We start from the raw sequence: 56,749 nt of genomic DNA, 5'->3' as shown, positions 1-56,749 counted from the left end.
GTCCAGGTCGCTGCGCGGGGACAGCTCGCCGCGTCCGTAGCCGCCGACCGCGACGAGCGACACCCCCGCGAGCCCTCCCTCGGTGCCCGCGTCGAAGAGGCCCGCCAGCCAGTCGTCGGTCAGTCCGGCGAGGGCCGCACGGCGCGGCGGCCCGGACCGCGCCCCCTCGGTGAGGAGGCGCAGCCGGGCCGCCGCGTAACCGCCGGGTCCCGAGTCCTCTGCTTCGTTCGTCAGCTCCGTATGCGTCACCCGGCGGCTCCTGTTCCGTCGTCCTGGTTCAGAGCGCGTCGGGTCCGCGCTCGCCGGTGCGGACCCGTACGGCCGTGTCGACCGGGACCGACCAGACCTTCCCGTCGCCGATCTTGCCGGTGCGGGCGGCCTTGACGACGACCTCGATCAGTTGTTCGGCGTCGTCGTCCTCGACCAGTACCTCGATACGGATCTTGGGTACCAGGTCGACGGTGTACTCGGCGCCGCGGTAGACCTCGGTGTGGCCACGCTGGCGGCCGTAGCCGCTGGCCTCGGTCACGGTGAGCCCGTGGACTCCGAAGGCCTGGAGGGCCTCCTTGATCTCGTCGAGCCGGTGCGGCTTGACGACCGCGGTGATGAGCTTCATGCGTCCACCTTCTTGCTCTGGGCCTGCGCGGCCGCGGTGGCGGCCGGTGCGGCGGTCCGGGCGGCACCGCCGCCGGCGCCGCTGAAGTCGTATGCGGTCTCGGCGTGCTCGGCCTGGTCGATGCCGGTCACCTCGTCGTCCTCGGGGACCCGCATGCCGATCGTCTTGTCCAGGGCGAACGCCAGGACCGCGGAGACGACCAGAGAGTAGGCGAGGACGGCGAAGACACCGGCGCACTGCTTCCAGAACTGGTCCAGCCCGCCCCCGTAGAACAGGCCCTGGACGTCGGACTGGCCCTTGCCGCTGGCGAAGAAGCCGACGAGCAGGGAGCCGGCGATGCCGCCCACGAGGTGGACGCCGACGACGTCGAGGGAGTCGTCGTAGCCGAACTTGTACTTCAGGCCGACGGCCATGGCGCACAGCACACCGGCGATGGCGCCGACGGCGATCGCGCCGAGCGGGGAGACGGCACCGCCGGCCGGGGTGATGGCGACCAGGCCGGCGACGGCGCCGGAGGCGGCGCCCAGCGTGGTGAAGGCACCGTGGCGGATCTTCTCGTAGGCGAGCCAGGCCAACATGGCCGCGCCGGTGGCGACCTGGGTGTTGACGAACATCAGCGCGCCGACGCCGTCGTCGTTGCCGAGCCACGAGCCGGCGTTGAAGCCGAACCAGCCGAACCACAGCAGGCCCGCGCCGAGCATGACCAGCGGCAGGCTGTGCGGGCGCATCGGGTCCTTCTTGAAGCCGACCCGCTTGCCGATGACGAGGATCACGCCGAGCGCCGCGGCACCGGCGTTGATGTGCACGGCCGTGCCTCCGGCGAAGTCGATCACGCCGAGTTCGAAGGCCCAGCCACCCGCGCCCCAGACCCAGTGGGCGACCGGGAAGTAGACCACGGTGACCCACAGGGCGACGAACAGGGCCCAGGCCGTGAACTTCACCCGGTCCGCGAGGGCGCCGCTGATCAGCGCGGGCGTGAGGACGGCGAACATCATCTGGAAGACCAGGAAGACGAAGACGGGGATGGTGTAGCCGTCCCACAGCTCGGTCAGGCCGATGTTGCTGAGGCCGACCCAGTCGGAGTTCCAGCCGATGATGCTGCCGGAGTCCGTGCCGAAGGCCAGGGAGAAGCCGTACAGCACCCACAGCACGGTGACGATGCCGAGGCTGATGAAGCTCATCATCAGCATGTTCAGGGTGCTCTTGACGCGGACCATGCCTCCGTAGAAGAAGGCGAGGGCCGGGGTCATGAGCATCACCAGGGCGGAGCAGATGAGCATGAAGCCCGTGTTGGCGGCGGAGAGCTGGGTCTCCGCGGCGAGCGTGATGGCTGGAGCCATCGGCGTCTCCTCGTCGTTGTACGGCCCCGTGCGGGCGAAGCCTGAGCGGCAATGAGGGGTGGGCCGGTTATGCGCCATGAGATTGGCGCAGCACCGTTTCGGTGGGTGCCCCCCACTGTTTCGCCGCCGTGACGAAGGCGCCGTGCGTGTTACGCGCGGATGAACCGCCGGTTCACGGACCGGGTCGCCGATATCGTGACGCGCCCTTCCCGAGGACCACCGCAACCATCAATTGAGCAACCCCCACGGCGAGCAACCACGTCCTCGAGAGCGGCGCCGGTTTAGGCGCAAAAGGACGGCCGGCCGCGGCGGCCTTCCGAGTGACCTGGCATGGGGGAGCCGAGTCGGGCAGTTCGGGAGGGCCGGCCGCGGCCGGGGTCTGGGGGCGGTCAGACCGCTTCGGCGGTCTCGGGCAGTTCGGCGGCGAGCCGTGCGGTGAGGTCCGTGACCTCTGCCAGGTCACCGAAATCGCGTACGGCCGTGTCGACGGTTTTGCGGATGCGGGTGTTGACGCGTTCGGAGCGGACCTTCTTGGCGATGGCCATGGCCTCGGTGGCGAGGACGGTGCTCTCCTCGGGCTCGCGCCGGAGCAGGTGCACGGTGGCCATGCCGATCAGGTTCAGCGCGTAGGAACGCTGGTGTTCGTCGTCCTTGGAGAACAGCTCCACGGCCCGCCGCATCAGCGGCTCGGCCAGGGAGGCGTAGGCGGGGCTGCGGCCGGCGACGTAGGCGAGGTCGCGGAAGGAGTGGCTGTTCTCGCCGTACAGCTCGGCCTCGGAGAAGAAGCGGATCCAGTCGGGGTCCGGCTCGTCCCACTCGTCGGCCTCGGTGAAGGTGTCCTCGGCCATCCGCACCGCCCGCTTGCAGCGGCCGGGCTGTCCCATGTTGGCGTAGGCGCGGGCCTCCATCGCGTACAGCATCGACTGGGTGCGCGGGCTCGCGCAGTCCCGGCTGCCGTACTGCGCGAGGTGGATGAGCTCCAGGGCGTCGTCGGGCCGGCCTAGGTGGATCATCTGGCGGCTCATGCTGGAGAGGATGTACGACCCGAGCGGCCGGTCGCCGGCCTCCTTGGCGGCGTGCAGGGCGAGGACGAAGTACTTCTGCGCGGTCGGCTGGAGTCCGACGTCGTACGACATCCAGCCGGCCAGTTCGGCGAGTTCGGCGGCGACCTTGAACAGTTTGGCGCGGGTGGTCTCCGTCTGGGGCTCCTGGAGGAGGTCGGTCACCTCGTGCAGCTGGCCGACGACCGCCTTGCGGCGCAGGCCGCCGCCGCACTGGGCGTCCCAGCGGCGGAACATCACGGCGGTGGACTCCAGCAGCTCCAGCTCGGGCCGGGACAGCCGGCCCCGCGCCCGCGTGGCGGGTGCGGTCTCGCGTTCGGACGGGGCGGCCGGCGGCGAGGGGACGAGCCAGCGCTGCATGGGCTCGATGAGGGACGGGCCCGCGGAGAGGGCCAGCGAGCTCCCGAGGAAGCCGCGCCGCGCCAGCATCAGGTCGCTGCGCGAGAACTCGCTGAGCAGGGCCACGGTCTGCGGGCCCGTCCAGGGCAGGTCGACGCCGGTCGCGGAGGGCGACGGGCGGGTGCTGCGCAGGCCCAGGTCCTCGACGGAGACGACGACGCCGAAGCGCTCGGAGAACAGCTCGGACAGGATCCGGGGGATCGGTTCGCGCGGGTTCTCACCGTCGAGCCAGCGGCGTACGCGCGAGGTGTCCGTGGAGATGTGGTTGGCGCCGAGCTGGCGGGCCCGGCGGTTGACCTGCCGGGCGAGCTCGCCCTTGGACCAGCCGCTGCGCGCGAACCACGAGGTGAGCAGCTCGTTGGGGCGCTTGTCAGCGTGCGTGGCGCTTCCCGCGCTCGTGCCGCCTTCGCCGTTGCCGCTCACTGGAACGCCCCCATCCCTGAGACCACCTGTCGCCGAGTGCGCCAAGCCTTATCAGCATGCCGGTGACCCGGGCCCTCCGTCCGGCGTACGCCACCCTTCGAACGGAAAACCGAGTTGCCTCCGGCATACCCACAAGTGCATGTGCCCCAAGGCTCCATGTACACAAAGTAATCCTGCGATCACTGGACCCGCCATGGTGATTCGGGAATCGCCACCATTCGCCACCCCTTCGGATGAACTACCGGTGGCCTGCGCACGATTCACTTGACATAGGCCGAACGGGAGACGGTGCAACGGTGTTCACCGGGGCGTGCGCTGCCGGGCGCACCACCCGGGGTGCTTCGGGGCGCCGCCTGAACCGCGCCGAACCCGGGGAGTGGGAAACAGAGAGTCACGCATCACGTCCGCTGCGTAACCGCCGCTGCGTCGGACCCGTTGGAGGGGGCATGGGCTTCACGATCGGCATCGGGACCAGTCGGGGCATGCGCGACGTCCGGTCCGGCACGCGCCGCCGCGGCCGGGCCTCGGAGGCCACCGCGGTGGCCGAGTTCACGGGACTGTGGGGCTGGGACGTGGTGCCGGGGGCACGGGCCGCCGCGGGCGCCTGCTCCTGCGGCCGGCGCAGCTGTCCGGCGCCGGGCGCGCATCCGCTGGACTTCGCGCCGGAGCTGCCGGCCGGATCGACGCTCCACGAGGCGAGCGCGACCTGGGCCGAGTTCCCGGGTGCCGCGGTGATGCTGCCGGTGGGGCGGACGTTCGACGTGATCGAGGTGGCCGAGGCCGCCGGGCGCCGGGCACTGGCGCGGCTGGAGCGCATGGGCCTGCCCCTCGGCCCGGTCGCGGCGACCCCCGAGGGCCGCGCCCACTTCTTCGTCGCGCCCGGCGCCGCCGCCGAGCTGCCCCGGCTGCTCTACCGGATGGGCTGGGACGACCCGACCGCACTCGACCTGCGCGGCCTCGGCCCCGGTACGCACGTCACGGCACCGCCCTCGGACCGTGGCGGTCTCGGTCCGGTGCGCTGGCTGCGTCCGCCGGCCCTCGACTCGGCGACGAAGCCGCCGGCGGCGCGACTGCTGCTGGGCACGCTGGCGTACGTGGCCCACCGGTCTCGGGCGTAGGAAGGCAGGCCTCCGGCCCCGGCACCCGCCCGGCACGGCGAAGCGCCCGTCCCCCGACTGCACCTCGGGGGCGGGCGCTTCTTCGTGCGCGTACCGGCATCGGGCCGGCGGGAGGTCACTCGCCGATGAGCGCGTCCACGAACGCCGCCGGCTCGAACGGCGCCAGGTCGTCGGCGCCCTCGCCGAGCCCGATCAGCTTGACCGGCACGCCCAGCTCGCGCTGCACGGCGACGACGATGCCGCCCTTGGCCGTGCCGTCCAGTTTGGTGAGGACGATGCCGGTGATGTTGACCACCTCGGCGAAGACGCGGGCCTGGATCAGGCCGTTCTGGCCGGTGGTGGCGTCGAGCACCAGCAGCACCTCGTCCAGCGGGGCCTGCTTCTCCACCACGCGCTTGACCTTGCCGAGCTCGTCCATGAGGCCGGTCTTGGTGTGCAGGCGGCCGGCGGTGTCGATGAGCACCACGTCGGCGCCGACGTCCTTGCCCTCCTTGACCGCGTCGAAGGCGACGGAGGCGGGGTCGCCGGCCTCCGGGCCGCGCACGGTGTGGGCGCCGACCCGCTCGCCCCAGGTCTGCAGCTGGTCGGCGGCGGCGGCACGGAAGGTGTCGGCGGCGCCGAGGACGACGCTGCGGCCGTCGGCGATCAGGACCCGGGCGAGCTTGCCGGTGGTGGTGGTCTTTCCGGTGCCGTTGACGCCGACGACCATCACGATGCCGGGCTTGCCGGTGGCGGGCTCGGTCTTGAGCTCGCGGTCCATGTCGGGGCCGACCAGTGTGATCAGCTCTTCGCGCAGCAGGCCGCGCAGCTCCTCGGGCGTGCGGGTGCCGAGCACCTTCACACGCTCGCGCAGCCGCTCGACCAGCTCCTGGGTGGGCTGCACGCCGACATCGGCGGTGAGCAGCGTGTCCTCGATCTCCTCCCAGGTGTCCTCGTCGAGGTGCTCGCGGGAGAGCAGGGTGAGCAGGCCCTTCCCGAGGGCGTTCTGCGAGCGGGAGAGGCGGGCACGGAGCCGGACCAGGCGGCCGGCAGTGGGCTCGGGAACCTCGATCTGCGGGATCTCGAGCTCTTCGACGACGGGCGGCTCCTCGACACCGACGGGAGCGGTGCCGCCGTCCGGGAGGTCGACCTCCTCTATCGTCCGGCGCGTTTCGTCGCGCGGCGTCTCGGCCTCGTCGCCGACGTGCGGCTCGGCCGGAGGGGCGGTGATGTCGGGTGTCGACGGAGGCGGCGGAGGCAGCTGCTTCTTGCGGCGACTGCCCACGATCAGCCCGCCGAGTGCGCCGATCACGACCACGGCGATGACTACAGCAAGGATGAGGATTTCCATAACCCGTCCAGTATCAGTCATGGGCTCTCGGGACACCCGCTTGTGACTTCCTCCAAAGGACAAAGGCCCCTGGAGGGAAGGAGTCGGACCAAAGTACGATGGAAGAGGCCGCGTCAACGCGCGTAGAGTCCCGAACGCATCCTCTTCCCCACGATCGAGGCACGGACCCCCCATATGAGCAAGACCGCCGAGACAGAAGGCGCCCTGGAAACCCGTGGCATCGAGCAGGTGCCCGACCATGAGCGCACCGCCCGGACCCGCGAGCTCTTCCCGACCTGGGTCGGCGCCAACATCAGCGTGCTGCTGCTCACGATGGGCGCGAGTCTGGTCGTGGCGTACCACCTCAACTTCTGGCAGGCGCTCGTCGTCGCGGCCGCCGCACCCGCGGTGTCGTACGGCCTGGTGGGCCTGATCGGCATCGCCGGCAAGCGCGGCGGCGCGCCCGGCATGGCGCTGTCCCGGGCGGTCTTCGGCCAGCGGGGCAATCTGCTGCCCGGGTCGCTGATCTGGGTCGCCCGCTGGGGCTGGGAGACGATCAACGCGGTGACCGGCGCCTATGCCGTGCTGACCGTGCTGCACATCGTGTTCGGCATCCGGGCCAACAGCGTGCTGGACATCGTGACGCTGCTCGTCTTCGTCGTCGCGACGTTCGCGATCTCCGGGCTGGGGATCAACGCCGTGCAGAAGTGCAACAAGTACGCGGCGTACCTCTTCGGTGTCTTCTCGGTGCTGGTGCTGGGCTACCTGGTCGTCGACACCGACTGGTCCGCGGTCTTCGACCGGTCCGCTGGTTCGGTGGCCGCGATGATCACCGGCGTGGGCCTGATCGCGGCGGGCGGCGTGAGCTGGATCCCGTCGGCGCCGGACTTCACCCGGTACCTGCCGCGCACCGCCTCCTCCAAGGGCATCGTGGGCGTGACGATCGGCGGCGCCGGCATCGTGGTGCTGCCGATGGTGCTGATGGGGATGGTCATGGCGGTCTCCACGCCGGACCTGGCCTCCGCCAGCGACCCGGTCTCCTTCCTCGGCGAGATCCTGCCGACCTGGATAGCCGTGCCGTACCTGCTGATCGCGCTGATCGGCATGCTGCTGATCAACTCCATGTCGATGTACTCGGCCGGCTTCACCGCGCAGACCCTCGGCTTCAAGATCCCGCGGCACTGGGCGGTCTCGGTGAACGCCGTGATCTCGCTGGTCTTCGGCGGGGTGCTGATGCTGGTGGCGACCAGCTTCATGGGCTCCTTCATCGCCTTCCTGTCGCTGCTCGCGGTCGCGTTCTCCGCCTGGGTCGGCGTCTTCGGCGCGGACATGCTGCGCCGCAAGGAGTACGACGGCGAGGCCCTGGCCGACACCGGCCGCACCAGCGCCTACTGGTACCGGGGCGGCTTCTCCCCCGCCGCCGTCGCCGCGTGGGCGGTGGGTCTGGCCGCGGGCCTGATGTTCACGACGTCCGACTGGTTCACGGGCCCGCTCGCGGCGAACAACGTCATCGGCGAGTACGGCCTCGGCTGGGTCGCCACGGTGGTGATCTCCGGTCTCCTCTACGTGGTGCTGCCGAAGCCGCCGGTGGTCGTCCCGACGGCCCCCGCCGAGCGGGCCGAGCAGCCCGAACACGCCGAGACGCTGAGCGTCTGACCCCGCGCCCCCTCCACGTCCCCCTTCGCCCGGCCCGGCGGAGGGGGACGTTCCACGTCGCGGGCGCGCCACGCCGGTCCCGCCACGGGCGACGTGGTGCGCCGCCGGCGGCCGACCAGGGGTCGGTGGCGACCGACGCGTGCGCTGCAGGCGACCGACCGGGGACGCTGCGGGGCGACCGACCGGGGTGCAGTGGCCGGCCGACGGGCGCAACAGGCTCGGCCGACCGGGAATCTGTGGGCGGCTGAGGGGGGCGACGGGCGCGGGCGCCCGGGGGCCCGTGCGCGGGCGTCGTCGTCCTCGCAGGGGACCACCGTCCAGACCAGGGCCTGGGGGGGTCGTCGTCCCCGTTGACGAACCAGGTGGGCGCTTCCGCTCACACTCCCCCGCCGGAAACCCGGTCCGCCCCATGCACCCCACGCCGGGCTCGGGCGTCCGGCGCGCCGGCCCGGGAGGCCCTTCCCCTCCGCTCCCCGCCGGACCTCCGCCGATCGCGCCCGCGTAGAGGGCACCCGGCCCGGCCGTGGAGACGCGGCACCGCCCCGGCGCGCACAACACCGCCGCCCCCGTCCGGAGGTGTCCGGACGGGGGCGGCGGCACGGTACGAGGAGAGGGGCAGCGGGGACTTGGCCCTTCTCCCCGAGCTCGGGGAGGGTGGTCAGCCCATCTCCTCCAGGGCCTTGCCCTTCGTCTCCTTCACGTACTTCAGTACGAACGGGATGGAGAGCGCGGCGAAGATCGTGTAGATCACGTACGTGCCGGAGAGGTTCCAGTCGGCCAGCGACGGGAAGCTCGCGGTGATCGCCCAGTTGGCGATCCACTGCGCGGACGCGGCCACACCCAGGGCGGCGGCGCGGATCCGGTTCGGGAACATCTCGCCGAGGAACACCCAGACGACCACACCCCAGGACAGGGCGAAGAACAGCACGAACAGGTGGGCGGCGATCAGGGCGACCCAGCCCTGGGTGGCCGGGAGCTTGCCGTCGACCAGGTCGAAGGAGAACGCCCAGGCCTCCAGCGCCAGGCCGATCACCATGCCGACCGAGCCGATGAGGGCGAGCGGCTTGCGGCCGACGCGGTCCACGAAGATCATCGCGATCACGGTGCCGACGATGTTGATGATCGACGTCGTGAACGAGTAGAAGAACGAGTCCGACGGGTCGACGCCGACCGACTGCCACAGCGTCGAGGAGTAGTAGAACGCGACGTTGATGCCGACGAACTGCTGGAAGACCGACAGGCCGATACCGATCCAGACGATCGGCTTGAAGAAGAAGCTGCCGCCGAGCAGGTCCTTGAAGGACGACTTCTCCTCGCGGTGCATGGCGTGCTCGATCTCGGCGATGCGCGCGTCGAAGTCGACGTCCTTGCCCTCGACCTCTTCGAGGATCTGCTTGGCACGCTCACGCTTGCCCACCGAGACCAGGAAGCGCGGGGACTCGGGGATGGCGAAGGACAGAAGGCCGTAGAGGACGGCCGGGACGACCATGACGCCGAGCATGACCTGCCAGGCCTCCAGGCCCATCAGTTCACCGCGCTGGTCACCGCCGGCGGCGTTCAGCAGCCCCCAGTTGACCAGCTGCGACACCGCGATGCCGACGACGATCGCGGCCTGCTGGAAGGAGCCGAGCCGGCCGCGGTAGGCGGGCGGGGAGACCTCGGCGATGTAGGCGGGACCGATCACCGAGGCCATGCCGATGGCGAAGCCGCCGATGACGCGCCACATGGCGAGATCCCACAGCGCGAAGGGCAGGGCCGAGCCGATGGCGCTGACGGTGAACAGGACCGCGGCGATCTGCATGCAGCGGATGCGGCCGATGCGGTCGGCGATGCGGCCGGCGGTCGCGGCGCCGATGGCACAGCCGATCAGCGCGACGGCGATGACCTGGGCCAGCACCGCGGAGCCGACGTCGTAGCGGTCCCGGATGGCCTCGACGGCGCCGTTGATGACGGAGCTGTCGTAGCCGAAGAGGAAACCGCCCATCGCGGCCGCCGCCGCGATGAAGATGACGTGCCCGAGATGATCGGGATGAGCCGTCCTGGCTCCTGGATTGGGTGCCTGCGCTGTGCTGGCCACGTGTACTCCTCGGGCTTCCGGCAACGCTGCCGGGGTGGTTCGCCCTTCGAGGTGCCACTGGTAGGTACCTGAAGGTAAAAGCAACGTTGCAGAGACTATGCCTTCAAGTTTCGAAGTCAATAGGGCGAGAGCTGTGAGTTATGCGATGCCCTCGACGGCATTGTGTTCAAGAGTTGAATTTGACATGCCCGGCTTGCGACGTTCTACGCAGGCTGGCGCAGGCGCTGGCTGATGACCTTCGACACGCCGTCACCCTGCATGGAGACGCCGTACAGCGCGTCGGCGACCTCCATCGTCCGCTTCTGGTGCGTGATGACGATCAGCTGCGAGGCTTCCTGGAGCTCCTGCATGATCCGGATCAGCCGCTGCAGGTTGGTGTCGTCGAGTGCCGCCTCGACCTCGTCCATGACGTAGAACGGGCTCGGCCGCGCCTTGAAGATCGACACGAGCAGCGCCACGGCGGTCAGCGAACGCTCCCCGCCCGAGAGCAGCGAGAGCCGCTTGACCTTCTTGCCCGGCGGCCGCGCCTCGACGTCCACACCCGTGGTGAGCATGTTGTCGGGGTCGGTCAGCACCAGGCGTCCCTCGCCGCCGGGGAAGAGCCGGCTGAACACGCCCTCGAACTCCCGGGCCGTGTCCCGGTAGGCCTCGGTGAAGACCTGCTCGACGCGCTCGTCGACCTCCTTGACGACCTGGAGCAGGTCGGCGCGGGTCTTCTTCAGGTCCTCGAGCTGCTCGCTGAGGAACTGGTGCCGCTCCTCCAGCGCCGCGAACTCCTCCAGGGCCAGCGGATTGACCTTGCCGAGCTGCTGGTACGCCCGTTCGGCCGCCTTCAGCCGCTTCTCCTGCTCGGCCCGTACGAAGGGCCGGGGGCGGTTGCGCGGGTGCTCGCCCGCGGCGGAGCCGCTGCCGGATCCGGCGTCCGGGAGTTCCTCGCCCTCGGCGGGGGGCGAGGACGGCACCAGTTGATGCGGCCCGTACTCGGCCTCGAGCCCCGCCGGTTCCACACCGAGTTCCTCCAGCGCCTTGGTCTCCAGCTGCTCGATGCGCAGCCGTTTCTCGGCGCCGAGTACCTCGCCCCGGTGAACTGAATCCGTCAGCTTGTCGAGCTCGGCCTTGAGATCGCGCCCCGCGGTGCGCGCGGCGGCCAGTTCCTGCTCGCGCCGGGCCTTGGCGGCCTCGGCGGCGGTGCGCTCCTCGTCGGCGCGGGCAAGCGAGACCTCGACGTGCGCCAGCAGCTGCCGGGCGCCCGCGGCGACGGCCTCGGCGACGGCCGCCTCGTGCCGCAGCCGGGCCCGCCGCTGCTCGGCACGCGCGCGTGCCTCGCGTTCCGCGCGGGCGGCCCGGTCGAGGGAGTCGGCGCGTCCGGCGAGTGCCTTGACCCGCTCCTCGTGCGTGCGGGCCTGGAGGCGGGCCTCCATCTCGGTCTGCCGTGCGTTGGCGCCGTCGGCGGCGAGCCGGTCGCGGGCGGAGGTGTCGGGTTCCTCCTCGACCGGCATCTCCTCGGCGACCGCGAGCCGCTCGGCCAGCTCCTCGACGTCCATGAGCGCCTTGTCCAGCGCCTCCTGCGCCCGCTCCGCCGCGGCGGCGGACCGCTCGGCCTCCCCGGCCGCGCCCCGCGCCTGTCCGGCGAGCCGCCCGAGCTGCTGGGCGACGGACGACTTCTCGCGGTCGGCGGCACGGCGCCGCTCCCCCAGCTCCTCGACGAGCGCGGCACACTCCCGGCGCCGTTCGACGGCCGCCTCCTGCGCCTCGGCCAGCTCCGCGCACCGCACGCCCAGCTCCGTCAGCTCGGCGGCTGCCTCGTCCACGGACGCCTGCACCTCCAGCAAGCTGGGCGCCCCGGCGGACCCGCCCTGCGCGAAGTGGGCGCCCAGCAGGTCGCCCTCGGCGGTGACGGCGGTCAGCTCGGGGTGGGCGTAGACGAGGTCCTCGGCGTCCTCCAGGGTGCCGACGACGACGATCCCGCGCAGCAGCCGCCGTACGGCGGGCATCAGCTCGGCGGGCCCGCGGACGAGGTCGGCGGCGTACGGCGGCCCGTCGCTCCGCGGCTCGTGCGCCATGTCGTCGGGGGCGCCGGCGAGCAGCAGGGCGGCGCGGCCCGCGTCCTGCTTGCGCAGGTGCCGGATGGCGTCGGCGGCGGCCGCCGGGGACGCCACCGCGAGGGCGTCGGCGGCGGCCGCGAAGGCGGCGGCCACGGCGACCTCGTGGCCCGGCGCCACGGTGAGCAGTCCTGCGGCGGGGCCGAGCAGTCCGCCGAGGCCGTCCCGCGCGGCGAGCAGCGCACCGGTGCCGTCCTTGCGGCGCAGGCCCAGGGCGAGGGCGTCGTGGCGGGCCTGGGTCGCCGCGCGCTCGCGCTCCGCAGCGGTGGCCGCCTCGCGGGCGGCGCTCTGGGCGGCCTCCGCCTCGGCCAGCCGGCGCTTGGCGGCCTCGTACCGCTCGGCGAGTTCCTGGTCGTCGGCGTCGAGCCCGTCGACCTCGGCCCGGAGCGCCTCGTACTCCTCCTGGGCGGCGGCGGCCCGTTCACGGGACTCGTCCCGGGCAGCGGCCAGCCGCTCGATCTCCGCCTGGGCGGAGGCCGCGCGGGAACGGGCGGCACCGACCTGGCCGCTGAGCCGGGCGAGCCCCTCGCGGCGGTCGGCGATGGCGCGGGCGACGTCCTTGAGGCGGCGCTCCTCCAGGGCCAGCTCGCGTTCGAGGTCGGCGCGGTGGGCGACCGTGTCCTCCAGGGCGCGCTCGGCCGCTTCCAGGGCCGCTTCGAGTTCGGCCTCCTGATCGCGCACCCGGGCGGCCTCGCGCTCCAGGTCCTCCGGGTCCCGGCCGCGCCGCTCCTCGGGGGGTGTGGAGGTGGCGCTCTTCACGCGGGCGTCGGCCAGGGAGATCGTGCCGCGCACCCGCTCCGCGAGCTGGGACAGCTCGTACCAGGTCTGCTGGGCGCGTTGCAGGCGCGGGGTGAGCCGGCGCACCTCGTCCTCCAGGTCCGCCTCGCGCCGCAGCGCCTTGCCCAGCTCCCGCTCGGCGCTCTCCTTGCGCTCCTTGAGGGCGGCCTCGTCGGCGATCTCGGCCCGGAGCGCCTCGCGCAGCCGTACGAGGTCGTCGGCGAGGAGCCTGAGCCGGACGTCCCGCAGGTCGGCCTGGATGACGGCGGCCCGTCTCGCCACCGCCGCCTGACGGCCCAGCGGCTTGAGCTGGCGCCGCAGTTCGTCGGTGAGGTCCTGCACGCGCGCGAGGTTGGCCTGCATCGCGTCCAGTTTCCTGAGCGCCTTCTCCTTGCGCTTGCGGTGCTTGAGGACGCCGGCGGCCTCCTCGATGAAGGCGCGGCGGCCCGTGGGGTCGGCGTGCAGGACGGAGTCCAGCTGACCCTGGCCGACGATGACGTGCATCTCGCGGCCGATGCCGGAGTCGGAGAGCAGTTCCTGGATGTCGAGCAGGCGGCAGGTGTCGCCGTTGATCTGGTACTCGCTGCCGCCGTTGCGGAACATGATCCGCGTGATGGTGACCTCGGCGTACTCGATGGGCAGGGCCCCGTCGGAGTTGTCGATGGTGAGGGACACCTCGGCGCGGCCCAGCGGTGGGCGGCCGGTGGTGCCGGCGAAGATGACGTCCTCCATCTTGCCGCCGCGCAGCGACTTGGCGCCCTGTTCGCCCATGACCCAGCTGAGGGCGTCCACGACGTTCGACTTGCCCGAGCCGTTCGGGCCGACGACGCAGGTGATGCCGGGTTCGAAGCGGAGCGTGGTCGCCGAGGCGAACGACTTGAATCCGCGGAGGGTCAGGGCCTTCAGGTGCACGCCGCCGGACTCTACCTTTCGGGGGTGTCTCACTCCATGAACCGGTGAACCAGCGCGGTTTCACAGGTGAACATGCAGGGCACATCAGACGTTGAAGAGGGTGAAAGGATGCACGGGGGAAGGTTCGGGCGGGGCGGGAGTCGCGGACGAGTCCGACGAGACGGATGGGGCGGGGAAAGAAAGAAGGGACGCCGAAGCGTCCCTTGCAACTCTGACAACTGAGCGGTTGTACGGGCGGGCCCAACCACTGCCGTGCCGTCGTGGAGCGATGCAGTGATCAGGTGAGCGCAGGCTCCGCCTGGTGTGCGTCAACGCTCTCCATGCTCTCCATGATCCTGTCGTGAGAAGCGGCAGCCGCCAGCGCGTCGTTCTCCGCCTGGATTCGTCCGAGCTCGGATTCCAGGTCCTGGACGCGCTGCTGGAGCCGTCGCATCTCGGCGAGGAGTCGCGGGTCGGAGCCGCCGACGTAACCGAGAAGCGCCTTTGCCATGATGGATGGTCCTCCACAATGAGTGACCGACCGAAGCGGTGTGGGTCGATGGGTCGTGAGGGAATCGCACCCGCGGTGCTTGGCACTCTTGAGTTTTTACTGCCGTTCAACCATGCCAAACAGCTAAGGTGCGCGGGGCTTTCAGCGTCTCACCAAAAAGTTTGACGGTCAACACGATCACGCCCCGTATTGACGGGTGCCCGGGGCGCGCGGCCGGGAAACGGCGGCGCTGCGACTCCTGCGGGCCCCTGGGGGCGTGGCGATCATCCTGGGTGGGGAGCCTGCCACGAGGTCGGCGTTCTTGGCAACCACCTGCTCGTTTTCGTTCCGGCGGCCCCCCGTAGCGCCCACGCCCCGGGGTCCGGAGGCGCTCCGCGCGGGGCCTCGTCAACGGATGGCGAAGCCGTCGTAGCCGCCGCGAGGTGTGTCCCAGATCTCGGTGACGCCGTCCACGCGCCCGGGCGTGTCGTCGCCCCGCAGCCAGTCGAGGAGTCCCTCGCACCGCTCCCGCGGGCCCTCCGCGACCACTTGGACGCGCCCGTCGGCCAGATTGAGAGCAAAACCACTCATGCCGCCGAGCTCCAGCGCCCTGGCCCGCGTGAACCAGCGGAAACCCACACCCTGGACCTGCCCGCGAACCCACGCGACCAGTCGTACATCCTCGCTCATGAGTGCAACCTAACCAGTCAATGTCACTCCGGACACTTCGCCCCCTGGCGCCATGCGGTACCGTCCCCACCCAATGAATCGCACCTGAAACTCACTCGATCGTGTGAGTTCTGTGGTGAACGCGAGGACACGTCGACCGCGAGGACGAGGAAGGCCAGGACATGGGACGCCACCGACGCTCCGCCGCCGGCCGCGCCGCGGAGGTCCACCGCACGGACGGATCCGCGGGACAGGGCCGGCACCCGTCGGGCGCGGGTGACCGCCCCACGATGGGCATCGCGCCCTACCTGAACCCCGAGGCGTACGCCGAGGTCCGCGCGAAGAGCGACGCCTACCTGTTCGGGCCGGACGACCGGGACGGCGAGGGCCGGCCGGAGGCGAGCCTCACGGTTCCCTTCCCCAGCGAGGGCTTCACGCCCGACGACGGTCCGCAGCGCGGGGGGTCGCGGCGCCGCCGGAAGAAGAGGGCCGTCACGCCGGTCCGCACGGGACTGCTCGGCGTCTCCGCCGCTGTCGCCCTCGGCACGGTCGCCGTGGCCACGGGCGCGGTGCCCGGCCTCGACAACTACCGCATCGGCGGCGCAGGCGGTGGCGACCGGGTGCAGTCCGCGGACGTACCGACCAACAACCCGGCCGAGCAGGGCGGCACCTCCGGCAGCGCGGACGCCGGCCTCGACGGCGGCGCGTCCGCGAGCAGTGGCGCGGACCGCTCCGTCCCGCCGTCCGCCCCCGCGTCCCCCTCCTCGCCCTCGGCCTCCGCCTCCCCGTCGTCCTCGGCCTCGACGTCGGCCGCGCCGGCCGAGACACCGTCGAAGACGGAGGAGCCCGAGGCGTCCACGCCCAGCCGGCAGCGGCAGCCCACGCCGTCGCGCCCGGCCACGAAGGCGCCGGAGCGGAAGACCGCCGCTCCCGCCGGCACCGTGTCCGAGCAGGCCGTCGCCGAGGCCCGGGTGCTCCAGCTCGTCAACGACGAGCGGGCCAAGGCGGGCTGCAGCCCGGTCGCCGCCAACAGCGCGCTGCGCGAACTGGCCGAGGACTTCAGCGAGGCCATGGCGGCACAGGGCTTCTTCGACCACACCGACCCCTCCGGCGCCACCCCGTGGGACCGTGCCGAGGCGGCCGGGATAAGCGATCTCGGCGGCGAGAACATAGCCCGCGGGCAGGCCGACGCCCAGGCGGTGATGGACGCCTGGATGGACAGCCCGGGGCACAAGGCCAACATCCTGAACTGCGACTTCCGGACCCTGGGCGTCGGCGTCCACTTCGGCCCCGGCGGTCCCTGGTGGACACAGGACTTCGGCTACTGAGCGAGGCACCGCAGGCGCTGTCGTGCGGTCGGCGCGCCCTGCGGGGCAGCGCTGTGCTCACGTACGCTGGAGACATGTCGACCACGCAGGAGCGCGCGAAGGAGCAGGACCTCCCGTTCGACGTGTTCTCCCGGGCCTGCCCGTCGCGCGGCACCCTGGAGCACGTCACGGGACGCTGGGGCGCGCTGACGCTCGGCGCGCTGTACGACGGTTCGTTCCGCTTCAACGAGCTGCGCCGGCGGGTCGACGGCGTGAGCGAGAAGATGCTGTCCCAGACCCTGCACGCACTGGAGCGCGACGGGCTGGTGCACCGCGAGGCCCAGCCCACCAACCCGCCCCGGGTGGACTACGAACTCACCCCGCTGGGACGCGAGGTGGCGGGGCGGCTGATCTCGCTCATCCAGTGCCTGGAGGGGCACATGGACGAGGTTCTCGCGGCGCGTGAGCGGTACGACGCCCGGGGTTAGAGCACGGCGCGCGGCGGGCGCTGGCACTTCGGGCAGAAGTAGCTGGAGCGGTTCATCCACGGCCGGCGGCGCATCGGCGTCCCGCAGCGGCGGCAGGGCAGACCCTCGCGACCGTACGCGTCGAGCGAGCGGTCGAAGTAGCCGGACTCCCCGTTGACGTTGACGTACAGGCTGTCGAAGCTGGTGCCGCCCACGGCGAGCGCCGCGTTCATCACGTCCCGGACGTGGCCGAGGAGTTCGGCTGTGCGGGGCCGGGTGAAGCCGGCCGTCGGGCGTTCGTAGTGCAGGCGGGAGCGCCACAGGGCCTCGTCCGCGTAGATGTTGCCGACGCCGCTGATCAGCGACTGGTCGAGCAGGGCCCGTTTGACCGTGGTGCGCTTGCGGCGCAGCGCCTGGTGGAACGCCTCGTCGTCGAAGAGCGGGTCGAGGGGATCGCGGGCGATGTGCGCGATGACGTCGGGCAGTCCGTCGGGGGAGGTGTCGTGCAGCGACAGGCCGCCGAAGGTGCGCTGGTCGACGAAGCGGAGTTCGGTGCCCAGGGTGTCGGCGAAGCGGACGCGGATGCGCAGGTGCTTCTCGGCCGGCGCCTCGTGCGGCTGGACCAGCAGCTGGCCGCTCATGCCGAGGTGCGCGAGGACCGCCTGGCCGGTGTCCTCCAGCGGCAGCCACAGGTACTTGCCGCGGCGGCTGGGCGTGCCGATGCGGTGGCCCTTCAGACGCTGGGCGAAGTCGTCGCCGCCGGCGATGTGCCGGCGTACCGCACGCGGGTGCAGCACCTCGGCGTCGGCGACGGTCCGGTGGGCAACCCAGCGTTCCAGGCCTCGCCGTACGACCTCGACCTCGGGCAACTCGGGCATGACTCCCCCTCGGACGGTCCGGTGGACGGCCCGAGCGCCCGCCCCGGGGCTGGGGCGGGCGCTCGAGTCGTGCTGTGCTGTGCTGTGGTCAGGCGGAGGCCGACGGTGCGTCGGCGTTCGGCTCGGCGACGACGTCCGCGGCCGACGGGGCTTCCGTGGCCTGGGCGCGCTCGTCCGCCGCGGCGCGGATGGACCGCCACGCGGATTCCGCGGCCTGCTGCTCCGCCTCCTTCTTGCTGCGGCCGGTGCCGGTGCCGTACGAGACGCCTCCGACGCGGGCGGCAGCAGTGAAGGTCTTCTCGTGGTCCGGGCCGGTCTCCGTGACCAGGTACTCGGGGACACCGAGCCCCTCGGTCGCGGTGAGTTCCTGGAGGCTGGTCTTCCAGTCCAGGCCGGCACCGAGGTTGGAGGACTTCTCGATCAGCGGGTCGAACAGGCGGTGCACCAGTTCGGAGGCCGCGTCGAGGCCCTGGTCGAGATAGACCGCGCCGATCACCGCTTCGAGGGTGTCGGCGAGGATGGACGCCTTGTCCCGGCCGCCCGTGCCCTCTTCACCGCGGCCGAGCCGGATGAAGGAACCGAGGTCGAGCCCGCGGCCCACCTCCGCCAGCGCACGCGAGTTGACCACCGCGGCCCGCAACTTGGCCAGCTGGCCTTCGGGCAGGTCGGGGTGGGTGCGGTACAGCGTGTCCGTGACGACGAGACCGAGGACGGAGTCACCGAGGAACTCCAGCCGCTCGTTCGTCGGCAGGCCGCCGTTCTCGTACGCGTAGGAACGGTGGGTCAGCGCACGCACCAGAAGGGCGGACTCGAGCTGATAGCCGAGCCGCCCTTCCAGAAGCGTGTGGGACGAGGCCTGGGTGTCCGCCTTCTTCTTGGCGGGTGGGTCCGCCTTGGCGTCTTCCGCCTTCTTGGGGACTGACACAGTGCCTCTCACCAGCCGCTCAGACCTCGAGGACCTGGCGCTTGTTGTAAGTGCCGCAAGACGGGCACGCGATGTGCTGCTGCTTGGGCTCGTGGCAGCGCTCGCACGCAACCAGGGTGGGGACCGCAGCCTTCCACTGCGACCGGCGGTGGCGCGTGTTGCTGCGCGACATCTTCCGCTTCGGAACAGCCACGGCTACTTCTCCTGCTTCTCGTCGACGCCCGGTTCGGCGCCGCTCATCTCGTCCTTCTCGCCGTCTTCGAGTGAACCGGCGAGTCCCTGCAAAGCCGCCCAACGGATGTCGACGGCGTCATGGTGGTGGTCCGGGTCGTCCGACAGGCGTACTCCGCACTCGGAGCACAGACCCTGACAGTCTTCCTGGCACACCGGCTGCATCGGCAGTGCGAGCACCACCGCATCACGCAGCACGGGTTCGAGGTCGATCAGACCGTCCTCGACGAAGAGCCTGTCCTCGTCTTCCTCGGCGTCGTCGGCCGGTTCCGCCTTCACGCGGCCCCGGTCGTCGGCGTCAGGGTACGAGAACATCTCCTGGAAGTCCGCTTCGAGCTGCTGCTCCAGCGGCTCCAGACACCTTACGCACTCCCCCTCGGCCTTGGCACGGGCGGTGCCTGTGACGAGCACCCCTTCCAAGACCGACTCGAGCCGGAGCTCGAGCTCCAACGGGGCACCCTCCGGCACTCCGATGACTCCCGCGACACCGAGGTCCCGGGGAGCGTCGATCGTGCGGTTCAGGCGCTGCAGCGCACCAGGACGCCGTCCCAGCTCGTGCGTGTCGAACACGAGAGGGTTTCGGTGGTCGAGGCGGGCGTTCAGGGCCATTCCTGCTTTCGATCTTCTGAGCTGGGGGAACGCCGCCCTGCGGTGTCCCCGGGCAGCGTTGATCGCGGACGTACGCGCGACCGAAGAGCCAGGATACTGGACCTTCCGCTCTCGGCCCAATCCGGCCCCGCGGCCGGCACCGGGCTAGAGCCCGCGGCCCTGTTCGTAGGCCCTCAGCTGCTCGGCACTGATCATGCTGGTGTCGAAGAGGCTGGTCTCGTCGAGGGCCCCCGGCTGGGCCGGCGGCAGCTGCGGGGGCTGCTGGGGCTGGGCGTAACCCTGGGCGTCGTAGGCCGGTTGCTGGGCGTCGTACCCCTGATACGCGTACGGGTCGGCGGGCTGCTGCTGGTAGCCGTACGCGTCGTGCGAGCCGTCGTAGGGCTGCTGGTAGCCGCCGTACGGGTCGGGCTGCTGCTGCGCGTAGCCGTACGCCGGCTGCTGCGCCGGCATCTCCGGTACGGCCGGTGCCTGGGCCGCCGCCGGCTGGGGCTCGCCGTACTCCCGCTGCCGGGGCGGCCCGGCGGGGGCGTCCGAGAGGGCCGCGAGGTCGGCGAGGTAGTCGGCGTCGCTGGAGTGCTGGACGGTGGTGAGGTCGTCGGCGAGGGCGCCGAGGTCGTCCGTGGCGATCCGGCCGTGCAGCTTCTGTCGGCCGCGGCCGACGGCCTCCAGGGTCTTGGCCAGGACCGCCTCGAAGGCGCCGAGCTTGGTGTCGACGTAGGTGTCGGCGTCGCGGCGCAGGGTCTCCGGGTCGTGGCTGCGCTCGGGGGCGTCCTCGTCCTCGTAGCCGTTCTCGTCGAGGCCGGGTCCGGTGCCGAGGAGCTTCTCCCGGCCGCGGCCGACGGAGCCGAGGGTCTTGGTGAGGACGACCTCGAAGTTGGCGAGCTTGGAGTCGACGTAGTCGTCGGCCTCCGCACGGACCTCCTCGGCCTCCTGGCGGGCCTCGGCGAGGATCCGGTCGGCCTCGGCCTGGGAGCGGCGGGCCACCTCCGTGTCGGCGATCAGGGAGTCGCGCTCCGCGTGCGCGCTCTCGATGATCCGCTCGGCCTCCTGGCGGGCCTGCGCGACCATCTGGTCGCGGTCGCCGATCAGCTCCTGGGCCTGGGCGAGGGAGCCGGGGAGCTCGGCGCGCAGCTCCTCCAGCATCGAGAGCAGCTCGGCGCGGTTGACCACGCACGAGGCAGACATGGGCATGGCGCGGGCGCCGGAGACCATCGCGGTGATCTCGTCGAGCTTCTTCTGCACGTCCACCGTGTGCTCGCCACTCTCTACAGCTGTGTTGGAGACGGACGGGACGACTGTACGACCCTGGGGTGTCGTGGGGACACCGGGTGACGGAATGTCAGTCTCCGGGGGCTGCTCGGGGCGTGTGCGGGGGTGCGCTCAGTCCTGCTTCAGGCGCTCCGAGAGCGCTTCGAGGACCAGCGGCGGCACCAGGTGGGAGACGTCGCCGCCCCAGGTCGCGACCTCCTTGACCAGGGAGGACGACAGGAAGCTGTAGGTGGGGTTGGTGGGGATGAAGAGGGTCTCCACGCCCGAGAGGCCGTTGTTCATCTGGGCCATCTGCAGCTCGTAGTCGAAGTCGCTGACCGCGCGCAGGCCCTTCACGATGGCCGGGATCTCGCGCTGCTTGCAGAAGTCGACGAGCAGGCCGTGGAAGGACTCCACGCGGACGTTCCCGTACTCGGCGGTGACCTGGCCGATCAGGTCGATCCGCTCCTCGATCTCGAACAGGCCCTTCTTGGCCTGGTTGATCATCACCGCGACATAGACCTCGTCATAGAGACTGGAGGCCCGGGCGATGATGTCGAGATGTCCGTTGGTGATCGGGTCGAACGACCCGGGACAGACGGCGCGGCGCACTTGAGTTCCCTCGCTCTCCGGTCCGGTCATCGTGCGTCTTCGCACGTAGAGGCGGCGCGACCGTACCAAAACGTTCCCTCGCCGTAGCGACGGGCCCGGATGGCCTCGAAGCCGTCGGGCCAGCCGAATTCCCCGCCTCTGGTGCTGCGCTCCACGGTGACGAGCGCTTGCTCAGTGAGCCACCCCTCCGTGCGGAGTGTGAGCAGGATCTCCCGAAGATCGTCGTCGGAGACGGCGTACGGCGGGTCCAGGAAGACGATGTCGTACGGCTCGGCCGGGGCCGGGGTGCGGATGATCTGTTCCGCTTTGCCCGTCCTGACCTCGGCGCCGGGCAGGCCGAGGGACTTGGCGTTGTCCCGGACGGTGCGGGCGGCTCGGGCGTCGGCCTCGACGAGCAGGACGTGCCCGGCGCCGCGGGACAGGGCCTCCAGGCCGACGGCGCCGGACCCGGCGTAGAGGTCGAGGACCCGTTCGCCGTCCAGGGGGCCGCCGAGCAGGGACTGCCAGGTGGAGAACAGGCCCTCGCGCGCACGGTCGGAGGTGGGGCGAGTGCCGGTTCCCGGCGGGACGGCTAGGCGACGTCCGCCGGCTTTGCCGGCGATCACGCGGGTCATGGCGGGTCCTTGGTCGTGGGGCTTCGTGGGTTCAGTCTGGCAGGAGGAGGTCCGGGGTGCCTCGCGTCGTGGGGCGGCCGCGCATGCGTCGTGGTGCTCGCGCCCGCGCGGCGGGGCCGCCTGCCGGCACAGCCCCGCGCCCTTTGCGGCGCTGCCGCTCAGCCCTTTTCCAGGTACTGCTCCCGCTCCTCGTCCAGGAGGGCGTCGAGGGCCGTGCGCAGGCCGGGGAGGCTTGTCAGTTCCGGGTCGGCGGCGACCACCGCTGCCGCCTCCTCCCTGGCCTCGGCGATGATCTCCTCGTCCTCGATGACCGCGAGGACGCGCAGGGAGGTGCGGGCGCCGGACTGGGCCTGGCCGAGGACGTCGCCCTCGCGGCGCTGTTCGAGGTCGATGCGGGAGAGCTCGAAGCCGTCGAGGGTGCCGGCGACGGCGTTGAGCCGCTGCCGGGCCGCGCTCGCCTCGGGCATCTCGGTGACCAGCAGGCACAGGCCGGGTGCGGAGCCACGGCCGACGCGGCCGCGCAGCTGGTGGAGCTGGGAGACACCGAAGCGGTCGGCGTCCATGATCACCATCGCGGTGGCGTTGGGGACGTTGACGCCGACCTCGATGACCGTCGTGGCGACCAGGACGTCGGTCTCGCCCGCGGCGAAGCGGCGCATGACGGCGTCCTTGTCGTCCGGCTGCATACGACCGTGCAGGATCTCGACCTTCAGCCCCTGGAGCGGGCCCTTCGCGAGCTGCTCGGCGACGTCGAGGACGGCGAGCGGGGGGCGTTTGTCGGCGTCGCCCTCGGAGGGGCCCGGCTGCTTGGACTTCTTCTTCGGGCCGTCCTCCTCGTCGCCGATGCGCGGGCAGACGACGTACGCCTGGTGGCCGTTCGACGCCTCTTCGCGGACCCGCTCCCAGGCGCGCGCGAGGAAGTGCGGCTTGTCGGCGGCCGGGACGACGTGGCTGGCGATCGGTGAGCGTCCGGCCGGGAGCTGGTCCAGGACGGAGGTCTCGAGGTCGCCGAAGACGGTCATGGCGACGGTGCGCGGGATGGGCGTGGCGGTCATGACGAGCAGGTGCGGCGGCTGTTTTCCCTTGCCGCGCAGGGCGTCGCGCTGCTCGACGCCGAAGCGGTGCTGTTCGTCGACGACGACCAGGCCGAGGTCGTGGAACTGCACCTTGTCCTCGATCAGCGCATGCGTGCCGATGACGATGCCGGCCTCGCCGGTGGCCAGGTCGAGCAGGGCGTGGCGGCGGGCGGCGGCGCCCATCGAGCCGGTGAGCAGCACCACCTTGGTGGCGTCCTCGGCGCCGCCCAGCATGCCTCCCTGGGCCAGCTCGCCCATCATCTCGACGACCGACCGGTGGTGCTGCTGGGCGAGCACCTCGGTGGGCGCCAGCATCACGGCCTGCCCGCCCGCGTCGACGACGGCCAGCATGGCGCGCAGGGCCACCAGCGTCTTGCCGCTGCCCACCTCGCCCTGGAGCAGCCGGTGCATCGGGTGGTCGGTGGCGAGGTCGTCGAAGATCTCGCGCGAGACCTTGCGCTGGCCCTCGGTGAGGGTGAAGGGGAGGCGGTCGTCGAAGGCGGTGAGCAGGCCGTCCGGCTTGGGTTGCCGCGGGACCGCGGGGAGTTGGGTCTCGGCGTGGCGGCGGCGGGCCAGGGCGACCTGGAGGACGAAGGCCTCGTCCCACTTCAGGCGGGCTCGGGCGTCCTCGATGTCCGCCTTGGTGTGCGGGCGGTGGATCTTCAGGAGGGCCTCGGGCAGGGAGACCAGGCCGCGGCCCTCGCGCAGGGAGTCCGGGAGGGGGTCGACGGCCTCCTGTGCGCTGGGCAGGACCGTCTGGATCGCCTTGGCGAGCTTCCAGGACTCCAGCTTGGCGGTGGCCGGGTAGAGGGGGATGAGGGCGCCCGCCCAGGACTCGACGGTCTCCTCGCCGTCGGGGTCACCGCGCAGCAACTCGTATGCCGGATGGGCCAGTTGCAGCCGGCGGTTGAAGACGGAGACCTTGCCCGCGAACATCGCCCGGGTGCCCGGCAGGAGCTCCTTGTGGGGCTTGTGGACGCCGTTGCCGAAGAAGACCAGTTGGAGGCGGCCGCTGCCGTCCGTGATGGTCACTTCGAGGCGCTGTCCCTTGCCGCGCGGCGCCTTGGCGGAGGCGAAGGTGTGCAGGCGGGCGTCCGCGACCTGGGCGACCACCGTGACGTGCTCGTCCATGGGGAGGTCGGCGAGGTGGGTGAGCTGGCCGCGCTCCTCGTATCTGCGGGGGTAGTGGTGGAGGAGGTCGCCGACGGTGTGCAGGCCGAGATGCTCGGCCATCACCTTCGCGGTGGCGGGGCCGAGCACCTTCTTGAGGGGTTCTTGCAGTGCGGGCACGAGATCCATTGCACACCACGCCACTGACAATCCCGTCCACCCGCCGGGAGGTAGCGGCTACTCCACGCCGATCAGCAGCAGCGCGCCCTGCCGGCCGCCCCGGTAGACGACCGTGTCGACGGCGAGGTAGGCCTCGCGGACACGGGCCTCCAGGGTTTCGGCGAGGGGCTCGGGGGCGTCGTCGCCGAGGACCAGCGTGACCAGTTCGCCGCCCGCCGCGAGCATGCGGTCCAGTACGGTCCCGGCCACGGCCGTGACGTCCGCGCCGATCACGGCCACGTCGCCGTCGATGAGGCCGAGGACGTCACCGGCCTGGCAGATGCCGGCCGTCGTCCACGACCGGTGCTCGGCGACGGTGACCTCGGCGTAGCGGGTGGCGCCGGCCGCCGAGGTCATCGCCACGACGTCCTCGTCGAAGCGCCGCTCGGGTTCGTGCACGGCGAGCGCGGCGATGCCCTGGACCGCGGAGCGGGTCGGGATCAGGGCGACGCGGATGCCTTCGGTGCGGGCCTGCTCGGCCGCCGCGGCGGCGGTGTGGCGCAGCTCGGCGTCGTTGGGCAGCAGCACGACCTCGCGCGCGTGCGCCCGCCGTACGGCCTGGACGAGCTCCCCGCTCGCGGGCGCCTCCCCGGGGCGGGCGAGCACCGCGGTGGCACCGGCCTCGGCGTAGAGCCCGGCCAGGCCCTCGCCGGGCACGACGGCGACCACGGCGCGCTGGGCCCGTTCCCGCGGCGGGCGCTCGGTGCCGGTGGTGTGCACGTCGCCGTGCCCGAAGTGGGTGATCCGGATCCGGTACGGCCGTCCGGCCTCGACGCCCGCCTCCACGGCGGCACCGGCGTCGTCGACGTGCACGTGGACGTTCCACAGTCCGTCGCCGCCGACCACGACGAGCGAGTCCCCGAGGGTGTCGAGCCGCTGCCGCAGCCGCGCCACTGCGGTGTCCTCGGCCTCCAGGAGGTAGATCACCTCGAAGGCGGGGCCGTCCGCCGCGTCGCACTCCCCGGCGCTCTCCTGCCCCGCGTGGTCCACGCGCGCGTGCGGCACGGCCACCGCTCCCGCCGCCGGCGCCTGCCCGGTGAACGTCTCGACCAGGGCGGCGAGCACGGTCACCAGGCCGTGTCCCCCGGCGTCGACCACTCCGGCGCGCTCCAGGACCGGCAGTTGTCCGGGGGTCGCGGCGAGTGCCGCGCGGGCGCCCTCGTAGGCGGCGTGGGCCACGGCCTCGCAGTCGTCCCCGGCTTCCTGTGCCGCGTCGGCGGCGGCCGAGGCGACCGTGAGGACGGTGCCCTCGACCGGGTGGGCCACGGCCTGCCGGGCGGAGTCGGCCGCGTGCCGCAGGGCCAGCCGCAGACCCGGACCGTCGGTGTGGGCGGGCTCGCTCCGTTCGGTGAGCACCTGGGCCAGGCCGCGCAGCAGCTGGGCCAGGATGGTTCCGGAGTTGCCCCGGGCGCCGATCAGCGCTCCGTGCGCCATGGCGCCGACGGCGTCGGCCAGCGTGGGCCCGCCGGCCGTCCCCGCCGGGTCGGTGGGCGGCTCCGCGTGCTGTCCGGCCGGTCCGACCTCGTGCGCCGCGAACACCGCTTCCACGGCGGCGACGGCGGACTCGACGGTCAGATAGAGGTTGGTGCCGGTGTCCCCGTCCGCGACCGGGTACACGTTGATCGCGTCGATCTCCTCGCGCGCCCGTCCGAGCGCGCGCAGCGACAGACCGCACCAGGTGCGCACCGCCAGAGCGTCGAAGAACCTCTGCGGCACCTGCGCCACCTGCGCCTCCTTGAGCTGCTGGACGTGGCAGGCAGCGTAGACCCCGGGAGGGTGCCCACCGGAAGAGGGCCGGGGGCGGGCCGCTGAACCGCCATGGTAGTTTCGTTGTACGGGAGCAGCCGTTGTATGCTGCTCCGGTTGCCCGATCTGATCGGGCTCTCCCCCTGGCACCGCCACTCAGATCACGGACCGTTCGCGCTCGAGATCCTGTCCCGGCATGCCGGGATCAACCGTAAGTGCATCTGAAGTCTTTGGAGTGACCCGTGGCTGCCAACTGCGACGTCTGTGGCAAGGGGCCGGGCTTCGGCAACAACATCTCGCACTCGCACCGCCGTACGTCCCGTCGCTGGAACCCGAACATCCAGCGTGTGCGTACCGTGGTCGGCGGGACGCCGAAGCGCGTGAACGCTTGCACCTCGTGCATCAAGGCCGGCAAGGTCTCGCGCTGACGCGTCCAGCTGAGCGCGCGGCCACTGCCCGGTCCGCTGCACTGAGCCGGTCCACTTCGGTGGGCCGGCTTTTTGCCTTGCCCGCAATCTTCGGGAGGCGCAGGCCTCTCCTGCCCGCTTCCCGCATGCCGGCCGCCTTCTTGCAGCGGCCGGCCTAGCAGGGACCACCGCCCCCGGCGTCACGCCGAGGCCGTGCCCTGCCGGAGCTGCCAGCCGTGATCCACGGGGCCGATGCCGCCACCGAGCGCGAAACCGGCCGCGATCGCGCCGGTGACGTACTCCTTGGCGGCCGTCACGGCCTCCGGCACCGACTGCCCCTTCGCCAGGCCGCAGGCGACAGCCGACGCGAGGGTGCAGCCCGTGCCGTGCGTGTGCCGGTTGTCGAGGCGCGGGGCGCGCAGCCAGTGCTCCTCGGAACCGTCCGTGAGCAGGTCCACGGCGTCGCCGGACAGATGCCCTCCCTTGATCAGCACCCAGCGCGGCCCGTACTCCAGCACGGCGGCGGCGGCCCGGCGCAGGTCCGCGTCGGACTCGACGCGCACGCCGGTGAGTTGCGCGACCTCGTCGAGGTTGGGCGTGGCGACGGTGGCCGCCGGCAGCAGCTTGGTGCGTACGGAGTCCAGGGCGGATGCGGCGAGCAGCGCGTCGCCGTGCTTGGAGACGCCGACCGGGTCGACGACGGCCGGGGCGTCGGTGCCGCTGATCAACTCGGCGACCGTCTCGACCAGTTCCGCGGAGGAGAGCATGCCGGTCTTGACCGCCTGCACGCCGATGTCGTCGACGACGCTGCGGTACTGGGCCCGGACCGCCTCCACGGGCAGTTCCCAGGCGCCCTGCACGCCGAGGGAGTTCTGCGCGGTGACGGCGGTGAGCACGCTCATGCCGTGCGTGCCGAGGGCGAGCATCGTCTTCAGGTCGGCCTGGATGCCGGCGCCGCCGCCGGAGTCGGACCCGGCCACGGTGAGGACCAGGGGCGGCCTCATGCCTCGACCTCCCCGCCGAAGTGGTCCCAGCCGCCCTGGCTGGTCCAGGGCGCCCCGTCGACGGTCACCTGGGGCAGCGCCGAGGGGTTGAGGACCTCGCCGATCACCTTCCAGCGGGCGGGCAGCTTCACGTCCGGCGGGAACGTGGCCACGATCGCGTGGTCCTCTCCCCCGGTGAGCACCCACTGCATCGGGTCGACGCCGACGGCCTGACCGATGTCGTTCATCTGGGACGGGATGTCGATCTGCCCGGAGCGGATGTCGATCCTGACCTTGCTGGCCTCCGCGATGTGGCCCAGGTCGGCGATCAGTCCGTCGCTCACGTCGCACATCGCGGTGGCGCCGAGCCCCGCGGCGGCCGGGCCCGCGTGGTACGGCGGCTCGGGGCGCCGGTGGGCCTCGACGAAGGCGCGCGGCGAGCGGAAGCCGCGGGAGAGCACGGCGAACCCGGCCGCGGACCAGCCGAGCCAGCCGGTCACCGCGACGAGGTCGCCGGGCTGGGCGCCGCCCCGGGTGACGGGCTCCTGGTTGCGCAGGTCGCCGAGGGCGGTGATGGACACGGTGATGGTGTCGCCGCGCACCACGTCGCCGCCGACCACGGAGGCGCCCGCGACCTGGCACTCGTCGCGCAGCCCGTCCATCAGCTCGGTCGGCCAGGTCACCGGGAGTTCGGCGGGCACGACCAGGCCGAGCAGCAGCGCGGTGGGCACGGCGCCCATCGCGGCGATGTCGGCGAGGTTCTGTGCCGCCGCCTTGCGGCCCACGTCGTACGCGGTGGACCAGTCACGCCGGAAGTGCCGCCCCTCGACGAGGATGTCGGTGCTGGCCACCACCCGGCGGTCGGGCGCGGCGACCACCGCGGCGTCGTCGCCGGGGCCGACCCGGACCGCCGGGGTGGAGGTGAGACGGGAGGTGAGCTCCCTGATGAGCCCGAACTCACCGAGCTCACCAACAGTGCCCTTCATGGCCTTACTCCCCTTCTGTCCCTGTCCGTGCCCGGTCGCGCGTCATCTCTGTCCTGGTTACGGTCGAAATGGCCGTTGCCACGGTCGGCGTGGGCGTCAACTCGTGTCATCACAACACCCCGGCGCGCGGGCTCCGCGTCCCGCGGGTCTCCCCGCGGAGAGCGACGACGCGATACCGTGGCGTTCCTTTTCCCCACATGATCCTCGTGGCCGCTCTGGAGGTTTCGTGGTACAGGCGTACATCCTGATCCAGACGGAGGTCGGCAAGGCGTCGACCGTCGCCGAGACGATCAGCAAGATCCCTGGAGTGATCCAGGCCGAGGACGTGACGGGACCGTACGACGTCATTGTCCGCGCTCAGTCCGACACCGTCGACGAGCTGGGCCGCATGGTGGTTGCCAAGGTCCAGCAGGTGGACGGCATCACCCGCACCCTGACCTGCCCGGTCGTCCATCTCTAGCCCCCGTCTACGCTGGGCCGGTGAACTTCTTCCGTCACCGGCGCCTCCGCCTGCCCGCTCTCGCGTTGTTGATCGCCGCCGCAGGCTGCTCCTCAGCAGACGACAGCGTGTCGGCGGCGGTTCCCAGCCCGGACGCGAAGGTCACCAAGCTGTGTCAGAACCTGGACAAGGCGCTGCCGTCGACGGTGGACGGCCTGAACCGTGAGGATCCCGAGCCCGCCTCCAGGCTGACGGCGGGCTGGGGAAACCCGCTGATCATACTGCGCTGCGGGGTGCAGCGGCCCCCGGAGATGAACGATCCGGAGGCCGACGGCGTCGAGGTCGACGGTGTGGGCTGGCAGCTGCAGAAACAGGAGAACGGGGCGTTCCGGTTCACCACGACGCTGCGTGAGGCGTATGTCGAGGTGACCATCCCCAAGGACCGTGCCGGGCGCGGGATGGCGCCGTTGGTCGACCTCGCCCCCGCAGTGAAGAAGGCGATCCCCGAGGGGATCGCCTTCTGAGACAGCCTGGGACAGCGGGGTCGGTCGTGGGTCAGCGAAGGCCCGTGGACCGCCGCAGCGCCGCCTGGACCAGCCGGTCCACCAGCTCCGCGTAGCCGACGCCGGTGGCCTCCCACATCTTCGGGTACATCGAGATCGGCGTGAAGCCGGGCATCGTGTTGATCTCGTTGATCACGAACTCGCCGTCCTCGGTGAGGAAGAAGTCCGCGCGCACCAGCCCCTCGCAGGAGGCGGCGTCGAACGCCCCGACGGCGAGGCGCTGGACCTCGGCGGTCTCCTCGGGCGTCAGCGGGGCGGGCACGACACCGGGCGTGGAGTCGATGTACTTGGCCTCGAAGTCGTAGTACGCGTGCGCCGACGGCGGCGGGATCTCGGCGGGGACGGACGCCCGGGGACCGTCCTCGAACTCCAGCACCCCGCACTCGATCTCCCGGCCGCGCAGGGTCGCCTCGACCAGGATCTTCGGGTCGTGACGGCGGGCCTCCTCGATCGCCTCGTCGAGCCCGGCGAGGTCGTCGACCTTGGTGATGCCGATCGAGGAACCCGCGCGGGCGGGCTTCACGAACAGCGGCCAGCCGTGCTCGCCGGCGAATTCCACGATCTTCCTGCGGGCGCCGGAACGGTCCTGCTCCCACTCCCGGGGCCGGATCACCACGTACGGGCCGACCTTCAGCCCGTAGGAGGTGAACACCGCCTTCATGTACTCCTTGTCCTGGCCGACGGCCGAGGCGAGCACGCCCGAGCCGACGTACGGCACGCCGGAGAGCTCCAGCAGGCCCTGCAGGGTGCCGTCCTCGCCGTAGGGGCCGTGCAGCACGGGGAAGACGACGTCGACCTCGCCCAGCGCCTTGGGCACGGAGCCGGGTTCGCTGTAGACGACTTCGCGGTTGGCGGGGTCGACGGGGAGCACCACGGTGCCCTCGGTCGAGTCGGCGAGCTGGTCGACGCTCGGGGTGCGCCGTTCGGTGATCGCCATGCGCTCCGGCTCGTCGGCGGTGAGCGCCCAGCGGCCGTCCTGGGTGATGCCGATCGGCAGGACGTCGTACTTCGTCCGGTCGATGGCCGCGAGGACGGCGCCGGCGGTGACCACGGAGATCCCGTGTTCGGAGCTGCGCCCGCCGAACACGACGGCCACACGCGGTTTGCGACGCGGCTGCTCGGGGCTCTGGGGGAGGTTCTCGGTGCTCATATCGCGTTGAGAGTACCCGCCCGCAGTGCCGCGAGACAGCGTCGGCGGGGCCGCGTGGCGCCGGTGGCGCCCGGGTGCCGGTCCGGCGTCGCTCAGCGTCGTTCGGGCTTCGCGCTGCGCGACATCAGCTCCTTGACCGCGACCACCGGAGGCTTGCCCTCGTGCACGATGGCGACGACCGTCTCGGTGATCGGCATGTCGACGCCGTGCCGGCGGGCCAGATCCAGCACCGACTCGCAGGACTTGACGCCCTCGGCGGTCTGCTTGGTGACCGCGACGGTCTCCTCCAGGGTCATGCCCCGGCCGAGGTTGGTGCCGAAGGTGTGGTTGCGGGACAGCGGCGAGGAGCAGGTCGCCACCAGGTCGCCGAGACCGGCGAGTCCGGAGAAGGTCAGCGGGTCGGCGCCGAGGGCGACACCGAGCCGCGTGGTCTCGGCGAGGCCGCGCGTGATGAGCGACCCCTTGGCGTTGTCGCCGAGGCCCATGCCGTCCGCGATGCCGACGGCCAGGCCGATCACGTTCTTCACGGCGCCGCCGAGCTCGCAGCCGATGACGTCGGTGTTGGTGTACGGGCGGAAGTACGCGGTGTGGCAGGCGGTCTGGAGCCGCTGGGCGACCGCCTCGTCGGGGCAGGCGACCACGGCGGCGGCCGGCATGCGGGCGGCGATCTCGCGGGCCAGGTTGGGGCCGGTGACCACGGCGATGCGCTCGGCGGCGACCTTGGCGACGTCCTCGATGACCTCGCTCATCCGCATCGCTGAGCCGAGTTCGACGCCCTTCATCAGCGACACCAGGACAGTGCCGGGTGCCAGCAGGGGCGTCCAGTCGGCGAGGTTGGCGCGCAGGGTCTGCGAGGGGACCGCGAGGACGGTGAAGTCGGCGCCGCGCGCGGCCTCGGCGGCGTCGGTCGTGGCCCGCAGGTTCTCGGGGAGTTCGACGCCGGGCAGGTAGTCCGGGTTGGTCCGGGTGGAGTTGACGGCGTCGGCGAGTTCGGCGCGGCGCCCCCACAGGGTCACGTCGCATCCGGCGTCGGCGAGGACCGTGCCGAAGGCGGTGCCCCACGATCCGGTGCCGAAGACGGCCGCCTTGACGGGGTTGCTCACGTGCCCTGCCCTTCTGCCTGCTTCCCCTGCGGCGCCTGTGCCTGCGCCGCCTGTGCCTCTGCCTGTGCCGCCCGTGCCTGTGCCTGTGCCGCCCGTGCCTGTGCCTGCGTCCGGCGCCGCTGCTCGATCCGCTCGCGGCGCGGGTCGTAGGGGGTCTCGGGCGCCTTCTCGCCGCGGATCTCCTCCAGCTGGCGGGTGACGGCGGCCATGATGACCTCCGTGGCCTCCTTCAGCAGGTCCGCGGTCATCTCCTTGTCGTAGAAGCGCGACAGGTCGACCGGGGGCCCCGCCAGCACGCGGTGGGTCTTGCGCGGCAGCAGGTTGGGCTTCTTGGCGTACGGGGGCAGCAGTTCGTTGCAGCCCCACTGGGCGACCGGGATCACCGGGCACTTGGTCTGCAGGGCGACGCGCGCGGCACCGGTCTTCGCGGTCATCGGCCAGCCGTCGGGGTCGCGGGTGAGGGTGCCCTCGGGGTAGAAGGCGACGCACTCGCCGCGCTCCACGGCGTCGATCGCGGCCCGGAAGGCGCTGAGCGCGTCCGTGCTCTCGCGGTAGACGGGGATCTGCCCGGTGCCGCGCATCGCGGCACCGACGAATCCCTTCCGGAAAAGGCCGCTCTTCGCGAGGAATCGCGGCACGCGACCGGTGTTGTACTGGTAGTGCGCGTACGCGAAGGGGTCGACGTGCGAATTGTGGTTCACGGCGGTGATGAATCCACCGTCGGCCGGCATGTTCTCCATTCCCCGCCAGTCCCGCTTGATCAGAACCACCAGCGGCGGTTTGCAGATCACCGCGGCGAAGCGGTACCAGAAGCCGATTCTGCGGCGGGGCACGCGGACACCTTTCCTCCAGGGCCTGGGGCCGGACAAGTGTCGCCCCGGGCCGCCCGTCTGTCGAGAACACCGTACGCCCCGGCGAGTGGACCGCCAGATCCCCCAGGTGACAATGGCGGCGACGAGAGAAGGACGGAACGCCCGTGCAGTGGACCTTGGTCGTGCCCGTGAAGACCCTCGCCCGGGCCAAGAGCAGACTGGCCGACACCGCGGACGACGGGGTGCGGCCGGGCCTCGCGCTGGCGTTCGCGCAGGACACCGTGGCGGCCGCGCTGGCCTGCCCGGCGGTGGCGGATGTGGCAGTCGTCACGGACGACGTCCGGGCGGGCCGCGCCCTGGCGAACCTGGGCGCCCGGGTCGTTCCGGACGAGCCGGGCGACGGTCTGAACGCCGCCCTGGCGCACGGGGCGGCGGCCGTACGGTCGGCCCGCCCCGAAAGCCCGGTGGCCGCGCTGAATGCCGATCTTCCCGCTTTGCGGCCGGCGGAATTGACGCGGGTACTGGGGGCGGCCGCACAATTCCGGCGTGCTTTTCTCCCGGATGCGGCGGGAATCGGAACGACTTTGCTGACCGCCGCGCCGGGCCGTGAATTGGCCCCCGCATTCGGTCCGGATTCCCGGACCCGCCACCGCGCGTCCGGCGCGGTGGAACTGCGTCTCGACGCGGTGGATTCCGTCCGGCAGGACGTCGACACCGGCGGCGACCTGCGGACCGCGCTGGCGCTGGGGGTGGGACCTCATACGGCCGCGGTGGCGGCGCGGTTGCTGATCGCCGGGCAGTAGGCTGCGGACATGCAGGCGACCGCATACACGTACGACCCCGACAGCCGCAGCGGGCAGGTACTGCTCGACGACGGCACCCCGGTGCCCTTCGACGCCGCGGCGTTCGACGCGGGGGGTCTCCGGCTGCTGCGGCCCGGGCAGCGGGTGCGCGTCGAGACCGAGGGGTCGGGCGCGGACCGCCGGATCACGCTGGTGACGCTCCACACGTTCTGACCGGCCGGGCGCCGTACGGCCCCGGACACGCCGCGGGCCGGACTCCCGAGGGAGTCCGGCCCGGCGCGTGGGTGCCCCTGTGCCCTGTGCCCGTTACTTCTTGCGGGCGGTGGCCTTCTTGGCGGTGGTCTTGCGGGCGGTCGACTTCTTGGCAGGGGCCTTCGTGGCCGTCGCCTTCTTCGCGGGGGCCTTCTTGGCCGTCGTCTTCTTCGCCGCGGCCGTGGTGCTCTTGGCGGCGGACTTCTTGGCGGGGGCCTTCTTCGCCGTCGTCGCCTTGGCGGCGCCGGCGGTCTTCTTGGCCGTCGTCTTCTTGGCCGCCGCGCTGGTCTTCTTCGCCGCGCCCGTGGCCTTCTTCGCCGCACCGGTCGCCTTCTTGGCGGCGGCCTTCTTGCCCGCGGCCTTGGAGATGGTGGGCGGCGGGCCGGACAGGCTGCCCTTGGGGGCCTTCTTGACCGCGATGTCGTTCTTCGGGAGCTTCTTCGAGCCGCTCACCAGGTCCTTGAAGCCCTGACCCGCGCGGAAGCGCGGCACCGAGGTCTTCTTGACCCGAACCCGCTCGCCCGTCTGGGGGTTGCGGGCGTAGCGGGCCGGACGGTCGACCTTCTCGAAGGAACCGAAGCCGGTGACCGAGACCCGGTCCCCCGCGACCACCGCACGGACGAGGGCGTCCAGGACCGCGTCGACAGCGTCGGCGGCCTGCTGCCTGCCACCGAGCTTGTCGGCAATCGCTTCTACGAGCTGCGCCTTGTTCACGTCTTCCCCTTCGGAGACATCGCCAGAACGAATGTGTTCAAGCCTTTTCGCACGTTAGGCAGATATATACCGCAAATCAAACACGAAACGGGCTAATCACCCTTGTGCCGCAACGGACTCGGCGGTCTCGGCCTGTTCAGCGTTCCTCGTCGGGGAATCGACCCTCGTCGAGGTCCGCGGTGAACCGGTCCAGACGCCTTGCCGCACCGGCGAGATCGTGTTTGGCCGCGGCCGTAATGACCAGCAGCTTCCGGGTCAGCGCCATCCGTACGCCCTCCGGGACTTGCAGTGCGCGCACTCTTGTGTGCGCTTCTTTCAGCCGGATCGCGACCGCCGCATAGAGCTCGAGTTGGCCGTCGTGTTCCATGCACAGATTGTGCCATCTGGGGCGAGTTGTCGCCTGCGCAGGGGGCAACTGCCGCCCCGAACGGCCATCCGGGCACCTGCGGAGTGCAAGGTTCCACACCTCGTCTACCCCACCAATCACAGCCGTAACGTGGGAAGTTGAGCTTTCGACCGACGGCTTCGAGCCCGCACCGGGCCCGGACACGGCCGTACCCCCGATCGGGCTGATCGGGGGTACGGAGGGGGCGTTGAGTGGCCGAAACTCGACCTTGTGCGCGACCGGAGGGGCCGCGGGTCAGACCTGGAGCGTCTGCGGCTTGTACGACGGGCGCTTCGCCTCGTAGGCGGCGATGTCGGCCTCGTTCTGGAGGGTGATCGAGATGTCGTCCAGCCCGTTCAGCAGCCGCCAGCGGGAGTTCTCGTCCAGCTCGAAGGAGGCGGTGATGCCCTCGGCGCGCACCTCGCGGGCCTCGAGGTCGACGGTGATCTCGGCCTCGGGGTCCTTCTCCGTGAGCTCCCACAGCGCGTCCACGATCTTCTGGTCGATGACCACCGTGAGCAGGCCGTTCTTCAGCGAGTTGCCGCGGAAGATGTCGGCGAAGCGGGACGAGATCACGGTCTTGAAGCCGTAGTTCTGCAGCGCCCAGACGGCGTGCTCGCGCGAGGAGCCGGTGCCGAAGTCGGGGCCGGCGACCAGGACGGTCGCGCCCTGCCGCTCGGGCTGGTTGAGGATGAAGGACGGGTCCTTGCGCCAGGCCTCGAACAGCCCGTCCTCGAATCCGTCCCGCGTCACCTTCTTGAGCCAGTGGGCGGGGATGATCTGGTCGGTGTCCACGTTGCTGCGGCGCAGCGGGACGGCCCGGCCGGTGTGCGTGGTGAATGCTTCCATGACTCTCAGACTCCAGCGGGCGTGGGGGCGTCGGCGGACAGGTCGGCCGGGGAGGCCAGGTGGCCCAGTACGGCCGTCGCGGCCGCGACCTGCGGCGACACCAGGTGGGTGCGGCCGCCCTTGCCCTGCCGCCCCTCGAAGTTGCGGTTGGAGGTGGACGCGGAGCGCTCACCCGGGGCCAGCTGGTCCGGGTTCATGCCCAGACACATCGAGCAGCCCGCGTGCCGCCACTCGGCGCCGGCCTCCTTGAAGACGACGTCCAGGCCCTCGGAGACGGCCTGCAGGCCCACCCGCGCGGAGCCGGGGACGACCAGCATCCGTACGCCGTCGGCGACTTTGCGGTCCCGGACGATCTCGGCGGCGGCGCGCAGGTCCTCGATGCGGCCGTTGGTGCAGGAACCTACGAAGACGGTGTCCACCTTGATGGAGCGCAGCGGCTGGCCAGCCTCCAACCCCATGTACTCCAGGGCCTTTTCGGCGGCGAAGCGCTCCGAGGCGTCTTCGTACGAAGCCGGGTCGGGGACGGCGGCGGAAAGCGGCGCGCCCTGGCCCGGGTTGGTGCCCCAGGTGACGAACGGCGACAGCTCGGCGGCCTCGATGACGACCTCGGCGTCGAACTCGGCGTCGTCGTCGGTGCGCAGCGTCTTCCAGTACTCGACGGCCGCGTCCCAGTCCGCGCCCTCGGGGGCGTGCGGGCGTCCCTGGAGGTAGGCGAAGGTGGTCTCGTCGGGGGCGATCATGCCCGCGCGGGCGCCGGCCTCGATCGACATGTTGCAGATGGTCATCCGGGCCTCCATCGAGAGCTTCTCGATGGCCTCGCCGCGGTACTCCAGGATGTAGCCCTGGCCGCCGCCGGTGCCGATCTTCGCGATGATCGCGAGGATCAGGTCCTTGGCCGTGACCCCGTCCGGCAGCTCACCGTTGACGGTGATCGCCATGGTCTTCGGGCGGGCCATGGGCAGCGTCTGGGTGGCGAGCACGTGCTCGACCTGGGAGGTGCCGATGCCGAACGCCAGCGCGCCGAAGGCGCCGTGCGTGGAGGTGTGCGAGTCACCGCAGACCACGGTGGTGCCGGGCTGGGTCAGACCCAGCTGCGGGCCGACGACGTGCACGACGCCCTGCTCGACGTCGCCCAGCGGGTGCAGCCGGACGCCGAAGTCCGCGCAGTTCTTGCGGAGCGTCTCCAGCTGTGCCCGGGAGACCGGGTCCGCGATGGGCTTGTCGATGTCCAGCGTGGGGGTGTTGTGGTCCTCGGTGGCGATGGTCAGGTCGAGCCGGCGCACCGGGCGGCCGCTCTTACGGAGGCCGTCGAAGGCCTGCGGGCTGGTCACCTCGTGCAGCAGGTGCAGATCGATGAAGAGGAGGTCGGGCTCGCCCTCGGCGCGCCGGACGACGTGGTCGTCCCAGACCTTCTCCGCGAGTGTCCTACCCATCGCTTTCCCTCCGGTCGGCGACAACGCGCCGACCCAACTAGAGATCTTGAGGAGGCAGCGCCCTCACCCCTGATTCCGGGCAACCGCCGCCAGGCCCTTTCGTCACGGGCCGTTTGTGACTTCGTGCCATCAAGAGTGGCGGGTTCCACGGAAAATTGAACTTGCGTTTCACAGAGTGAGACGGGAGTATCGTTGCATGGACAACAGTAGCGGCGTCGGCGTTCTGGACAAGGCGGCCCTCGTCCTGAGCGCTCTGGAGTCCGGTCCGGCCACCCTCGCGGGGTTGGTCGCGGCGACCGGACTGGCACGACCCACGGCCCACCGCCTGGCCGTGGCGCTGGAACACCACCGTATGGTGGCGCGCGACATGCAGGGCCGTTTCATTCTCGGCCCCCGCCTGGCCGAACTGGCCGCGGCGGCCGGCGAGGACCGTCTGCTCGCCACGGCGGGCCCGGTGCTCACCCACCTCCGTGACGTCACGGGCGAGAGCGCCCAGCTCTACCGCCGCCAGGGCGACATGCGCATCTGCGTGGCGGCGGCCGAGCGCCTGTCGGGCCTGCGGGACACCGTCCCGGTCGGCTCCACGCTCACCATGAAGGCCGGCTCCTCGGCGCAGATCCTGATGGCCTGGGAGGAGCCCGAGCGGCTGCACCGCGGCCTGCAGGGGGCCCGCTTCACGGCGACGGCGCTGTCCGGCGTCCGCCGCCGGGGCTGGGCCCAGTCCATCGGCGAGCGGGAGCCCGGCGTCGCGTCCGTCTCCGCTCCGGTGCGTGGCCCCTCCAACCGCGTGGTGGCCGCCGTCTCGGTCTCCGGTCCCATCGAGCGCCTGACCCGCCACCCGGGCCGGATGCACGCCCAGGCGGTCATCGACGCCGCCGGCCGTCTCTCCGAGGCCCTGCGCCGCACCGGCTGACGCACCCCGCCGGCATCCGACCGGGAAGGGCCCGCCTCAACGCCGCGGCAGGCCCTCCCCCGGTCTCACGCCTCCCGCGAGGCGGCTTTCCCGGGGTCCGCCTTCTCCCGCGACCGGTACGCGAACCGGTCCCGCGCGCGCCTGCCCCGCTCCTCGACCGGCACCTGCCCGTGGGCCGCCGCGAGCCCGAAGGCCGGCATGTCGGCGTAGACCGACTCGTACGACCCCTCGGGCACGACGTACGCCTCGTGCCACAGCCCCACGTGCTGCCGCACCTTCCCCGCCCGCTCCTTGCGGTTGACGACCGCCCAGGCCCGGTGGTGGAACATGTCGGGCGAGTGCGCGTAGCGGTAGAGCTTGTTCTTGGACTCCCAGTACTGGACGACGTAGTACGTGCGCGGCGACGCCGTCAGCAGGACGTACCCCAGGAGCCCCTGGTCCGGGGCCTTCTTCAGCTCGCGCAGCATGCGGAGCATGGCGAGGAGGACCGGCAGCCAGTGGTGCACCGCCCAGAACCGGTTGATCCTCATGCCGATCAGCAGGACGGTCACCTCCCCCTCGGCGGCGGCGGTGGTACGGCCCGCGGTGACGGACTGGCCAGGCATGGCGCCTCCCCGTGTTGGTGAGCGGCACTGTCCAGTGCCCCATGCTTGGATAGTGGCGGTATCCGATGAAAGGCGCAAGGGATGCGACTGGCCGATCTGAGCAAGCGCAGCGGGGTCTCCACCGCGACGATCAAGTACTACCTGCGCGAGGGCCTGTTGCCGCCGGGCCGGCAGGTCAACGCGACGACGGCCGAGTACGGCGAGGAACATCTGCGCCGGTTGCGTCTGGTGCGGGCGCTGATCCAGGTGGGCAAGGTGCCGGTGGCGACCGCGCGGGAGGTGCTCGGGCACGTCGACGACGACTCCCTGGGCCGCTCGATCCGGCTGGGGGCGGCCCTGTGGGCGCTGCCGCAGGACCCCGAGCCGGACGAGGAGGACCCGGCCGTGGTGGCGGCGCGGGCGGAGGTGGACCGCCTGCTGGAGATGCTGGGCTGGGAGACCGCGCGGGAACTGGCGCCCCTCTCCCCGGTGCACCGCTCGCTGGTGGTGGCGGTGGCCGCGCTGCGGCGGCTGGACTTTCCGTGGGACGCGGAACTGATGGCGCCGTACGGGGAGTTGATGCACGAGGTGGCCCGGCGGGACCTGGACTTCATGGAGAGCCGGGCCTCGGAGGAGGAGAGGGTCGAGCTGGCGGTCGCGGCGGCGGTGCTCTTCCAGCCCGTGCTGCGGGCGCTGCACCGGCTGGCCCAGGAGGAGGAGTCGGCGCGGCGGTACGGCATCGAATGAACGCCGAAGGGGGCTCCCGCTTGCGCGGGAGCCCCCTTGGGACTCGTACCCCCGACCGGATTCGAACCGGCGCTACCGCCTTGAGAGGGCGGCGTGCTAGGCCGCTACACAACGGGGGCATGGACGCTGCGTTTCCGCAGGTCCGAGCTGGTCTACCTGGACTCGAACCAAGACTAACTGAACCAGAATCAGTCGTGCTGCCAATTACACCATAGACCAATGATGGTTTAGACCAGTCAGTACCCCCGACCGGATTCGAACCGGCGCTACCGCCTTGAGAGGGCGGCGTGCTAGGCCGCTACACAACGGGGGCCCTAGCGATCCTGCATCGAAGTCAGCGGGAGCTACCCTTGCTGTCCTCGCGGGAAGGATCTGTACCCCCGACCGGATTCGAACCGGCGCTACTGCCTTGAGAGGGCAGCGTGCTAGGCCGCTACACAACGGGGGCTTTGCGGATGGTCTCCGCGATGCAGATGAGCTCTGCGAGCTGGCCTACCTGGACTCGAACCAAGACTAACTGAACCAGAATCAGTCGTGCTGCCAATTACACCATAGGCCACTGGAACGCAAGCCCCTGCGGGGATCTTGTTCTAGCGTTGCGCTTCCGGTTTCCGGCCTTTCGGCCCGCTCCCCGGCGGCGCAGGAAGAACATTACCTGAAGGTGGACGGGGCTCCAAAACGGGTATCGGCGCGGAGGAGCGCGGGGAGTTCGGAGAGGGACGCGATACGGCGCGGCCCGGCGGGCGGGTCGACGGTCGCGTAGGCGCCGCCGCGGTCGATCCAGACCGACAGCAGGCCGGCGTCGTGGGCGCCGCGTCCGTCGATCTCCGGGTGGTCGCCGACGTAAGCGACCTGGTCAGGGGCCAGCGACAGGGCCTCACAGGCCGCCAGGAAGGCGCCGGGCTCGGGCTTGGAGACGCCCAGCTCGGCGGCGCACAGGATCGCCTCGAAACGGTCGTGCACGCCGAGGACCCGCAGCTTGCGGTCCTGGACGGTCAGACTGGAGTTGGACAGCACGGCGTGTCGGTGGCTGGCGGAGAGGGCGTCGAGGACCGGCAGGACGTCGGGGAAGAGGGACCAGGCGGCCTCGTAGTGCGTGACGTAGCGCTGGAACCAGTCGTCGGCCTCGGCGTCCGTCAGGTCCGGGCGGCCCAGGAAGACCCGGGTGCGGTCGCGCCGCTGTGTGACGAAGTCCACCTCGCCGGCGGAGAAGCGGGCCCACTGCCGGTCGGTGATCTCGCGCCAGCGCACGAGGGCCTCCTCGGCCGACCCGTACCCGGCGAGCAGGCCCTCGGCCACCAGGTGGGCGCGCATGCCCTCGCGGTCGGCGGTGGTGTAGTCGAAGAGGGTGTCGTCGACGTCCCAGACCACGGCGCGAATGCTCATGATCCGACGGTAACGCGGGGTACCGGGGCGTGTCGGGCGATCGGGCCGCGCGGGCCGGTCAGACCAGGGCGTCGGACGCGGCCGGGGCCACGAAGAAGTCGGTGACGAAGCATGTGACCTCGCCGTCGGCGCAGCGGCCCGTCCAGGTGGGATAGGCCCCGTCGCCCCAGCCCGAGGTGAAGGCGGCCAGGGTGTGCCCGGTGCCGGGGGACGTGACGAGGTGGGGCCCCTCCGACCACTCACTGTCCTCGAAGGCGTCCCACAGCGGCCCCTCGTCCTCCTGCGCCTCGGGGAAGCCCTCTTCGGCCGAGGCGTCGTAGAAGCAGCCGGTGCCGGCGTCGACGCCGTAGCCGTAGAACTCGTCGTCGCCGAGGTCGGCCGGGTCCTGGCCGGGGCGCAGGGCCAACTCCCAGGTCACGGTGGGTTCGTCGCGGATGACCAGGCGTGCCGCCGCCACCCGGCGGTGGGGGCGGCCGGACGGGGCTTCGCCGGGGCGGGTGAGGGTGGCGACGGCGGCCTCGACGCGGTAGCGGCCGGGGGCGACCGTGACCGTGAAGGGCTCGATGTCCCCGGTGCCGAGGTACACGAAGGGGTCGCAGGCGACGATCCGGCCGGTGGGCAGGTCCAGCTCGCCGCCGTCGGCCACGTGGATCACGCCGGTGGTCCCGGAGGGGTGGCTGAACGTGCTGCCCGGCGTGAACAGCCAGGTGTAGTCGTTAGGGGACATCGGCATGACGGCGCGCCTTCCATGATCAAGGAACTCAGTGGGTCGAACCGTAGCCGGACCCACCGACATCGGCGCCGACGGCGAAGGGGCGGCACCCGGTCCGGGTGCCGCCCCTCGCGCGGGTACGGGCGTTACGCCGCGAGCCTCGCCAGCGCCGCGTCGATGCGGGCCAGCGCCTTCTCCTTGCCCAGGACCTCAAGGGACTCGAAGAGGGGCAGGCCGACCGTGCGGCCGGTGACGGCGACGCGGACGGGGGCCTGGGCCTTGCCGAGCTTGAGGCCGTGGGCCTCGCCGGCGGACAGGACGGCCTCCTTGAGGGACTCCGGGGACGTCCAGTCGGCCGCGTCCAGCTTCTCGCGGGCCGTGCTCAGCAGGGCGTCCGAGCCCTCCTTCATGGCCTTGGCCCAGCTGGCCTCGTCGAAGACCGGCTCCGGCAGGAAGAGGAAGTCGACGTTGTCCGTGATCTCGGAGAGGACCTTCAGACGGGTCTGCGCGTGCGGCGCGATGGCCTGCCACTTGGCCTCGTCGAAGTCCTCGGGCGCCCAGGGTGCGGCGGGGGCCTTCAGCCAGGGGCGGCAGCGCTCGGTGAAGTCCTTCACCTCGAGCATGCGGATGTGGTCGGCGTTGATCGCCTCGCACTTCTTCAGGTCGAAGCGGGCCGGGTTGGGGTTCACGTCGGAGATGTCGAAGGCGGCGACCATCTCGTCGATCGTGAAGATGTCCTGGTCGGCGGAGAGCGACCAGCCGAGCAGGGAGAGGTAGTTGAGCAGGCCCTCCGGGAGGAAGCCGCGCTCGCGGTAGAGGTTGAGGCTCGACTGCGGGTCGCGCTTGGAGAGCTTCTTGTTGCCCTCGCCCATCACGTACGGCAGGTGCCCGAAGGCCGGGATCTCCTTGGCGACGCCGAGCTCGATCAGCGCCTTGTACAGGGCGATCTGGCGGGGGGTGGAGGAGAGCAGGTCCTCGCCGCGCAGGACGTGGGTGATCTCCATCAGGGCGTCGTCGACCGGGTTGACCAGCGTGTAGAGAGGCGCACCGTTGGCGCGGACGATGCCGTAGTCCGGGACGTTCTCCGGGAGGTACGTGATCTCGCCGCGGACCAGGTCGGTGAAGGTGACCGTCTCGTCGGGCATCCGGAAGCGGACGATCGGCTCGCGGCCCTGGGCCCGGTACTCCTCGACCTGCGCGGCGCTCAGGTCGCGGCAGTGGCCGTCGTAGCCGGAGGGCTTGCCGGCGGCGCGGGCGGCCTCGCGGCGGGTGTCCAGCTCCTCCTGGGAGCAGTAGCAGTGGTAGGCGTGGCCGGCGTCGAGCAGCTTCCGGGCGACGTCCCGGTAGATGTCCATCCGCTGCGACTGGCGGTACGGCGCGTGCGGGCCGCCGACCTCGGGGCCCTCGTCCCAGTCGAAGCCCAGCCAGCGCAGCGAGTCGAGCAGCTGGTTGTACGACTCCTCGGAGTCGCGGGCCGCGTCGGTGTCCTCGATGCGGAAGACCAGCGTGCCCTGGTGGTGCTTGGCGAACGCCCAGTTGAACAGGGCGGTGCGGACCAGGCCCACGTGGGGGTTACCGGTGGGGGACGGACAGAATCGGACGCGTACGGGGGAGCCGGGTGCGCTAGCCACGCTTGACAACCTTGTTGGTGAGAGTGCCGATGCCTTCGATGGTGACGGCGACTTCGTCGCCGACGTTGAGGGGGCCGACTCCGGCCGGGGTGCCCGTGAGGATCACGTCGCCGGGGAGCAGCGTCATGGCCTCGGAGATGTTGACGATCAGGTCCGCGATGGGGTGGATCATCTCGCTGGTGCGGCCGAGCTGGCGCTGGGCGCCGTTGACCGTGAGCTGGATCGTCAGGTCGTCCGGGTCGAGGTCCGTCTCCACCCAGGGGCCGAGCGGGCAGGAGGAGTCGAAGCCCTTGGCGCGGGCCCACTGCTTCTCGCGGCGCTGCACGTCGCGGGCGGTGATGTCGTTGGCGCAGGTGTAGCCGAGGATGACGTCCTTGACGCGGTCGCGCGGGACCTCGCGGCACATGCGGCCGATGACGACGGCGAGCTCGGCCTCGTGGTGCAGTTCCTCGGAGAAGGAGGGGTACTGGATGGCGTCGCCGGGGCCGATGACCGAGGTGGACGGCTTGAAGAAGGCGAACGGGGCGTCGGGCACCTCGTTGCCGAGTTCGCGGGCGTGCTCCGCGTAGTTGCGGCCGAAGGCCACGACCTTGTTGGGGAGCACCGGCGGCAGCAGCCGTACCTTGCTCAGCGGCACCTTGGTGCCGGAGAGCTCGAAGTCCGCGAAGGGGATGCCCTTGATGATGTCGAGGACGAGCTCGTCCGGCTGGTCGCCCTCGACCGCGCCGAAGGCGACGTTTCCGTCGATGGAGAACCTGGCGATGCGCACGGGTGGTGTGGCCCCTTGACTGAGCTGGCTGGAGTCTGACGCTCCAGGCTAACGCGGCGGGCCCGTCCGGCGGATCAGGCCGGAGGTGAGCGGCGTTGCCTCACCGGCACAGGTGAGCGGGGCGACGGGGGTTCCTCCCGCCGGGCAGGCCCTCGGGGCGGGCGCCTCGCGCATGACTCGCCGTGGCTCCGCGGGGAGCGGTGTCGGCGTGGGCGCGGGCGCCCGTGTGCGGCCGGCCGGCTGAACATCGCGCGGCCGGGGGGCGTACTACTCTGCGGCGGAGGCCGCGACGGGGATCTCCATGAGGACCGTGCGCCGGGGGTTGGCGGTCTGGGTGGGGAGCTCGACGGCGTGCTCGCGCTGTTCCGGCGTCCGCAGTTCGTCGGCGCCGTCGAGGTGCGCCAGCGTCGTGCGTCGCGGGTTGGCGATCTTGTGGAACATCATCGTCGTCTTCACGGTTGTACGAGACCCTGTCGTGTACGGGCGCCGGGAGGGGGCAAGTGACCCCTGCGGGGGCGCGGGTTGTCGGTTTTGCCATCTCTGTAAAGCGTCAGGCTAAACATGCAATTCCCCGCCGAAGCCGGGAGAGCCGGTGAAGGGCGTGTGAGTTTGCTCACTTATCAAGGGGCAAATCGGTCAATCCCGACGGGCGCCGCACCCCGACGAAACCGACATTGACCCCCTGAAGCCATCATTCCGCTCCTGATCATCTCGACTGGGACACCGCTTACCCCACGGCGAATCGCGGGCATACGTCCGCTTTGCGGGTGATCGTTTTCTACCGGCCGTGAAGCGGCCCTCACGTGCTGTCACGTATGCCGCGGCCTGGCCCACGGGCCTTGTTGGAGATCCGGCACTGTGCTGGAATTCCACGGAACCGCCGCAGGATCGAGCCGGCGCACCGGGGGCGCACCACAGCGCCGGGCGGCGGCACGAAGGGGGAACCAGCGCCGGTCACTCACGACCACCACGGGGGCGTATTCAGGGCGCCCCTATGACGCCGACACCGTGCTCAGCCGTTCACGCGGCCGGGTGCCTGGTCCAGAGGTTGCGACGCTAGTGCAGGGACGTTTCAAGAGGGATGGCAGCGCTTCGGCGGAGCCGGAGCCGCACGGCGGGAATGGCCCCAGGGCCGTCGGCTCCTCGCCCCAGCACGCCCAGAACCCGGGTCAGGCCCAGTCCGGCGACAGCGGCGACCGCTCCGGGCGCCCGGGTCAGGGAGCGAAGTCGTCGACTCCCGGCCAGAAGCCGCCCGCTAAGCCGGCCACGGGCTCGACCGGCCCGGGCCCGCGCATAGCCCTGCGCAACTGGCGGATCTCCACCCGCCTCGTGTCGCTGCTCGCGCTCCCGGTCGTCGCGGCCACCTCGCTGGGCGCGCTGCGCATCAACGAGTCGATGGACAACATCCAGCAGCTCGACAACATGAAGCTGCTGACGGAGATGACCAAGCAGGCCACCGAGCTGGCCGCCGCGCTCCAGGAGGAGCGCGACCAGTCCGCCGGCCCCCTGGCGCACGGCTCGACGTCCAGCGCGATCGCCGTCAAGGGCGACCGGGAGAAGACCGACCGGGCGCTGAAGAACTTCCTCGACCAGTCCGAGGAGATCGACGCCGCCAGCAAGGACGGCAATCTCGTCGGTGTCCGCGACAGCCTCGTCGGCCTCGCGAGCGACCTGAACGACCTGAACAAGATCCGCGGCACCGCCTACGCGGCCAAGGAGAACTCGACCCAGACCGTCGAGGCCTACCACCGCCTGATCACCAACCTGCTCGACCTCTCGCAGGACATGGCGGAGGCGACCAGCAACCCCGAGATGATCCAGCGCACGCGTGCCCTGGCCGCCTTCTCCTCGGCCAAGGAGTACGCGTCCATCCAGCGCGCGGTCCTCGCGGCGGCGCTTCCGGCGAGCAACACCACCAAGGGCGACCTCTCCGAGAACGACCGGCTCTACGCGCAGTCCGCGCTGCAGAGCCAGACCTCCGAGATCCGCAGCTTCAGCAGCATCTACGGCGACGGCGCCGAGGACCTCCTGAAGCCGATCTCCCAGGGCAACCCGGTGATCGAGTCGTCCGACCAGTACGCCGGCCGCGCCTTCAGCAGGGTCAACGGCCTGTCCCAGCTGGACGAGCGTTCCTACCAGGACTGGCTGGACGACAGCTCCACCAAGATCCAGCAGATGAAGAACATCGAACTCCGCCTGCTGGAGGACATGGAGCAGAAGGCCCGCGAGCTGCGCAGCGAGTCCGAGCAGGAAGCCATCATCTCCGGTGTGCTGATCCTGCTCGTGCTCGGCGTCTCGCTGGTCGGCGCGTTCGTCGTGGCCCGGTCCATGATCCGCTCGCTGCGCCGCCTGGAGGAGACCGCGACCAAGGTCGCCCAGGACCGTCTGCCCGAGCTGGTCAAGCAGCTGTCCGAGACCGACCCGCAGGACGTGGACACCTCGGTGGAGTCGGTCGGTGTGCACTCCCGGGACGAGATCGGCCGGGTGGCCGCGGCCTTCGACGACGTGCACCGCGAAGCGGTCCGCCTCGCCGCCGAGCAGGCCCTGCTGCGGGGCAACGTCAACGCGATGTTCACCAACCTCTCGCGCCGCTCCCAGGGCCTCATCCAGCGTCAGCTCTCGCTCATCTCCGAACTGGAGTCGCGCGAGGCCGACCCGGACCAGCTGTCCTCGCTGTTCAAGCTCGACCACCTCGCCACGCGTATGCGCCGTAACGGTGAGAACCTCCTCGTCCTCGCCGGTGAGGAGCCCGGCCGCCGGTGGACCCGCCCGGTCCCGCTGGTCGACGTGCTCCGTGCCGCCGCGTCCGAGGTGGAGCAGTACGAGCGCATCGAGCTGGCGTCCGTGCCGACCACCGAGGTCGCCGGCCGCGTGGTCAACGACCTCGTGCACCTCCTGGCCGAGCTGCTCGAGAACGCGACCTCCTTCTCCTCGCCGCAGACCAAGGTCAAGGTCACCGGTCACGCGCTGCCCGACGGCCGTGTCCTGATCGAGATCCACGACACCGGTATCGGCCTCTCCCCCGAGGACCTCGCCGCGATCAACGAGCGGCTCGCCTCGCCGCCGACCGTGGACGTCTCGGTCTCCCGGCGCATGGGTCTGTTCGTGGTCGGCCGCCTGTCGCAGCGCCACGGCATCCGCATCCAGCTCCGTCCGTCCGACTCCGGTGGCACGACCGCGCTGGTCATGCTGCCCGTCGACGTCGCCCAGGGCGGCCGCAAGCCGCAGCCCAAGCCGGGTCAGCCGGCCGCGGGCAGCGGCGGTCCCGCCGCCGCACAGGCCGCGGCAGGTGTCGCGGCGGCCCGGCGCGGTGGCCAGGGTGGCGGCGCGCTCGGCGGTGGCGGCGCCTTCGGAGGCGGTGCCTTCGGTGGTGGCAACGGTGGCGGTGGTGCCCTCGGTACCGGCGCCCAGGGCGGCGGCAGGCTCGGCGCCGGTCAGGGACCGCGGGCCGCACTGCCCGGCCGGGACGGCGGCGGTCGTCCGGGTGCCCCGGGTGGCGCGCGCGGGCCCCAGTCCCCCGCGGCCCCGAACCAGCAGGGCCGCCCGGCTCCGGCCGGTGCGGGTGCGGGTGCGGGTGCCGGTCAGGCTCCCGGTGCTCCGCAGGGTCTGCAGGCCGCGGGCATGAACGCCGCGCAGGGGCAGGACGCCTTCGGCGGCCGTGCTCCGGTGCCGCCGCAGCGCGGCAAGCGCAAGAACAAGGGCAACGGCGACGCCGAGCAGGGCCGTCGTCCGCAGCTGCCGCCGCGCGGCGGTCCGCGGGCCGAGCTGCCCGGCGGCAACCCGCAGCCCCGCGTGCCCAGCTGGAGCGACGAGAACGCGCAGCCGCCCCGCGCCTCGCTGGACGCCCCGCGCGGCCACGAGGAGCCGGACTCGTCCCGGACGGACCGGACGCCGCGTTACGGTGACCAGCAGGGTCCGGGCGCGACCGCCGAGATGCCGGCGATCCCCCGGCACGGCGAGCCCCAGGGCCCCGGCGCCACGGCGGAGTTCGCCCGCCCGGACTTCGACGCGCCGGCCCCGCGCCAGGACGGCCCGCAGAGCACGGGCCAGTTCGCCCGGCCCGCCGCGGACCCGTACGGCCGCGACGGCTCCAACGCCCCGCACAACGACCAGTTCGCACGGCCCGAGCCGGCCGCCCCGCAGCACGACGGCGGGCCGTTCGTCCGCTCGGACGTCTTCGGCGGGCAGCCCGGCCACCAGGCGCCGAACGACCCGGCCTCGACCGGCCAGTTCCCCGGCGCCCCGGCGTACGGCGACGGCTCGACCGGGCAGCACCGCCTGCCGGACCGCCAGGACCCGGCCGCCACCGGCCAGTACGAGCGTCCGCAGGTCAACGGCGCCCACGCGGCCAACGACTTCGGCGCCCCGCGTCCGCCGGCCCCGCAGCAGCGTCCCGCCCAGCAGGAGCGTCCGGCCCAGCAGCAGCCCGGCCACGGCGCCCCGGCCCAGCAGCGGCCGGCCGACGGGTGGGCCCTGCCGCCGGCCTCCGGTCCTGGCGACGGACGCACTCCGCTGTACGACACGCTGGAGACCAACTGGTTCCACGGCGACCGCCGGGACGGGGCGGAGAACAACGCCCCCGCGCCCGCGCCCGCCCCGGAACCGCAGGCCCACCAGCCCCAGACCCCGGCGGCCCCCCAGCGGCCCGCCGGCTCCGCCTGGCGCAGCTCGCCGAACGACGACCTCGTCCGGCAGGCCGAACGCGTCCGGCAGCCCGCGGCCGGTGGTGTCACCACCTCCGGCCTGCCACGCCGAGTACCCCGGGCCAACCTGGTCCCGGGCACGGCTCAGCAGCAGACGCACCCGAACGGTCCGCAGGTATCGCGCGCGCCCGACGACGTGCGCGGCCGGCTGACCAATCTCCGTCGGGGAATCGCACAGGGCCGTCAGGCCGGTACCAACCAGACCGGCAGCTACCCGCGGCCCACTCACCAGCAGGAGCGTTAGTTGAGCCCGATGAGCCAGGCGGCACAGAACCTCAACTGGTTGATCACGAATTTCGTGGACAACACCCCAGGGGTGTCCCACACCGTCGTCGTGTCCGCCGACGGACTCCTTCTGGCGATGTCGGAAGGCTTCCCGCGCGACCGCGCCGACCAGCTCGCGGCGGTCGCCTCGGGGCTGACCTCGCTGACCGCCGGGGCGTCCCGGATCTTCGAGGGCGGCGACGTGGCCCAGACGGTCGTGGAGATGGAACGCGGGTTCCTCTTCCTCATGTCCGTCTCGGACGGCTCGTCCCTGGCCGTTCTCGCGCACCCGGAGTGCGACATCGGCCTCGTCGGCTACGAGATGGCGCTGCTGGTCGACCGCGCGGGCGCGGTCCTCACCCCGGACCTGCGCGCCGAGCTGCAAGGCAGTCTGCTCCACTGATCGGCCCCGGCACCACCCGTCTCACCAAATCACCGTCCGGCCGCCACAATCCCCCCACCGGCCCCGTCAGACGGCACGACTGACCGACCTGCTGTCCCGCCCGGAGGATTCATGACCCCGCCCACCGCCTCTCATGATCCGTACGCGGAGCCGTACGAGGACGAGGGCGACCAGCCGCTGGTACGTCCGTACGCGATGACCGGCGGCCGGACGAGGCCGCGCTACCAGCTCGCCATCGAGGCGCTGATCAGCACGACGGCCGACCCGGCAGCGCTCATGGGGCTGCTCCCCGAGCACCAGCGCATCTGCCACCTGTGCCGCGAGGTGAAGTCGGTGGCGGAGGTGTCGGCGCTGCTGTCCATGCCGCTGGGTGTGGCCAGGATCCTGGTCGCGGACCTCGCCGAGGCCGGACTCGTCGCCATCCACCAGCCGGGCGGCGACGAGAACAACGGCGGTGCGCCGGACGTGACACTGCTCGAAAGGGTGCTCAGTGGACTTCGCAAGCTCTGACGGAGGCCGGGCGACCACCTCCGCGAAGATCGTGGTGGCCGGCGGCTTCGGCGTCGGCAAGACCACGTTCGTGGGCGCCGTCTCGGAGATCAACCCGCTGCGCACCGAGGCCGTGATGACCTCCGCCAGCGCCGGGATCGACGACCTCACGCACGCCGGGGGCAAGACGACCACCACGGTCGCCATGGACTTCGGCCGCATCACGCTCGACCAGGACCTGATCCTGTACCTGTTCGGCACGCCCGGCCAGGACCGCTTCTGGTTCATGTGGGACGACCTGGTGCGCGGTGCCATCGGCGCGGTCGTGCTGTGCGACACCCGCCGGCTGGCCGACTGCTTCCCGGCGGTGGACTACTTCGAGAACAGCGGTCTGCCGTTCGTCGTCGCGCTCAACGGTTTCGACGGCCAGCAGCCGTACACCCCGGACGAGGTGCGCGAGGCGCTGCAGATCGGCCCCGACACCCCGATCATCACCACCGACGCCCGGCACCGGGCCGACGCCAAGAGTGCGCTGATCACGCTCGTGGAGCACGCGCTGATGGCACGGCTGAGGTAGCTTCCGAGGCCGAAAGATCCAAGTCGGCAAGGAACTACGGCAGTTGTCGTAGACGTACCGGAGCCGGCTGTGTCCTTTGACACGGTCGGCTCCGGCGTTCATAACGTTTCGGCAGAGGAATCGGGTGGTACCGACACGGCTCGCGGTCGATCGGTGTCGCTGCGCGCACGAACGCCCCGTCTTTTGGCGGGCCTCGCTCTTTATGACCGTTTTATCTGGGGCTTACATCACGTGTAACCCCCTCGTTCCACTGTTTGGAAGAGCGCAGGTCGTCGTGCTGGAATGCGAGAACTGCCCAATGGTCAAAGACGTACTCAGCAGTAGCACGTACTCGATGACGAACTGGGCGCTGATACACAGCGGCACGACGTAGGTGCCGACCGCCGAGAGGTTGTTGGTCGAGTGAGGCGAAGCAAGAGCAGTCCCGAGCCATCGGCCCGGGGCAACTTCACCCCGCCGCCGCGCGCAGCGGCGCCCGCCCCCGTGCCCGCTTCGGAACCTACGGCCGCGTCCGCCCCGAGCGGCGGCCGTTTCTCCCCGCGCAACTGGCGGGTGACCACCCGGCTGAACGCGATCCTGCTCATACCCGTGCTGGTCGGCCTCGTCATGGGCGGCTTCCAGGTGAAGAGCTCGATCGACACCTGGCAGGACGCCGAGGACGCCGAGAGCACCGCACGCCTGGTGCGCGCGTCCCTCGGCTACGCCAACGCCCTCTACAACGAGCGCGACATCACCGCCGCGCCGCTGCTGCAGGGCAAGGACGAGAAGGACGAGACCGTCGCCAAGGCCCGCCGGGCCACGGACGAGGCCGCCGACACCTTCGACGAGGCCGCGCAGGACATGCCGGGCAAGGCAGGTCTGGAACGCCGGCTGAAGGTGTTCCGCGAGCAGGAGCCCAAGCTCCAGACGCTGCGCGTGGCCGCCTACACCTCGAAGCTCAAGGGCGTGGAGACCGAAGAGGGTTACACCGGGATCGCCCACCCGCTGATGGAGTTCGCCAACGAGCTCGGTCTGGGCACCGGCAACATCACCTCGTACGGCCGTACCGTCTACGCGATCTCCCTGACCAAGGCGGCGCTCTCGCTGGAGCGCTCCATCGGCATGCACATGCTGGTCAAGCCGGGTCCGGAGCCGAGCCACCTCGCCAGCCAGCGCGTCGCCCTCTCCTCGTACGCCTACCTCGAGCGCATCGCCATCGAGGAGTACATCGGCGGCGGTACCGAGGCGGACGCGCAGAAGCTCGAGGACGCCGAGGCGAAGCTCAAGGAGGACGGCGCGGCCATGGCCAAGGAGGCCAAGGCCAAGGACCCGGACTACGTGCCGCCGCCGGCCAACCCGACCACCATGATCTCCGAGCTGGCCGGGCTGGACTCCACGGACGCCAGTGCCCGCGCCGAGCTGGCCGGGCGGGGCATCACGCCGGAGAACTGGTGGGCGGTCAACACCCTCAAGTTCGACGCCTACAGCAAGATCGAGTCGGACATGGCCGACCGGGCCGTGGACGAGGCCTCCGCCATCGCCGACGACGCCGAGCAGGACGCCTACATCACCGGCGCCGCGGTCGTGATCGCGCTGCTCGCCGCGTTCATCCTGGCCGGCATGGTGGCCCGCCAGATGAGCCGCTCCATGCGCCAGCTGCGCAACGCCGCCTTCGGCATCGCGGAGCAGCGGCTGCCGATGCTGGTCGACCAGCTCTCCCGCACCGACCCCGGCCGGGTCGACACCCGGGTGGCCCCGATCCCGATCAGCTCCACCGACGAGATCGGCGAAGTCGCCCGCGCCTTCGACCAGGTGCACCGCGAGGCGGTCCGGCTCGCCTCCGAGCAGGCCCTGCTGCGGGGCAACATCAACGCGATCTTCACCAACCTGTCGCGCCGCAACCAGTCGCTGATCGAGGGCCAGCTGAGCCTGATCACCGATCTGGAGAACAACGAGGCCGACCCCGACCAGCTGGAGAACCTCTTCCGGCTGGACCACCTCGCCACCCGTATGCGCCGCAACGGCGAGAACCTCCTGGTCCTCGCCGGTGAGGAGCCCGGCCGCCGCTGGGACCAGCCGGTCCCGCTGGTGGACGTGCTGCGCGCGGCTTCCTCCGAGGTGGAGCAGTACGAGCGCATCGAGCTGTCCGGCGTACCGGAGGCCGAGATCCACGGCCGGGCCGTGACCGACCTCGTGCACCTGCTCGCCGAGCTGCTTGAGAACGCCACCACGTTCTCCTCCCCGCAGACCAAGGTCCGCGTCACCGCGACCCGGCTGCCCGACGGCCGCGTGATGGTCGAGATCCACGACAAGGGCATCGGCCTGACCGCCGAGGACTTCGCGGACATCAACCACAAGCTGGCCAACCCGCCGACCGTGGACGCCGCGATCTCGCAGCGCATGGGCCTGTTCGTGGTCGGCCGGCTGTCCGACCGGCACGGCATCCGCGTCCAGCTGCGCCCCTCCGGCGAGCAGGCGGGCACCACCTCGCTGGTCATGCTCCCGGACGCCATCACCCACGGCGGTGGCGGCGAGCAGCAGGCGCAGCGCGACGAGTTCACCGTCTCGCAGATCATCCCCGAGCAGGACTTCCGGGGCGAGAGCTTCGGCCAGGTCGGCCAGCCCATGCGGACCGCCGCGGAACTGGGCTTCGACGACAGCCGCTACACCGAGGTCCCCGACGACATCCGCGAGCTCGACCCCGTCGGCCGCTCCCTGATGCGCGAGGAACGCCGTGCGGCCCTGGAGGCCCAGGCGCAGCCCGAGCTGCCCGGACCGGCGGACTCCGACGGCCACGAGCGCGCCGAGGGGGCCGGGTACCAGGACCAGTTCACCGGGCAGCAGCCGGTCTACGGCCAGGACCAGGGCGGTTACCAGGAGCAGCAGACCGGCGCGTACGACCAGCAGTCGGCGTACGCCGATCAGCAGCAGGCGTACGAGGAGCCGCAGCAGGCGTCGTACGACGAGCAGTACTACGCGCCGAACGGCGGCCTGCCCCAGGGCGACGGATACTCGTCGAACGGCGGCTACGCCGACCCGTCCTACGCGGAGCCGGGCCCGAACGGGCACCAGCCGGCCGGATCCGGCGCCCAGGAGGCCTACTCGGCCTTCGAGCAGCGGCGCTACCAGGACGACTGGCCCCAGCAGGACGGTTACCAGAACGGCTACCAGGACCAGTACGCTGCGGAAGCCCCCGAGGCGGAATCCGCGCAGGCCGCTGACGTGGCCGACACGGACCGCGTAGGCTTCGACCGTCCGGGACCGGCCTCCTCCGCCGCCCACCGGCTCACCGACGCCGGCCTTCCGCGCCGCGGTTCCACCGCGAGCGGCGCGGGCGACGCGAGGCCCGTGGACCACGAGGCACCGGCTTCGACGCCGGCGGCGGGCGGCCCCGGCGACTGGCGCTCGGCCAACGACGAGCGCTGGCAGCAGGCCTCACAGCTGCGCAAGCCGAAGGCGGGCGGGGTGACCTCCTCCGGCCTGCCGCGGCGGGTTCCCAAGGCCAACCTGGTCGAGGGCGCCGCCGAAGCCACTCCCCAGGGGGGCCCACAGGTCTCCCGCGCCCCGGAGGACGTCCGGGGCCGGCTGAGCAACCTGCGACGCGGCGTCCAACGGGGCCGCACCGCAGGCAGTGAAACGAACGGCCAGGACACAAGGAATGAACACCGTGGTCCTGACAGCACCTACAACCAGGAGCGTTAGTGTGAGCCCGATGAGCCAGGCGGCACAGAACCTGAACTGGTTGATCACCAACTTCGTGGACAACACCCCGGGGGTGTCCCACACGGTGGTGGTCTCCGCCGACGGACTCCTTCTGGCGATGTCCGAAGGGTTCCCGCGCGACCGCGCCGACCAGCTCGCGGCCGTCGCCTCCGGTCTGACCTCGCTGACCGCCGGTGCCTCGCGCATCTTCGAGGGCGGCAGCGTGAACCAGACGGTTGTGGAGATGGAGCGGGGATTCCTCTTCATCATGTCCATCTCCGACGGTTCCTCGCTCGCGGTTCTCGCACACCCGGAGGCGGACATCGGCCTCATTGGGTACGAGATGGCCCTTCTGGTGGACCGTGCCGGCACGGTCCTGACGCCCGATCTGCGGGCCGAGCTCCAGGGCAGCCTTCTCAACTAAAGGACAGACGGTGCGTTTTGGTGTCCCGTGGCCGTAAAGTTTCGGGACGCGGCTCCACAGTGATGGATGCCAGGCACAGTCGGAGGAGGAGAAAGTGGCAACACCCCCAGGCGGTCCGTCTTCGGGCAACTGGTCGTACGGCCCTGCGCAGGGCCAGAACGACGGCTCGGCGAACGGGTACGGCTTCCCCTCCGCCCCGAGCCACCGGCAGCCGTACGCGCCGCAGGGCCCCGGCCCTTCGCCGTACGACCAGCCGCACGCTCCGCGCATCCAGCCCGTGCAGCCGCAGCGCCGCACCCCTGAGCCGGCGCCCGCGGGCGCGTCGAACAACCCCCTGGTGCGTCCGTACGCCATGACGGGCGGCCGCACCAGGCCGCGGTACCAGCTCGCCATCGAGGCACTGGTGCACACCACTGCGCAGCCGCACCAGATGCAGGGCCAGCTGCCCGAGCATCAGCGGATCTGCAACCTCTGCCGGGAGATCAAGTCGGTGGCCGAGGTCTCGGCCCTGCTGACGATCCCTCTCGGCGTGGCCAGGATCCTCGTCGCCGACTTGGCGGAGGCGGGCCTGGTCGCCATCCATCAGCCCGGCGGCGACGAGAACGCCGGCGGTCAGCCAGACGTGACACTGCTCGAAAGGGTGCTCAGTGGACTTCGCAAGCTCTAGCGGAGGGCCTTCCCGCTCCACCACGTCCGCGAAGATCGTGGTGGCGGGCGGTTTCGGCGTGGGCAAGACCACGTTCGTCGGCGCCGTCTCGGAGATCAACCCGCTGCGCACAGAGGCCGTGATGACATCCGCGTCCGCGGGCATCGACGACCTCACCCACACCGGGGACAAGACGACCACCACGGTCGCCATGGACTTCGGCCGCATCACGCTCGACCAGGACCTGATCCTGTACCTGTTCGGTACGCCGGGTCAGGACCGCTTCTGGTTCATGTGGGACGACCTGGTGCGGGGCGCCATCGGCGCGGTCGTGCTGGTCGACACGAGGCGTCTGGCCGACTGCTTCCCGGCCGTCGACTACTTCGAGAACTCCGGGCTGCCGTTCGTCATCGCCCTGAACGGGTTCGACGGGCAGCAGCCGTACAACCCGGACGAGGTCCGGGAGGCGCTGCAGATCGGCCCCGACACGCCGATCATCACGACGGACGCGCGGCATCGGGCCGACGCGAAGTCGACGTTGATCACTCTCGTGGAGCATGCGCTGATGGCGCGCCTCCGCTAGGCGCTGCCGTCCGGGCGGCGCCCCGTTACGACGAGTTGCGACATGCCCCCTGCGGCCACTGGGCTGCCGGGGGCTGTTGTGTGCCCGGTGCGGGTGACGCGTGGCTGGTCGCGCAGTTCCCCGCGCCCCTGGATGTGCTGCCCTGCGCGGTATCGAGCAGACCCCCCACATGCCCCATAGACGTAGAGGCCCCTCCGCAGTGGAGGGGCCTCTACGTCTATGGCTTCAGGTCAGCGCCAGCTGTGCGGGGCTCGGAAGCCCGGCTCGCGCTCCAGGCGGCGCCAGCCCGCGCGGACGCGGCCACCGCCGTGGGTCGGGGCGATCTCGACGGGGCGGGCGGCGGCGCGGGCCAGCAGGAGGGCCGTGATGGCGGCGACTTCCTCGGGCTCGGCGTGGCCCTTCTCGACGCGGATGTCGGGAGTGGTCATGGGAGTGGCTCCTCGGGTCACTGCGGCGGGTTGCCGTGTTTGCGGGAGGGCAGGTCGGCGTGCTTGGTGTGGAGCATCGCCAGGGAGCGGATGAGGACCTCGCGGGTCTCGGCGGGGTCGATGACGTCGTCCACGAGGCCGCGTTCGGCCGCGTAGTAGGGGTGCATCAGCTCCGACTTGTACTCCTTGACCATGCGGGCCCGCATGGCCTCGGGGTCGTCGGCCTCGGCGATCTGACGGCGGAAGATGACATTGGCCGCGCCCTCGGCGCCCATCACGGCGATCTCGTTGGTCGGCCACGCGTAGGTGAGGTCGGCGCCGATGGACTGGGAGTCCATGACGATGTAGGCGCCGCCGTAGGCCTTGCGCAGGATCAGGGAGATGCGGGGGACGGTGGCGTTGCAGTAGGCGTACAGCAGCTTCGCGCCGTGGCGGATGATGCCGCCGTGCTCCTGGTCGACGCCCGGCAGGAAGCCGGGGACGTCCAGGAAGGTGACGATGGGGATGTTGAAGGCGTCGCACATCTGCACGAACCGGGCGGCCTTCTCGCTCGCCTCGATATCCAGGACGCCGGCCAGGGCCTGCGGCTGGTTGGCGACGATGCCCACGACCTGTCCGTCCAGGCGGGCCAGCGCGCAGATGATGTTGCGGGCCCAGCGCTCGTGGACCTCGAGGTACTCGCCGTCGTCGACGATCTCCTCGATCACCTTGGTCATGTCGTAGGGCCGGTTGCCGTCGGCCGGAACCAGGTCCAGCAGGACGTCGGAGCGGCGGTCGGCCGGGTCGGAGGACTCGTGGCGCGGCGGGTTCTCGCGGTTGTTCTGCGGCAGCAGCGACAGGAGGTAGCGGACCTCCGCGATGCAGGTCTCCTCGTCGTCGTAGGCGAAGTGGGCGACGCCGGAGGTCTCGGCGTGCACGTCGGCGCCGCCCAGCCCGTTCTGGGTGATCTCCTCGCCGGTG

Annotated in this window: 54 protein-coding genes and 5 tRNA genes (1 of these 59 cut by a window edge); 19 read left to right on the top strand and 40 right to left on the bottom strand. The window is 71.4% G+C overall.

All coding sequences use genetic code 11. The features are described 5' to 3' along the window. The 4 genes from IEZ05_RS28080 to nsdA all read right to left on the bottom strand — a co-directional run. Positions 1-249, bottom strand: the start of a protein-coding gene (locus IEZ05_RS28080) for a [protein-PII] uridylyltransferase (protein WP_189233061.1). It extends 2,187 nt beyond the left edge of the window; only the first 249 of its 2,436 coding nucleotides appear in the window; its start codon is at positions 247-249; its stop codon lies beyond the left edge, outside the window. A 28-nt stretch (positions 250-277) separates the two neighbouring features. Beyond that, a complete protein-coding gene (locus IEZ05_RS28075) occupies positions 278-616 on the bottom strand; it encodes a P-II family nitrogen regulator (protein WP_019328769.1) in 339 nt (112 codons plus the stop codon). Then, positions 613-1,956: an ammonium transporter gene (locus IEZ05_RS28070; RefSeq protein WP_189233060.1), complete on the bottom strand. Its 1,344-nt coding sequence runs from the start codon at positions 1,954-1,956 to the stop codon at positions 613-615. Before IEZ05_RS28070 ends, IEZ05_RS28075 begins: the two co-directional genes overlap by 4 nt. Positions 1,957-2,345: 389 nt before the next feature. Next, positions 2,346-3,839 carry a transcriptional repressor NsdA gene (gene nsdA / locus IEZ05_RS28065; RefSeq protein WP_189233059.1) on the bottom strand — a complete coding sequence of 498 codons (1,494 nt, stop codon included), beginning with the start codon at positions 3,837-3,839 and terminating at the stop codon, positions 2,346-2,348. 446 nt (positions 3,840-4,285) lie between these two features. Here nsdA and IEZ05_RS28060 point away from each other — a divergent pair, with 446 nt between their 5' ends. Further along, complete coding sequence (locus IEZ05_RS28060; protein ID WP_189233058.1) at positions 4,286-4,957, top strand: bifunctional DNA primase/polymerase; 672 nt, start codon at positions 4,286-4,288, stop codon at positions 4,955-4,957. A 115-nt stretch (positions 4,958-5,072) separates the two neighbouring features. Here the strand turns inward: IEZ05_RS28060 and ftsY are convergent, their stop codons facing one another. Then, a complete protein-coding gene (gene ftsY / locus IEZ05_RS28055; RefSeq protein ID WP_189233057.1) occupies positions 5,073-6,287 on the bottom strand; it encodes a signal recognition particle-docking protein FtsY in 1,215 nt (404 codons plus the stop codon). 174 nt (positions 6,288-6,461) lie between these two features. Between ftsY and IEZ05_RS28050 the strand changes: the two genes are divergently transcribed. Continuing rightward, positions 6,462-7,922, top strand: a complete 1,461-nt coding sequence (locus tag IEZ05_RS28050; protein ID WP_189233056.1) for a cytosine permease — start codon at positions 6,462-6,464, stop codon at positions 7,920-7,922. 658 nt (positions 7,923-8,580) lie between these two features. On the opposite strand, the gene IEZ05_RS28045 is transcribed toward IEZ05_RS28050, so the two are convergent. From IEZ05_RS28045 to IEZ05_RS28030, 4 genes are all read right to left on the bottom strand, one after another. Continuing rightward, entirely contained in the window at positions 8,581-9,999 is a 1,419-nt protein-coding gene (locus IEZ05_RS28045) for a sugar porter family MFS transporter (RefSeq protein WP_189233055.1), read from the bottom strand. 203 nt (positions 10,000-10,202) lie between these two features. Continuing rightward, the gene (smc, locus tag IEZ05_RS28040) at positions 10,203-13,790 is read right to left on the bottom strand and encodes a chromosome segregation protein SMC (RefSeq protein ID WP_189233054.1); all 3,588 of its coding nucleotides are present in this window, start codon (positions 13,788-13,790) and stop codon (positions 10,203-10,205) included. A gap of 277 nt (positions 13,791-14,067) precedes the next feature. After that, positions 14,068-14,280, bottom strand: coding sequence for a hypothetical protein (locus IEZ05_RS28035; protein WP_003973418.1), 213 nt, complete (start codon positions 14,278-14,280; stop codon positions 14,068-14,070). Positions 14,281-14,667: 387 nt separating this feature from the next. Then, complete coding sequence (locus tag IEZ05_RS28030) at positions 14,668-14,949, bottom strand: acylphosphatase (RefSeq protein WP_189233053.1); 282 nt, start codon at positions 14,947-14,949, stop codon at positions 14,668-14,670. Positions 14,950-15,110: 161 nt separating this feature from the next. Between IEZ05_RS28030 and IEZ05_RS28025 the strand changes: the two genes are divergently transcribed. After that, a complete protein-coding gene (locus IEZ05_RS28025) occupies positions 15,111-16,256 on the top strand; it encodes a CAP domain-containing protein (RefSeq protein ID WP_189233052.1) in 1,146 nt (381 codons plus the stop codon). A 74-nt stretch (positions 16,257-16,330) separates the two neighbouring features. Next, a complete protein-coding gene (locus IEZ05_RS28020) occupies positions 16,331-16,723 on the top strand; it encodes a winged helix-turn-helix transcriptional regulator (protein WP_189233051.1) in 393 nt (130 codons plus the stop codon). Here IEZ05_RS28020 and mutM read toward each other — a convergent pair. The 9 genes from mutM to IEZ05_RS27975 all read right to left on the bottom strand — a co-directional run bounded on the left by mutM (position 16,720) and on the right by IEZ05_RS27975 (position 25,949). Then, complete coding sequence (gene mutM, locus IEZ05_RS28015; RefSeq protein WP_189233050.1) at positions 16,720-17,580, bottom strand: bifunctional DNA-formamidopyrimidine glycosylase/DNA-(apurinic or apyrimidinic site) lyase; 861 nt, start codon at positions 17,578-17,580, stop codon at positions 16,720-16,722. The two genes, IEZ05_RS28020 and mutM, sit on opposite strands and share 4 nt — an antisense overlap. 88 nt (positions 17,581-17,668) lie before the next feature. Further along, positions 17,669-18,517 carry a ribonuclease III gene (gene rnc, locus IEZ05_RS28010; RefSeq protein WP_189233049.1) on the bottom strand — a complete coding sequence of 283 codons (849 nt, stop codon included), beginning with the start codon at positions 18,515-18,517 and terminating at the stop codon, positions 17,669-17,671. A gap of 7 nt (positions 18,518-18,524) precedes the next feature. Next, positions 18,525-18,698, bottom strand: a complete 174-nt coding sequence (gene rpmF, locus IEZ05_RS28005) for a 50S ribosomal protein L32 (RefSeq protein ID WP_003951102.1) — start codon at positions 18,696-18,698, stop codon at positions 18,525-18,527. A 2-nt stretch (positions 18,699-18,700) separates the two neighbouring features. Next, a complete protein-coding gene (locus IEZ05_RS28000; RefSeq protein ID WP_189233048.1) occupies positions 18,701-19,345 on the bottom strand; it encodes a YceD family protein in 645 nt (214 codons plus the stop codon). A gap of 144 nt (positions 19,346-19,489) precedes the next feature. After that, complete coding sequence (locus IEZ05_RS27995; protein ID WP_189233047.1) at positions 19,490-20,593, bottom strand: cell division initiation protein; 1,104 nt, start codon at positions 20,591-20,593, stop codon at positions 19,490-19,492. Between the two features lie 132 nt (positions 20,594-20,725). Next, on the bottom strand, positions 20,726-21,205 hold the full coding sequence (gene coaD, locus IEZ05_RS27990) for a pantetheine-phosphate adenylyltransferase (RefSeq protein ID WP_189233166.1): 480 nt from the start codon (positions 21,203-21,205) through the stop codon (positions 20,726-20,728). 26 nt (positions 21,206-21,231) lie between these two features. Continuing rightward, positions 21,232-21,951, bottom strand: a complete 720-nt coding sequence (gene rsmD / locus IEZ05_RS27985) for a 16S rRNA (guanine(966)-N(2))-methyltransferase RsmD (RefSeq protein ID WP_268255238.1) — start codon at positions 21,949-21,951, stop codon at positions 21,232-21,234. 26 nt (positions 21,952-21,977) lie between these two features. Further along, positions 21,978-24,194: an ATP-dependent DNA helicase RecG gene (gene recG, locus IEZ05_RS27980; RefSeq protein ID WP_189233045.1), complete on the bottom strand. Its 2,217-nt coding sequence runs from the start codon at positions 24,192-24,194 to the stop codon at positions 21,978-21,980. Positions 24,195-24,242: 48 nt separating this feature from the next. Beyond that, complete coding sequence (locus IEZ05_RS27975; protein WP_189233044.1) at positions 24,243-25,949, bottom strand: DAK2 domain-containing protein; 1,707 nt, start codon at positions 25,947-25,949, stop codon at positions 24,243-24,245. 263 nt (positions 25,950-26,212) lie between these two features. On the opposite strand from IEZ05_RS27975, the gene rpmB reads away from it, so the two are divergent. After that, the gene (rpmB, locus tag IEZ05_RS27970) at positions 26,213-26,398 is read left to right on the top strand and encodes a 50S ribosomal protein L28 (RefSeq protein WP_003993230.1); all 186 of its coding nucleotides are present in this window, start codon (positions 26,213-26,215) and stop codon (positions 26,396-26,398) included. Between the two features lie 179 nt (positions 26,399-26,577). Here rpmB and thiD read toward each other — a convergent pair whose 3' ends face one another. Next, positions 26,578-27,381 (bottom strand): bifunctional hydroxymethylpyrimidine kinase/phosphomethylpyrimidine kinase, encoded by an 804-nt coding sequence (gene thiD, locus IEZ05_RS27965; protein ID WP_189233043.1) that lies wholly within the window; start codon positions 27,379-27,381, stop codon positions 26,578-26,580. After that, positions 27,378-28,346, bottom strand: coding sequence for a thiamine-phosphate kinase (locus IEZ05_RS27960; RefSeq protein ID WP_189233042.1), 969 nt, complete (start codon positions 28,344-28,346; stop codon positions 27,378-27,380). The genes thiD and IEZ05_RS27960 overlap by 4 nt, the downstream gene beginning before the upstream one ends. Positions 28,347-28,572: 226 nt before the next feature. Here IEZ05_RS27960 and IEZ05_RS27955 point away from each other — a divergent pair, with 226 nt between their 5' ends. Next, on the top strand, positions 28,573-28,806 hold the full coding sequence (locus IEZ05_RS27955) for an Lrp/AsnC family transcriptional regulator (RefSeq protein WP_019328745.1): 234 nt from the start codon (positions 28,573-28,575) through the stop codon (positions 28,804-28,806). A gap of 20 nt (positions 28,807-28,826) precedes the next feature. Then, positions 28,827-29,309: a DUF3515 domain-containing protein gene (locus IEZ05_RS27950; protein WP_189233041.1), complete on the top strand. Its 483-nt coding sequence runs from the start codon at positions 28,827-28,829 to the stop codon at positions 29,307-29,309. Between the two features lie 31 nt (positions 29,310-29,340). Here IEZ05_RS27950 and IEZ05_RS27945 read toward each other — a convergent pair whose 3' ends face one another. From IEZ05_RS27945 to IEZ05_RS27935, 3 genes are all read right to left on the bottom strand, one after another. Beyond that, a complete protein-coding gene (locus IEZ05_RS27945) occupies positions 29,341-30,498 on the bottom strand; it encodes a D-alanine--D-alanine ligase family protein (protein ID WP_189233040.1) in 1,158 nt (385 codons plus the stop codon). 92 nt (positions 30,499-30,590) lie between these two features. Next, entirely contained in the window at positions 30,591-31,601 is a 1,011-nt protein-coding gene (locus tag IEZ05_RS27940) for an NAD(P)H-dependent glycerol-3-phosphate dehydrogenase (protein WP_189233039.1), read from the bottom strand. Then, entirely contained in the window at positions 31,598-32,434 is an 837-nt protein-coding gene (locus IEZ05_RS27935) for a lysophospholipid acyltransferase family protein (RefSeq protein ID WP_189233038.1), read from the bottom strand. Before IEZ05_RS27935 ends, IEZ05_RS27940 begins: the two co-directional genes overlap by 4 nt. Positions 32,435-32,577: 143 nt before the next feature. Between IEZ05_RS27935 and cofC the strand changes: the two genes are divergently transcribed. Both cofC and IEZ05_RS27925 read left to right on the top strand, forming a co-directional pair. Further along, complete coding sequence (gene cofC, locus IEZ05_RS27930) at positions 32,578-33,216, top strand: 2-phospho-L-lactate guanylyltransferase (protein ID WP_189233037.1); 639 nt, start codon at positions 32,578-32,580, stop codon at positions 33,214-33,216. 9 nt (positions 33,217-33,225) lie between these two features. Further along, on the top strand, positions 33,226-33,429 hold the full coding sequence (locus tag IEZ05_RS27925) for a hypothetical protein (protein WP_189233036.1): 204 nt from the start codon (positions 33,226-33,228) through the stop codon (positions 33,427-33,429). A 93-nt stretch (positions 33,430-33,522) separates the two neighbouring features. Here the strand turns inward: IEZ05_RS27925 and IEZ05_RS27920 are convergent, their stop codons facing one another. The 4 genes from IEZ05_RS27920 to leuC form a co-directional block, all read right to left on the bottom strand. Further along, a complete protein-coding gene (locus IEZ05_RS27920) occupies positions 33,523-34,182 on the bottom strand; it encodes an HU family DNA-binding protein (RefSeq protein WP_189233035.1) in 660 nt (219 codons plus the stop codon). Positions 34,183-34,318: 136 nt separating this feature from the next. After that, complete coding sequence (locus IEZ05_RS27915; RefSeq protein ID WP_189233034.1) at positions 34,319-34,549, bottom strand: SCO5555 family protein; 231 nt, start codon at positions 34,547-34,549, stop codon at positions 34,319-34,321. A 273-nt stretch (positions 34,550-34,822) separates the two neighbouring features. Beyond that, positions 34,823-35,416 (bottom strand): 3-isopropylmalate dehydratase small subunit, encoded by a 594-nt coding sequence (gene leuD / locus IEZ05_RS27910; RefSeq protein ID WP_189233033.1) that lies wholly within the window; start codon positions 35,414-35,416, stop codon positions 34,823-34,825. Between the two features lie 5 nt (positions 35,417-35,421). After that, the gene (leuC, locus tag IEZ05_RS27905) at positions 35,422-36,849 is read right to left on the bottom strand and encodes a 3-isopropylmalate dehydratase large subunit (RefSeq protein ID WP_189233032.1); all 1,428 of its coding nucleotides are present in this window, start codon (positions 36,847-36,849) and stop codon (positions 35,422-35,424) included. A 196-nt stretch (positions 36,850-37,045) separates the two neighbouring features. Here leuC and ndgR point away from each other — a divergent pair, with 196 nt between their 5' ends. Continuing rightward, positions 37,046-37,762, top strand: coding sequence for an IclR family transcriptional regulator NdgR (ndgR, locus tag IEZ05_RS27900; RefSeq protein WP_010984119.1), 717 nt, complete (start codon positions 37,046-37,048; stop codon positions 37,760-37,762). A gap of 65 nt (positions 37,763-37,827) precedes the next feature. Here the strand turns inward: ndgR and IEZ05_RS27895 are convergent, their stop codons facing one another. Continuing rightward, positions 37,828-38,367, bottom strand: coding sequence for a DUF4188 domain-containing protein (locus IEZ05_RS27895; RefSeq protein WP_189233031.1), 540 nt, complete (start codon positions 38,365-38,367; stop codon positions 37,828-37,830). Positions 38,368-38,448: 81 nt separating this feature from the next. On the opposite strand from IEZ05_RS27895, the gene IEZ05_RS27890 reads away from it, so the two are divergent. After that, positions 38,449-39,093: a MerR family transcriptional regulator gene (locus IEZ05_RS27890; RefSeq protein WP_189233030.1), complete on the top strand. Its 645-nt coding sequence runs from the start codon at positions 38,449-38,451 to the stop codon at positions 39,091-39,093. 46 nt (positions 39,094-39,139) lie between these two features. Here IEZ05_RS27890 and IEZ05_RS27885 read toward each other — a convergent pair. From IEZ05_RS27885 to IEZ05_RS27840, 10 genes are all read right to left on the bottom strand, one after another. Next, positions 39,140-39,212: transfer RNA gene (locus IEZ05_RS27885), tRNA-Glu, on the bottom strand. A gap of 28 nt (positions 39,213-39,240) precedes the next feature. Further along, positions 39,241-39,312, bottom strand: a tRNA-Gln gene (locus IEZ05_RS27880). A gap of 21 nt (positions 39,313-39,333) precedes the next feature. After that, a tRNA-Glu gene (locus tag IEZ05_RS27875) sits at positions 39,334-39,406 on the bottom strand. 62 nt (positions 39,407-39,468) lie between these two features. After that, positions 39,469-39,541 (bottom strand) — tRNA-Glu (locus tag IEZ05_RS27870). A gap of 39 nt (positions 39,542-39,580) precedes the next feature. Next, a tRNA-Gln gene (locus IEZ05_RS27865) sits at positions 39,581-39,652 on the bottom strand. A 92-nt stretch (positions 39,653-39,744) separates the two neighbouring features. Beyond that, entirely contained in the window at positions 39,745-40,479 is a 735-nt protein-coding gene (locus tag IEZ05_RS27860) for an HAD family hydrolase (protein WP_189233029.1), read from the bottom strand. 58 nt (positions 40,480-40,537) lie between these two features. Beyond that, positions 40,538-41,212: a DUF4241 domain-containing protein gene (locus IEZ05_RS27855; RefSeq protein ID WP_189233028.1), complete on the bottom strand. Its 675-nt coding sequence runs from the start codon at positions 41,210-41,212 to the stop codon at positions 40,538-40,540. A 125-nt stretch (positions 41,213-41,337) separates the two neighbouring features. After that, positions 41,338-42,822 (bottom strand): glutamate--tRNA ligase, encoded by a 1,485-nt coding sequence (gene gltX / locus IEZ05_RS27850; protein ID WP_189233027.1) that lies wholly within the window; start codon positions 42,820-42,822, stop codon positions 41,338-41,340. Next, positions 42,815-43,591, bottom strand: coding sequence for a fumarylacetoacetate hydrolase family protein (locus IEZ05_RS27845; RefSeq protein WP_189233026.1), 777 nt, complete (start codon positions 43,589-43,591; stop codon positions 42,815-42,817). The genes gltX and IEZ05_RS27845 overlap by 8 nt, the downstream gene beginning before the upstream one ends. A gap of 267 nt (positions 43,592-43,858) precedes the next feature. Then, positions 43,859-44,047 (bottom strand): hypothetical protein, encoded by a 189-nt coding sequence (locus IEZ05_RS27840; RefSeq protein ID WP_189233175.1) that lies wholly within the window; start codon positions 44,045-44,047, stop codon positions 43,859-43,861. Positions 44,048-44,650: 603 nt separating this feature from the next. Between IEZ05_RS27840 and IEZ05_RS27835 the strand changes: the two genes are divergently transcribed. The 8 genes from IEZ05_RS27835 to IEZ05_RS27800 all read left to right on the top strand — a co-directional run bounded on the left by IEZ05_RS27835 (position 44,651) and on the right by IEZ05_RS27800 (position 55,361). After that, positions 44,651-48,538, top strand: a complete 3,888-nt coding sequence (locus IEZ05_RS27835; protein WP_189233025.1) for a sensor histidine kinase — start codon at positions 44,651-44,653, stop codon at positions 48,536-48,538. Positions 48,539-48,547: 9 nt separating this feature from the next. Further along, positions 48,548-48,961, top strand: coding sequence for a roadblock/LC7 domain-containing protein (locus IEZ05_RS27830; protein WP_005479910.1), 414 nt, complete (start codon positions 48,548-48,550; stop codon positions 48,959-48,961). A 111-nt stretch (positions 48,962-49,072) separates the two neighbouring features. Beyond that, positions 49,073-49,471 carry a DUF742 domain-containing protein gene (locus IEZ05_RS27825; RefSeq protein ID WP_003997626.1) on the top strand — a complete coding sequence of 133 codons (399 nt, stop codon included), beginning with the start codon at positions 49,073-49,075 and terminating at the stop codon, positions 49,469-49,471. Next, positions 49,452-50,027 (top strand): GTP-binding protein, encoded by a 576-nt coding sequence (locus IEZ05_RS27820; protein ID WP_161164401.1) that lies wholly within the window; start codon positions 49,452-49,454, stop codon positions 50,025-50,027. The genes IEZ05_RS27825 and IEZ05_RS27820 overlap by 20 nt, the downstream gene beginning before the upstream one ends. Before the next feature lie 402 nt (positions 50,028-50,429). Further along, positions 50,430-53,708: a sensor histidine kinase gene (locus tag IEZ05_RS27815; RefSeq protein ID WP_189233024.1), complete on the top strand. Its 3,279-nt coding sequence runs from the start codon at positions 50,430-50,432 to the stop codon at positions 53,706-53,708. Positions 53,709-53,718: 10 nt separating this feature from the next. Beyond that, a complete protein-coding gene (locus tag IEZ05_RS27810) occupies positions 53,719-54,132 on the top strand; it encodes a roadblock/LC7 domain-containing protein (protein ID WP_004983065.1) in 414 nt (137 codons plus the stop codon). A 94-nt stretch (positions 54,133-54,226) separates the two neighbouring features. Further along, positions 54,227-54,799 (top strand): DUF742 domain-containing protein, encoded by a 573-nt coding sequence (locus tag IEZ05_RS27805; protein WP_189233023.1) that lies wholly within the window; start codon positions 54,227-54,229, stop codon positions 54,797-54,799. Next, positions 54,780-55,361 (top strand): GTP-binding protein, encoded by a 582-nt coding sequence (locus IEZ05_RS27800; RefSeq protein WP_026243582.1) that lies wholly within the window; start codon positions 54,780-54,782, stop codon positions 55,359-55,361. The genes IEZ05_RS27805 and IEZ05_RS27800 overlap by 20 nt, the downstream gene beginning before the upstream one ends. Before the next feature lie 230 nt (positions 55,362-55,591). Here the strand turns inward: IEZ05_RS27800 and IEZ05_RS27795 are convergent, their stop codons facing one another. Both IEZ05_RS27795 and IEZ05_RS27790 read right to left on the bottom strand, forming a co-directional pair. Continuing rightward, positions 55,592-55,789: an acyl-CoA carboxylase epsilon subunit gene (locus IEZ05_RS27795; protein ID WP_189233022.1), complete on the bottom strand. Its 198-nt coding sequence runs from the start codon at positions 55,787-55,789 to the stop codon at positions 55,592-55,594. 17 nt (positions 55,790-55,806) lie between these two features. Further along, positions 55,807-56,749, bottom strand: a 943-nt coding sequence (locus IEZ05_RS27790; protein ID WP_308426962.1) for an acyl-CoA carboxylase subunit beta, incomplete at its 5' end; no start/stop codon positions are given.

Source organism: Streptomyces flaveolus, from assembly GCF_014648815.1.
GTDB lineage: Bacteria > Actinomycetota > Actinomycetes > Streptomycetales > Streptomycetaceae > Streptomyces > Streptomyces flaveolus.
Note: the sequence above shows the minus strand (reverse complement) of the source record. Positions and strands in the feature narration are given on the sequence as shown.

Bases quoted from the DNA above. Each gene is read 5' to 3' on its own strand.
- IEZ05_RS28020 (WP_189233051.1), top strand. From the start codon at position 16,331: ATGTCGACCACGCAGGAGCGCGCGAAGGAGCAGGACCTCCCGTTCGAC.
- IEZ05_RS28070 (WP_189233060.1), bottom strand. From the start codon at position 1,956: ATGGCTCCAGCCATCACGCTCGCCGCGGAGACCCAGCTCTCCGCCGCC.
- IEZ05_RS28025 (WP_189233052.1), top strand. From the start codon at position 15,111: ATGGGACGCCACCGACGCTCCGCCGCCGGCCGCGCCGCGGAGGTCCAC.
- recG (WP_189233045.1), bottom strand. From the start codon at position 24,194: ATGGATCTCGTGCCCGCACTGCAAGAACCCCTCAAGAAGGTGCTCGGC.
- IEZ05_RS27945 (WP_189233040.1), bottom strand. From the start codon at position 30,498: ATGAGCACCGAGAACCTCCCCCAGAGCCCCGAGCAGCCGCGTCGCAAA.
- IEZ05_RS27830 (WP_005479910.1), top strand. From the start codon at position 48,548: ATGAGCCAGGCGGCACAGAACCTCAACTGGTTGATCACGAATTTCGTG.
- IEZ05_RS27960 (WP_189233042.1), bottom strand. From the start codon at position 28,346: ATGAAGGGCACTGTTGGTGAGCTCGGTGAGTTCGGGCTCATCAGGGAG.
- ftsY (WP_189233057.1), bottom strand. From the start codon at position 6,287: ATGGAAATCCTCATCCTTGCTGTAGTCATCGCCGTGGTCGTGATCGGC.
- IEZ05_RS27825 (WP_003997626.1), top strand. From the start codon at position 49,073: ATGACCCCGCCCACCGCCTCTCATGATCCGTACGCGGAGCCGTACGAG.
- leuC (WP_189233032.1), bottom strand. From the start codon at position 36,849: ATGGGTAGGACACTCGCGGAGAAGGTCTGGGACGACCACGTCGTCCGG.
- IEZ05_RS28035 (WP_003973418.1), bottom strand. From the start codon at position 14,280: ATGGCAAAGGCGCTTCTCGGTTACGTCGGCGGCTCCGACCCGCGACTC.
- IEZ05_RS27925 (WP_189233036.1), top strand. From the start codon at position 33,226: ATGCAGGCGACCGCATACACGTACGACCCCGACAGCCGCAGCGGGCAG.
- IEZ05_RS27810 (WP_004983065.1), top strand. From the start codon at position 53,719: ATGAGCCAGGCGGCACAGAACCTGAACTGGTTGATCACCAACTTCGTG.
- IEZ05_RS28030 (WP_189233053.1), bottom strand. From the start codon at position 14,949: ATGAGCGAGGATGTACGACTGGTCGCGTGGGTTCGCGGGCAGGTCCAG.
- IEZ05_RS28050 (WP_189233056.1), top strand. From the start codon at position 6,462: ATGAGCAAGACCGCCGAGACAGAAGGCGCCCTGGAAACCCGTGGCATC.
- ndgR (WP_010984119.1), top strand. From the start codon at position 37,046: ATGGACAACAGTAGCGGCGTCGGCGTTCTGGACAAGGCGGCCCTCGTC.
- IEZ05_RS27860 (WP_189233029.1), bottom strand. From the start codon at position 40,479: ATGAGCATTCGCGCCGTGGTCTGGGACGTCGACGACACCCTCTTCGAC.
- leuD (WP_189233033.1), bottom strand. From the start codon at position 35,416: ATGGAAGCATTCACCACGCACACCGGCCGGGCCGTCCCGCTGCGCCGC.
- IEZ05_RS28060 (WP_189233058.1), top strand. From the start codon at position 4,286: ATGGGCTTCACGATCGGCATCGGGACCAGTCGGGGCATGCGCGACGTC.
- IEZ05_RS27890 (WP_189233030.1), top strand. From the start codon at position 38,449: ATGCGACTGGCCGATCTGAGCAAGCGCAGCGGGGTCTCCACCGCGACG.
- thiD (WP_189233043.1), bottom strand. From the start codon at position 27,381: ATGAGGCCGCCCCTGGTCCTCACCGTGGCCGGGTCCGACTCCGGCGGC.
- IEZ05_RS27795 (WP_189233022.1), bottom strand. From the start codon at position 55,789: ATGACCACTCCCGACATCCGCGTCGAGAAGGGCCACGCCGAGCCCGAG.
- IEZ05_RS28075 (WP_019328769.1), bottom strand. From the start codon at position 616: ATGAAGCTCATCACCGCGGTCGTCAAGCCGCACCGGCTCGACGAGATC.
- IEZ05_RS27895 (WP_189233031.1), bottom strand. From the start codon at position 38,367: ATGCCTGGCCAGTCCGTCACCGCGGGCCGTACCACCGCCGCCGCCGAG.
- IEZ05_RS27915 (WP_189233034.1), bottom strand. From the start codon at position 34,549: ATGGAACACGACGGCCAACTCGAGCTCTATGCGGCGGTCGCGATCCGG.
- IEZ05_RS28000 (WP_189233048.1), bottom strand. From the start codon at position 19,345: ATGGCCCTGAACGCCCGCCTCGACCACCGAAACCCTCTCGTGTTCGAC.
- IEZ05_RS27855 (WP_189233028.1), bottom strand. From the start codon at position 41,212: ATGCCGATGTCCCCTAACGACTACACCTGGCTGTTCACGCCGGGCAGC.
- mutM (WP_189233050.1), bottom strand. From the start codon at position 17,580: ATGCCCGAGTTGCCCGAGGTCGAGGTCGTACGGCGAGGCCTGGAACGC.